This is a genomic window from Nocardia concava NBRC 100430 (assembly GCF_000308815.1).
Taxonomy (GTDB): domain Bacteria; phylum Actinomycetota; class Actinomycetes; order Mycobacteriales; family Mycobacteriaceae; genus Nocardia; species Nocardia concava.
On sequence record NZ_BAFX01000206.1, the window covers coordinates 55496 to 113166 of the forward strand.

Below are 57671 nucleotides of genomic sequence, written 5' to 3' on the forward strand. Positions count from 1 at the left end.
GCCCCCACCAGCGAGAACGCCGCGAACTGCACGGCGACGAAGACGCCCGAGGCGATCATCGCCCGCTGACTGTCGCGCAACGACCGCGTCGCGAGGATGCGCTGCACGATCAGCTGATCGGACCCGTGCGAGGCCATGGCGAAGATGGCGCCACCCAGGATCGCGGTCGGCAGCGCGAAGCTGCTGGTGAGAATGTGCGCCAAGCCGAAGTCGGTGTCGAAGACGCGGAACTTGCCCGCGTGCAACGCATTCGAGTACCCGGTGGCTCCGACATGGCCGGACAGGACGCAGATCGCGATGATCGCACCGGTCAGGTAGAGGCCCATCTGCAGTGCGTCGGTCCAGATGACCGCCTTGATGCCGCCGAGGTAGGTGTAGACCACGGTCAGCAGCGTCAGCGCGACGATGATGACGTTGTAGCCGATCGTCAGGCCGAACTCGCTGAGCAGCAACTTGATCGGGATGGCGGAGGCGAACAGTCGCACGCCTTCGGCGAGCAGCCGGGTGAAGACGAACGTCACCGACGCGACACCCTGGAGATAGCGGCCGAACCGCAGCTCGAGGTATTGGTAGGCGCTGACGAAACCGCCGCGCTTGTAGAGCGGAATCAGCACGGCGGCCACGACGGTGCGGCCGATGATGTAACCCATGGCCAGTTCGACATTGCCGAAGCCCTGATCGGTGTAGGCGCCGCCCGGGACAGAGATGACCGTGAGCACGCTGGTCTCGGTGGCGACGACCGAGAAACACACTGTCCACCAGGGCATTCGGCCCTCGCCGACGAAGTAGTCGGTGCTGGATTTCTGTTTGCCGGACAGCCGCAGGCCGATCCAGGCGACGGTGACCAGGTAGATGACGATGACGGCGAGATTGAGTGCGTTCATCGCAACTCCCCGGTGACGCAGCGGATCGATTGCAAGTAAGTGTCAGCTGTCACATACCCGCTGTCAATATTTTTCACCCGATTCGAGTGACCAAGCCCTCCAATGCGGTTCCCGTCTCTATGGCCAGCAGGGCAGCGCCGTCGATCGGCAAGCCGAGGGGAGCGCGACGCTCGACGACCCGCTCGATCGTGGCATCGAGTGGATCCAGCAGCGCCGCACCGAGATTGACGAGGCCGCCGGTGATCGCGCAGGGCACCGGCGGGCGCAGGCCGGACCGCTCGATCGCAGCGAGTACGGACCGACCGAGAGCGCGACCCGCAGCCGTCATGATGGCCGCGGCAGTCTCGTCGGTCGCGGCGGCCCTGGCGACGATGGGTGCGAACCGGGCAGCAGTCGAGGCCGGATTATCCTGCTGTCCAATGAGATTAGGCAGCTCGGAGACAGTGACGCCGTAGTGTTCACCGACGGCGTCGACCAGCGCTGTACGTGGTCCGCGCCCGTCATGTGAACGCAGCGCGGCCCGCAGGCCCTCGACCCCGATCCACCCGCCGCTGCCCTCGTCACCCAGCAGCGGACCCCAACCGTCGACCCGGGTGAAGCGGCCCGCCTCGTCGACCGCCGTCGCAACGGCTCCGGTGCCGACCGCGAGCACGACACCGACCGACCCACCGAGCGCCCCGGCATGCGCGGTCACGGCATCGGAGGTCACCGCGACCGCGCTCGCGCCAATGCCTTCGGCCAGCCGCCGGGCGAGCAACGCCGCGGCCTCCGGGGCGGACGCGGCTCCCGCGGCGCCGACGCACAGGACGAAACCCGTTGTCGGCGCGATCCGCTCGACAACGCCCCGAATCGCATCCTCCGCCGCGCTGACACCGCCCGCGTTCGCCAGCCCGGGCGCACCCGCCCCCTCGGCGCCCCGGATCTGCCGCCCATCGACCCGCAGCGACCCCCGGCAGCCGGTCTTCCCGAGATCGATCGCGACAATTTGACTGGTCACGACCGACCATCGTCGCACGGCGGACCGGGATCGGTTGGAGGGTAGGCGTATCCGCAGGCCCGGCGGGACAGCAGACCCGTGCCGGTGTGGCACGTCCGGCGCCGGTCCTCCGGGCGTGCGGTCAGTGCCTGCCGCACCACCTGGACGGCGTCTTCGACATTCGTCGCGGTGATCGCCAATTCGCGGACTCCCTCGGCCCGGGTGGTCAGCACGACCGACACGCAGGTGCGGCGCGAGCGGATGATCTCGGGTAGGACTCTGATCGCGACCAGCGCCGCCCAGGCCAGTACCGCGATCGTCTCCACGGCGATCACCGCACGTACAGCGTTGTGGTGGAGACGAATTCAGCCGGCCAGCAGCGGGTTACCGCGGCGGCCATGAGCGCGGCCGCCAGGGGGCTGTGCGCGGCGCACAGGGTGCGGTACAGGTCATCGGCTCGGGTCTGGGGGCGGGTGTGGGGCGACGGCATTGTGCACCTCCGGGTGGTCTTGCTGGTCAAGACCACGGTGCCATCGGCCGGCTACCGGCTGCCCCGGAAAAATCCGGATCTTGTCCGCCTAAGCGATTCTGCGACAGGAAATTTCAAGGTTGCAGGCCCTGTTTCTCCCAACCGTTGTTATCGATCACCACGATGTGGCGATTGCGCAGACACACCAGGCCCTTGTCGCGCATTTCCCGCATGGCGAGGCCGATGGCGTCGACCTTCGCCCCGACGAGGTTGCCCAGCTCCTCGTAGTTGAGCCGGATGGTGATCTCCCACGCCTCCTTCTCCTCCCCGCCGTCGTCACAGCCGTTTCCGTTCGGGCGCACCGTGGTCCGGCGGCCGTAGGACTCCGCGAACTCGACGAGCAGCCGCGCGAGTCTGATGCCGACCGCGCAGTCGTTGAAATCCAGCCGCCGCTGATCCGCCCAGGCCAGCCGGTCCGCTATGGTGCGGCACAGTGTCTGCCACCCGTCCGGATGCCGGTCGAGGAAGCGCAGGAACTCCGCACCGGTCATGCGATGCACCGTGGCGGCCGTGCAGATGGTGACCGTCGCCGAGCGTCGGGAACCGGGCTCGAGCGCGGCGATCTCACCGATCACATCCCCGCTCACCCGGATCGCCAGCAGTTTCCCGTCGGCCCCGGTGATCTTCGCGCACGCCGACACCTTGGAGTCCCGCGATCGCAGTAGATACACGCTGCTGGCCGGATCCCCGTACGGCGACAAGACCTCCCCCGGTTGAAAGGGCTGCTGCTTCCCGAGTGAGAGCAGATCCCGCCTCGACTCCGGACTCAATCGCTCCATGAATGTGCGCTCCGGCCACGGCCAGTTTTCCAGCCAACCGCCGCGTGGTGTGTTCATATTCCAACTCCGTGCCCTCGGAGATGCCGCCCCCGAATCCTCCACGGTAAGCGCACGCCCACGAACGAGGATGAAATCGCACATCACGATCTGAGACGGTTCTCGGCGAATCCGATTGCCGCCGAGGGCGGCGGGGGAGGGGCGTGGCGTTATCGAGTCGTGCGGATGATCATGGAGGGATGGATACCTACCTGGGCATCGATATCGGGGGCACGGGGATCAAGGGGGCTCCGGTGGACGTGGCGGCCGGGCGGTTGACGGTCGAGCGGGTTCGGGAGCTCACGCCGCAACCGGCGACGCCGGAGGCGGTGATCGAGGTGGTTCGCGAGGTCGCCGGGCAGTTCGACTTGCCCGGTGCGGTCGGTGTCACCTTTCCGGGCGTGGTGATGGACGGTGTCACCCGCACTGCCGCGAATGTGGACGACGGGTGGATCGGTCTGGACGCCCGGGACCGGCTCTCGCAGGCGCTGGGGGTACCGGTGACCGTGGTCAATGACGCGGATGCGGCGGGGATAGCCGAGATGCGATTCGGAGCCGGGCGGGACCGCCGCGGCACGGTATTGCTGCTGACCTTCGGGACCGGTATCGGCAGTGCGCAGTTCTACAACGGTGTGCTGATCCCGAATACCGAATTCGGCCATCTCGAGCTCGACGGCCACGAGGCCGAGCATCACGCGTCCGCGAATGTGCGCGAAGAACGCGACCTCAGCTGGAAGCAATGGGCGCACCGAGTCGAGCGCTATCTCCAATACCTGGAAATGGCGTTCTCCCCGTCGCTGTTCATCATCGGCGGCGGAGTCAGCAAGCACGCCGACAAATTCCTGCCCCACATCGACAAGGTGCGCGCCGAGATCGTCCCCGCCGCCCTGAACAACGACGCGGGCATCGTCGGCGCGGCCATCGCCGCCGCAGCCGGATGACGGGTCAGCGAGCGTGAAAGGTGTTGCGGTACTGCTGGGGTGAGGTGCCCAGGCGGTGGGTGAAGTGGTGGCGGAGGGTGGTGGAGGTGGCGAAACCTGCTTGCTGGGCGATGGTTTCGACGGGGAGGTCGGTGGTTTCGAGGAGTTCGCGGGCGTAGCGGACTCGGGTCGAGAGCAGCCATTGGAGCGGGGTGGTGCCGACCTGGTCCTGGAAGTGACGGGTGAGGGTGCGGACGCTCATGGCCGCGTGGCGGGCGATGTCGGGCAGGGTCAGGGGGCGGTGGAGGTTGGCTTCCATCCAGGTCAGGGTGCGTTGTAGCGGGTTGTCCACGCGGTCGGGGACGGGGTGGTGGATGAATTGCGCTTGGCCGCCCTCGCGTTGGAGGGGCATGACTATGGTGCGCGCGGTCTCGGCCGCCACGGCGGCGCCCAGGTCGCGGCGCACCAGATGCAGGCACATGTCGAGACCCGCGGCCACACCGGCCGAGGTGAGCAGCTGCCCCTCGTCGATGAACAAGACGGCCGGGTCCACATCGATCGAGGGATAGCGGGCGGCGAGCTCGGCCGCGTGCCGCCAGTGCGTCGTGGCCCGGCGGCCGTCGAGCAGACCGGCGGCGGCGAGGGTGAAGGCTCCCACACAGACCGAGGCGATGCGCGCGCCACGTGCCGCCGCGGCGCGCAACTCCGCCAGCACCGGATCCGGCTGGGGTGCTGCGAAATTGGCGTGACCGGGCACGATGATGGTGTCGGCGGCAGCCAGATCGGGCACGTCCCAGTCGGTGCGCAGCGTGAATGCGCCGAGTGCCGGATCGGTGGCGGTCTCGCCTCCGGGCGCGACCAGCCGGACCTCGTAATTCGCGACGGCCGCACGGCTGTTGGCCGCACCGAACACCTGGCCCGGGATCGTCAGCTCGAAGGGGACCACGCCGTCGAGCGCCAGAACCGCGATCACGTGCATGGCCAGAATTTAACGCACCATGGCATTCTGGCCACTGTCGGGCCGTGCGGGTGCACCGAAGAATCGGGAGCACCCGACACAGGAGACCGACCTTGAGCAATCGAATTCCCGGCCCGTTCGCCGACTTCGCCCTGCCCGCAACGGATTTGGCGGTGGCCGCCTACGACTTCGCGCGGACCGCCGAGACCCCGGTGGTTTTCGCGCACAGCGTCCGCAGCTATCTGTACGCGCGGGAACTGGCCGCGCGGCTGCATCCGGACACCGGCTACGACGACGAGCTGCTGTTCCTGAGCTGCGTCCTCCACGACATCGGATTGAGCGAACAGGGCAATGGCGACCAGCGCTTCGAGGTCGACGGCGCCGACACCGCCGCCGCCTTCCTCCGCGAGCACGGCGTGGCCGAGCAGCGGGTGCGCATCGTGTGGGACGCGGTGGCGCTGCACACCTCCGACGGGATCGCCGGTCGCCGCGAACCCGAGGTCGCGCTCGCACAGGTCGGCATCTCGGCCGACGTCCTCGGACGCAACCGCGAGCAGCTGCCGCCCGAACTGGTGGAACGCGTGCACGCCGTGTACCCCAGGGCCGACCTGAGTTTCGCGCTCACCGAGGAGATCCTCGCCCAGGTGCACGGCAAGCCGAGCAAGGCGAGCCCGGTCAGCTTCCCCGGCCTGCTGCTGCGCGCCCGACTGTCCTACGGTTCGATGCCCGACTGGCACGACCTGATGGGCGTGACCGGATGGGGCGACCAGCCACCGGCGGCGCGCACCCCGGAGCTGGCCGGAACACCGGAGGAGCTGGCCGAACTCTTCGCGAAGCGACTCGCGGCGGGCGACCTCGACGGACTGGTCGAACTGTACGAGCCCGCGGCGGTTTTCGCGCCCACCCCGGGGATCGTGGTGGCGGGCACCGACGCGATCCGGGAAAGCCTGCGCGACTACATCGCCGCCGGAGCGCAAGTCTCCCTGCGCCTGCGGCAGATTCACACGGCGGGCGATATCGCTCTGCTCTCCAGTGACGCGACCGCCAGCGGTCTGGGTCCCCAACCCCTGACCACGACCACGACCGAGGTCGCGCGCAGACAGCCGGACGGCCGATGGCTGTACGTCGTCGACCACCCGTTCTTCGCCGAATAGCGCTGCCGTGACTCCCCGCCGAGGGCGCAATGAGCCGATAGTCCGACCGGCGATCTCGGGTCGCTGGTGCGGCTGGTGTGCGGCGAGCGCAAATGCCGTCCCGCGGTTGCGGGTGTGCCCCGGCGGCCTATATTGAGATCGGCGAGGCGCCCATCTCCGGATCAACCAGGCGTCGGAGCGCGGTTTTCTTTACGGCACAGGGGTTTTGATGAAGGCGAGTTACTCGATTCGGTGGGCGGCGGAGCACGGGTTGCCGCGGCTGGGATTTCTCGCGCTGCGCGGCATGGGTGACCCGCTCGCTCGACTGCTCAGCGGGGATGAAGGCCACGATGACCCCTACTCGCTGATCGATCAGCTGCGCGGCGCCGGCGGGGTGCAGCTCACGCCGTTCGGCTATGCCGCTTTCGACTACGAGCTGTGCCGGGAAATCCTGCGCGACAGACGATTCGGCGTGCGCGTACCGATCGATCCGGCCGTGCCCTTCCTGTTGCGCCGGTACGCCGAGCGAGTTGTGTTGCCACCCAACCCGATCGAAGCGCCATCCATGTTCGCGCAGGACCCACCGGAGCATGGCCGCCTGCGCAGATCGGTCGCATCCGCGTTCACCCCCCGTGCCGTCTCCCGCCTGGGCGATCGGGTCCGCGAAGTCATCGCGGAGCTGCTCGACGCGCTGGCTGCGCGCGAATCTGTGGACCTGATCGCGGATTTCGCCGCGCAGGTGCCGATCGCTCTCATCGCGGAGATGATGGGCTTCCCGGCGGCCGATCGCCAGATGTTCCAGCGTTGGGGGTACGCGGTCGCTCCGCTTCTGGATGTCGGAGTTTCCTGGCAGACCCATCACCGCGCGATGGCCGCGACCGCGGCGATGAAGGACTACCTCGCAGCGCACATCGAGAAGCTGCGCCGCGAACCCGGGGACGATATCTTCAGCCTCCTGGTCTCCACGAGCGACCAGACCGACGACGAATTGCTGTCCAGCGCCAGCCTGCTGCTGGGCGCGGGTTTCATCAACACCACGAACCTGATCGGTAATGCCGTCCCGATCCTGTTATCCCACTCCGGTCAACTCGACCTCCTTCGCCTCGAGCCCGAGCGTTGGCCACTTGCGATCGAGGAACTGCTGCGCTTCGACCCGCCGATCCAGATGACCGTCCGTCGCGCCCTGGAGCCTGTGGAATTCGACGGCGGCGTTCCCCTCGAGCCGGGAAAGTCGATCCTCGTCTCCCTGGCCGGCGCCAACCGCGATCCCGTCAAATTCCCCGACCCCACCCGCTTCGACGTCACCCGCCCCAACGCCGGGGATCACCTCTCCTTCGGCACCGGTATACACGGTTGCCTCGGCGCCTACCTGGCGCGACTGGAGGCCCTGCATGCACTGCCTGCCCTCTTCGAACGCTTCCCCGACATCCGCCTCGACGGCGAGCCGACCCGCCGGCCGCTGTCCACTCTGCACGGTTACTCACACATGCCCGTTCAGCTGAAGCCCCGTTGACTACTCAGTGGTAAGTTCGCTGCAATGCGATAACGATCCCGCATTACTTCCGCTGGAACGAGATTGAGGCAGTACGGGGTTCGCCCCGCGTGGGGAGTTGGTCCTTGAATACCGAAGCGATTGTGCTGGATCCGACGGGCGCCGATGTTCAGGCTGAGAACGAGCGGATACGCGAGCGCGGTCCGGTCTCGTTGGTGGAGTTGCCCGCGGGGGTCTCGGCATGGGCGGTCACCGATGCGGTGGTGCTGAAGGAATTGCTCGCCGATCCCCGGGTGTCCAAGGATCCGCGCCAGCATTGGACGGCCTTCAAGAACGGGGAGATCGACCATCGGTGGCCGTTGCACCCGTGGGTCATCGCGGAGAATATGTTCACCGCGTACGGCGACCAGCATCGCCGCCTCCGCAAACTGGTGGCCCCGGCGTTCACCGCTCGCCGCACCGCCCTGATGCGCCCGGGGATCGAAACCATCGTCGATGGACTGCTGAAGCGACTGGATGCCCTTCCCCCGGGTGAAGCCGTCGACCTGCGGCCCACCTACGCGTACCCGGTGCCGATTCAGGTCATCGGTGAATTGCTCGGCGTGCCGAAGCATTTGAACGCCAAGATTCACGCGTGCGTCGACGGGTTCTTCGACACGTCCTTCACGCCCGCGCAGGCGCAGGCCAATGTCCTCAAAATGGTCTCGCTGATGGGGCAATTGATCTTCTATCGGCGCGGCAACCCCGGCGACGACATCACGAGTGCGCTGATCTCGGCCGTCGACGAGGACTCCGACCGGCTGACGCAGAAAGAAGTGATCGACACCCTGATCCTGGTGATCAATGCCGGTCACGAGACCACGGTCAACCTGCTCGACCAGGCGATCGTCGCCCTGCTGACCAACCCGGAACAGCGGGCCGACGTGCTCTCCGGCCGGGTGCCGTGGTCGGAGGTGATCGAGGAAGCGCTGCGATACCAGCCGCCCATCACACATCTGCCCCTGCGCTACGCGGTCGAGGACATCGAGGTCGCCGGTGTCCGGATCGCCGCGGGCGAGGCGATCCTCGCCTCCTACGGGGCCGCGAGCCGCGACCCGGGCGTTCACGGTGACACCGCCGGGGATTTCGACATTCACCGGGAAAACAAGGAGCACATCGCCTTCGGATACGGTGCGCACCATTGCCTCGGTGCGCCCTTGGCCCGGCTCGAGGCGGCCATCGCACTCCCGGCCCTGTTCGAGCGATTCCCGAATATGCGATTGGCGGTGGACCCCGCCGAACTCCGGCCGCTGGGCAGCTTCGTCTCCAACGGTCATCAGTCGGTCCCCGTTCTGCTGCAATGACATTCACCGATTCACCGATCCGCCGAGAGGTCCCATGGGAAACGCCAGCTGGTTGCGTAGGTTGTCCGCCGGAGCGGAGGATGGCGCCCACACCCTGATCTGCTTTCCCCACGCCGGCGGATCGGCCATCTCCTACGGGCCGCTGGCCAGAACGCTCGGACCGCAATTCCGTGTGTTCGGTGTGCAATACCCCGGCCGCCAGGACCGCAGGCACGAACCGTTGCTCGGCAGCGTCGCCGAGCTCGTCGAGGGTGCGCTGCCGGAGATTCGCGAACTGATTCCGGAGACCGCGGGCTACTCGCTGTTCGGCCACAGCATGGGTGCGGCGGTGGCGTTCGAGACCTGTCGCCGTCTCGAACAGGAGCAGGTGACGCCGCCCGCCACCTTGTTCGTATCGGGCCGAATCGCACCGGCGCGCAAGGGTTCTCACGGTGTGCACCGCTACAGCGATCAGGAACTGATCCGCCACCTGCTGGACTTCGGCGGCACGCCCGCGGCGCTGCTGGAGGATCCCGATTTCCGATCGCTCATTCTCTCGGTCACGAGAAGTGATTACCGTGCGATCGAAACCTACACGTGCGCACCGGATTCCACCGTCGAGTCACCGGTCGTGGCGCTGGTCGGCGACAGTGATCCCGCCACCAGCATCGCCGACCTGAAGGAGTGGCAGGCGCACACCACCGGACCCTTCACACAGACGTCGTTCCCGGGCGGCCATTTCTACATCGATGCCAACTCACACGGTGTGGCCCAACTGATTCGTGATCAGAGAGACTGCAACTATGCCTGAAACCGCTGGACCCGTTTCGAATGTTTCGGACACCGCGCACTGGGTGGCCGCGTATCGCGCGCTCGAATCCGCCCGTCCCGATGCGCTCTTTCACGATCCGCTCGCGGAGCGGCTGGCCGGCGAAACCGGCAAGGCCATCGTCGCGGGCGAAGGATCGAACGCCATGGCCGGCTGGCCCTTGGTCACCAGAACCAAGGTCATCGATGACCTGATCGCCGAAACCCTTTCCAAGGGCTGCGATCTCGTCATCAATATGGCGGCGGGTATGGATGCGCGCCCGTATCGTCTCGATCTGCCCGCCGATCTCCGCTGGATCGAAGTCGACTTCCCGGATCTGATCGCCGAGAAGAACCGTCTGCTGGAAGACGAGACCCCGCGCTGCGAACTCACCCGCGCCGCAGTGGATCTCGCGGACCCGGCAGCGCGCGACCAATTCCTGAACCAGGCGCTCGAGGGCGCGAAGAAGGCGCTCGTCCTGACCGAGGGACTGGTGTACTACCTGTCCGACGACGAGGTCTCGGGATTGGCCTCGGCACTGGCGCGGCCCGAAATCGCCTGGTGGATCATGGATGTGAACAACAAGCCCGTGGTCGACCGGTTCAACCGGGTGAACAAGAAGCTGCTCGAGAATTCGCCCTGGAAGTTCGGGCCGCTCGAACCGCTGCGATTCTTCGCCGACGCGGGCTGGACCGCGGACGAGGTCGTCGGATTGTTCCGGATGGCAGCCCGATTCCGCCGGTTGCCCCCGCTGCTGTGGTCGCTCGCCTTCGCGCCGGTCGGTCCCCGAATGCCGCTCGGCGCCAAGCGGATTCCGTGGTACGGGGCGGTTCGGCTCACGCACACCGGCAAATGACCGGATAGCGGCCGGGAGGGCGAATCACCCTCCCGGCCGCATCATCACACCAGCTCTTCCAGCCAGTCGTCGACCGCCGCGGCGACCTGATCCGATCCCTCGTGCAGCATGGCGAAGTGGTTGGCATCCACCTGAACCACACGGTGGCTCTCGTCCCACGGCTGGGCCTGCCACGCCTGGAAGTCCTCGGGGACACCGGGAATCCGCTGCGCGCACTGCAGGAACAGCGTGGGCGCGGCGATCTTCCCGGGCAGGATGCCGCGCAGCACCTGAATGTACTGGCCCATGGCGGTCAATCGGGCGGGGTCGAATCGGTCGAAGGCGGCCTCGTTGGTCACCATGTTCTCGGCGACCGGCTTGAGGATCCACTCACTGCCGTCGCCCTCGGCCACCCGGTAGCTGTCCACCAGCACCACTCCCGTCGGCGCATGCCCGCCGAGCGCCTCCAGCTGTTCGGCGACGCTGTAGGCCAGCACCCCGCCGGAGGAGTACCCGAACAGCACGAACGGCTGCCCGTCGGCGGCGTCGAGGATGGGCTTGATCAATGCCTTGGTGGCGGCGGCATAGTCGGTGGGCAGCGGCTCGCCCGCGTGGGATCCCATCGGTGCGAGGCCGACCACGTCGCGGGCCGTGCGCAGTTTGCTTGCCATCCGGGCGTACTGGCGCACACCGCCCGCCGCCATCGGCGGGGCGATGCAGATGATGCGCGGTGTGGCGTCGCCCTCGGTCATGCGGATGAGCTCCGGCTCGACGGCCGGCACCTCGTTGGCGGTGAACAGGTCACGCATCTGTGCCGCCAGGTGCAGCAGCAGGAAGGCGACCGAGTACTGTTCCCGGCCGACCGCGGTGCGGAACATGCCGTACAGCGAGTCATCGGCGACACCCTCCTCACGATCTCGCTGGGCGGCCGCGTCGACGGCGTTCGCGAGCGAGCCCGCGCCTTCCGCCAATCGTTCGTCCAGCTGTTTCGCGAGAATCTGGGGCGTCGGGAAGTCGAAGACCAAGGTGCCGGGCAGCTGCACGCCCGTGGCGTCGCGCAGGGCGTTGCGGAATTCGACCGCGGTGAGCGAGTCGAATCCCATTTCGCCGAACACATTGTCGACCGCGATGAGCTCGACATCCGCGTAGCCGAGCGTCTTGGCCGCCTGCTTGCGCACGAACTCCACGAGCTTCGGAAGCCGTTCGGCGGACGGCAGGCCGACCAGCTCCAGCAGCGGTGACGGCGTCTCACGCTGGGCCGTAACCGGTACCAGCCCGCGGATCAGGGCGGGTGCGTGCTCGGCTCGCGTGCGGAGCACGGCCCGGTCGACCGGCAATGCGACCAGCTGGGCGACGCCGGAGGTCACCGCGGCATCGAAGAGCGCCAGGCCGTCGGCTTCGGACAGCGCCGGGAAGCCCTGCCGCCGCATGCGTTCGAAATCCTCGTCGGAGAGTTCGGTGCCCAGACCGCTCGATCGTTCCCACAGGCCGTAATCGATCGAGGTGGCCGCCCACCCGGCCGACCGGCGGTAGGTGGCGAGGGCATCGAGGTAGACATTGGCGGCCGCGTAGTTGGCCTGGCCGGCGGCCAGCACCAAACCACCGGCGGAGGACACCAGTACGAACAGCGAAAGCGGCAGGTCACTGGTGAGTTCGTGCAGATGCCACGCGGCATCGGCCTTGGGCGCGAACACGGCATCGATACGACCGCTCGTCATCGATTCGATCAGGCCGTGGTCGGCGATGCCCGCCGCGTGCACGACACCGGTCAGCGGGTACTCGGGCCCGATCTCGTCGAGCAATGCCTTCAGCGCGTCTCGATCGGAGACATCGCAGGCGGCGACGGTCACCTGCGCACCGAGTTCGGTCAACTCGGCGCGCAGCGCGTCCGCGCCGGGGGCTTCCGGCCCGCGCCGGGACGTCAGAACCAGCCGCCGCGCACCGTATTCGGTGACCAGATGCCGTGCGAAGAGCGCGCCGAGCCCGCCGGTGCCGCCGGTGATCAGCACCGTGCCGGTGTCCAACGGTTCGACCGGCTCGCGGTCGGCCTCGGTGACCTGATGTTGCACCAGCCGCGGCACCAGGACCTTCGCGTCACGCAGCGCGCCCTCCGGCTCTGCCGCCAGGGCTGCCGCGGCGGTGGCGACGGCGGCCGGATCGTGGTCGATCGAACCCTCGAGGTCCAAGAGCTGCAATCGATTCGGATGTTCGGCCTGGGCCGCGCGCACCAGACCCCAGACGGGCGCCTGCGCCGGGCGGACTTGCTCCCACTCGCTGGTGCGGACCGCGTCGCGGGTCAGGATCACCAGGCGGGACTCGGCGAATCGATTGTCGCCCAACCACTGTTGGACAGCGGCCAGTACGTCGTGCACCGCCTCGCGGGCGTCGTGCGACGACGCGTCGCCGGTATCGGCGCAGTGGAGCAGAACGAGCGCGGGGACCACGGCTTCGGCCGATGCGTCGAGTTCCGCGACCAGCGTCGCGAGGTCGGGAAAGCCGCGCACCTCCGCCGAACCCGGCGCGCCGATGACCGCCGTGCGTGCCAGGACTGCCGAACCGCCGCTGACCGACGGCGTGATCCAATCCACCCGGTACAGGGCGTCGGCCACCCGGTCGGCGCGCAGCCGGTCCGCGGACACCTGTCGGGTGTCCAGCGAGTCGACCGACAAGACCGGGTTGCCGGTGCTGTCGGCCAGCCACAGCGTGAAACGGCTGTCGTGCACCCGGATTCGGGCCCGGACGGCGCTGCCTCCGGCCGAGTGCAGTGCGACGCCGCGCCAGCTGAACGGCAGCGCGGGCGCGTCGAGGCCGCCATTGCGGAGTTGATCCACGATGAGGGCATGCATTGCCGCGTCGAAGAGTGCGGGGTGCAGGCCGTATCCTTCGGCGGCCTCCGCATCGGGCAGGGCCACCTCGGCGAACAGCTCGTGACCGTCGGCGCCGTGCTCGCCGCGTCGCCACATTGCTCGCATGCCCTGGAAGTAGGGGCCGTATCCGTATCCGGCATCCAGCAGCTCGGTGTACGCGTCGGTTACGTCGATCGCCTCGGCGTCGACCGGAGGCCAGGTGGCGAGATCGAAATCGGGTCGGACGTCCTCGGCGGTGAGGTCACCCTCCGCGTGCAATGTCCATGCGACCGCGTCGGGTTGGCGCGAGTGAATCGTGATGCGCCGGCGACCGGAATCATTCGCCGCGCCGACCACCACCTGTACCGAAACCCCGTCGTGGGCAGGCAATGTCAGCGGTGCGTGCAGGATCAGCTCCTCCACCCTCGGGTGGCCGAGCAATCCGCCCACATGGGTCGCCAACTCGACGAAACCGGTTCCCGGCAGCAGTGCCGTGCCGAGCACGCTGTGATCGGCGAGCCATCCGACCGAGTTCAGCGACCATCGGCCGACGTAGCTCACGCCATCCGAATCGGGTTGCGGGACAACCGCTCCCAGCAGAGGATGGGAGACGGGATCCAATCCGGCGGCGTCCGCCTCGGCGGCCAGCCACGTGGTCGACAGATACCGCTTCGCATCGAGCCAGAAACGCTCGCGTTGAAACGCGTAGGTGGGCAGGTCGATCGGCTGTGCACCGGGGTAGAACGCGGGCCAATCCACCTCCGCGCCCGACACGAACAACTTCGCCACCGCGGCCGTCACCGTGGCAGTCGAGGCGTCATCGCGGCGCGCCAACGCGACCGCGACGGTGGCTTCAGCGTCCACGGTGCCCGCCACCATCGGCGTGAGCACCGCGTCCGGTCCGATCTCGGCGAAGCGCACCACACCGGCGTCCGCCATGGTGGTCACCGCGTCGGCGAACCGCACTGTGGCGCGGACCTGACGCACCCAGTACGCCGGGTCCGACATCTCATCGGTCACCCGGGCGCCGGTCACGGTCGATACCAGCGGAATGGTCGGCCGAGCGAAGTTCAAGCCCTCGACCACCGCGGCGAACTCCGCCGACATCGGGTCCATCAATCCGGAATGGAAAGCGTGCGAGACTCGCAGACGGCTTGTCCGCCAGGACTTCTCGGCGAACACCTCGGCGAGCGCATCGACTTCGGTCTCGACACCGGAGATCACCACCGAGGTGGGGCTGTTCACCGCCGCGATCGAGACGCCGTCGGTCAGCAGCGGGGCCACGGCGGATTCCGGCGCTCCCACCGCGAGCATCGCGCCACCCGCCGGGAGCGCCTGCATCAACCGGCCGCGCGCGGCCACCAAGACGCAGGCGTCCGAGAGCGACAGCACCCCTGCGATATGCGCGGCGGCGATCTCGCCGATCGAGTGGCCCGCCACCAGGTTCGGGCGCAGACCCCACGCCTCGAGCAGGCGATACAGCGCGACCTCGAAGGCGAACAGCCCGGCCTGCGCGAAGACGGTCTGGTTGACCAGGTCCGTGGCGGCCAGTGCCTCATCGAGCGAGATAGGCTGGCCGAGAAGCGGATTCAGCTCCGCGACGATCTTGTCGAACGCCTCCGCGAAAACCGGGTGCGTACGCAGCTGCTCGGCCATACCGGCCCACTGCGCGCCCTGACCCGAGAAGACGAACCCCGTCGAACCCGAAGTCGCGCGACCCGAGACGACACCGGGTAGGGAGTCTCCACGACCCAAAGCGTCGATGCCCGAGAGCAGTTCGTCGCGATCGGCACCGAGGACCACCGCTCGATGGCCGAGCGTGGCGCGGGTGGCGGTCAGCGAGTATCCGACATCGTTTGCCGCGAAGCCATTTTCGCGGACGTACGACCCCAAGCGAACGGCCTGTACGTCGAGGGCACGGGGACTGGCGGCGGACAGCACCCACGGCACGACCGCCCCGACGGGCTCGGCCGGGGTCGTCACGGCGGCGGGATCCGGTTCGGCGGCGGGAGCCTGCTCGATGATGACGTGCGCGTTGGTGCCGCTGATGCCGAAGGACGAAACACCCGCCCGCCGTGGGCGATCGACCACCGGCCACGACACCGGTTCGGTCAGCAGCCGCACCTCGCCCGCGGACCAGTCGACCTTGGACGACGGCCGGTCCACGTGCAGCGTGCGCGGCAGCAGCCCGTGCCGCATCGCCATCACCATCTTGATCACGCCGCCCACGCCCGCGGCGGCCTGCGCGTGCCCGATGTTCGACTTCAGCGACCCCAGCCACAGCGGACGCTCCGGCGCGCGATCACGGCCGTAGGTGCCCAGCAAGGCCTGGGCCTCGATCGGATCGCCCAAAGTCGTTCCGGTGCCGTGCCCTTCGACCGCGTCGACATCGGCGGCGGAGATTCCGGCACTGGCCAGCGCCTGCTCGATGACGCGTCGCTGCGCGGGACCGTTGGGCGCGGTCAGCCCGTTGGAGGCGCCGTCGGAGTTCACCGCCGAACCGGCCATCACCGCGAGAATCCGGTGGCCCTTGCGTTGCGCGTCGGACAGTCGCTCCAGCACCAGCACACCGGCGCCCTCCGCCCAGCCGACGCCATCGGCGCTGTCGGAGAACGACTTACAGCGGCCGTCGACGGCCAGTCCGCGCTGGCGGCTGAACTCGATCAACGTGTCCGGGCCCGCCATCACGGTGACACCGCCCGCCAGGGCCAGCTCGCATTCGCCCGCGCGCAGTGCGGCGGCGGCCGAATGCATGGCCACCAGCGAGGACGAACACGCGGTGTCGACGGTGACCGACGGGCCCTGGAGTCCGAAGGTGTAGGAGAGCCGGCCCGAGGCCAGCGATCCGGCGTTCGTATTGGCCGGGTAGTCGTGGTACATCATGCCGACCCACACGCCGGTCGCGCTGCCGCGCAGGGTCGTCGGGTCGATTCCGGCGCGTTCGAAGGCCTCCCAGGAGGTTTCGAGCAGGAGGAACTGCTGCGGGTCCATGGTGGCCGCTTCATTCGGGCTGATGCCGAAGAACGTGGGATCGAAATCGCCCGCGGTGTGCAGGAAGCCGCCGGATCGGGTGTGGGAGCGGCCGGGTAGTTCGCCGGTGGGGTCGTAGATGCGCTCCATGTCCCAGCCGCGGTTGGCGGGGAGATCGGTGGTGGCGTCGACGCCGTCGGAGACCAGTCGCCACAGGTCTTCCGGTGACTCGACGCCGCCGGGGTAGCGGCAGGCCATGCCCACGATGGCGATCGGCTCGCGCAGGGCCGCGTCGAGCTGGCGATTGCGCGCCCGCAGCCGGTCGGTCTCCTTCAGCGAGGCCCGTAGCGCGTCGGCGAGTTTTGCGGTGCTCTCGGTATTCGTCATATCGCTGTCAGTCCTCGGAGTTGTAAGCCAGGTTGATCAAGTCGTCGAGATCGAGTTCGTCGATGGACTCGTCCGCGGTGTGCGCTGCCGTCTCGCCGGGGCGCTCCTGCCCCTGCGCGAGTCGCATGAGCGCGTCGAGCAGTCCGGCTGCGCGGAGCCGGTCCAGCGAAATCGTTTGCAGCGCAACGCGAATCTCGTCCTCCGACGCATCCACGGACGCGGCGGGTTGGTGGTCGTCGGTGAACTCTTCGGCCAGGTATCCGGCCAGCGTCTCCGGTGACGGGTAGTCGAAGACCAGCGTCGCGGGCAGGGGCAGGCCGGTGGCGGTCTGGAGCCCGTTGCGGAATTCGATGGCGGTGATGGAATCGAAGCCGAGCTCGTTGAAGGCCCGGTCGGCCGCGATCTCCTTCGCGTTCTGATGCCCCAGCACCGCGGCCGCCTGGTCGCGAACCAGATCGACGAGGACACCGAGGCGTTCGCCCTCGGGTGTGTCGGCCAGGCGGGCGCGCAGTGCGGCCGGGGCGGCAGATACCGGGCGCGCGGGGACAAGCCCGGACAGCAGGGCCGTCGCGAACCCCGCGCCGCGCAGTCCCTCGCGGTCGAGCTTTGCGAGAATCGGTGTCGCCGTCTCGATTCCGCTGGCGGCCTCGAACAGCGCCAAGCCCTGCTCCGCCGACAGCGGCAGCATCCCCGAACGGGCCATGCGGCGACGTTCGATGTCACCGAGCTCGTCGCCCATGCCGCCGTCACCGCTCCACAGCCCCCACGCGAGGGACTGCCCGGAGCGTCCGGAGGTCCGACGATGCGTCGCGACCGCGTCCAGGCAGGCATTGGCCGCGGCGTAGTTGCCCTGGCCCGGACTGCCGAATGCTCCCGCCACCGAGCTGAACAGTACGAACGCCTTCAGGGGTAGCTCGGCGGTCAGTTCGTGCAGGTGCAGGGCCGCATCGACCTTGGGCCGCAACACCGTATCCATGCGATCCGGGGTCAGTGAGGCGATGGCGCCGTCGTCGAGCACGCCGGCCGTGTGGAACACACCGGTGAGCGGACGGCTCGCGGGGATGGCGGACAGGACCTCGGCGAGCGCGGCGCGATCGGCGACATCGCAGGCGGCGAAGTCGATTTCGGCACCGTCGCCGCGGAGTTCGGCCGCCAGCTCGGCGGCGCCGGGCGCGGACTCGCCACGTCGGCTCAGCAATAGCAGGTGCCGGACGCCGCGGGTGTGCACCAGGTGCCGGGCGAACAACCCGCCCAGGAAGCCGCTGGCGCCGGTGATGAGCACGGTTTCGTCCGGACCGAAGGCGACGCGCGGGGCCGCAGTCGTCGTCGCTCGGACCAGTCGGGCGCTGTGCACCCGCCCGCCGCGCACGGCCACCTGCGGTTCCCCGGAGGCCAGGATCCCGCCCAACGGAGCGGCGTCGGAATCGGTGTCCACCAAGACGATTCGCCCCGCACTCTCCGCCTGTGCGGAGCGAACCAGACCGGCCACCGCGGCACCGGCGAGGTTCGCAATGTCCTCCCCGGCCACCGAAACCGCGCCACTGGTCCGGATCACCAATGCCGACCGGCTGGATCGGGGATCGGCGATCCAGGTTTGAAGCACCTGCAGCACAGCGTGGGTCGCGGTGCGGACGGCGTCGGGATCATTGCCCGCCGGGGCATCCAGCACTACCGCGTCCGGAGTCTCGTCACCGAGATCCGTCCACGACACGGCGTGTATCTCGCTGTCGGACACCGATATCGGTGTCCATTCGACCCGGTACATCGCGTTGTCGACCGTTGAGGTGAGCGCCGCGAGCTGCGCGGCATCGATCGGCCGCGCGGCCAATCGGCGCACCGTCGCCACCGGAGCGCCGGTCGGATCCGCGAGATCCACTCGCACCGTGCGGTCGCCGATGCGGGTCGCGCGAACGCGCAGGGAGTCGGCTCCCTTCGCGTGCACGGTGACCCCGGACCATTCGAATGGCAATGCGGGCCCGGACTCGTCAGCGCCCGAGCCGCCGATCAGCAAGGCATGCAGGGCGGAGTCGAGCAGTGCGGGATGCAGTCCGTATTCCGCGGCTTCGCGGGGGTCGGGCAGTGCGACCTCGGCGAACACCTCGTCGCCGCGCTGCCATGCCGCCCGGAGACCCTGGAAGGCGGGCCCGTATTCGTACCCGTCGGCGCGGAGGTCGTCATAGACATCGCCGACCGGCAGCGGCTGCGCTCCGATCGGAGGCCACCCGGAGAGGTCGGCAGTCTCGGCCTCGGCTGCGTCACCGGCGGTGAGCGAGCCTTCCGCATGCAGCGTCCACGACGATGCCGAGTCGCTCTCGCCTTCGCGGGCCGAGTAGATCCGCACCGGGCGATGACCGGACTCGTCCTCGGTGGCGACGACACTGCGCACCGCGACCCCGCCCGTTTCCGGCAGCACCAGCGGCGTGTGCAGGACGAAGTCCGCCAGCGTCGGAAGGCTCACCCGGCTGCCGGCCTCCAAGGCGAGTTCGACCAGACCGGCGCCGGGGAACAGCACGGTGCCGAGCACGCCGTGATCGGCCAGCCAGGGATGTGTCTGGACCGACAGGCGGCCGGTCAGGATCACACCGCCGGTGTCCGGTTGTGCGATCACCGTGGGCACCAGCGGGTGTCCGGTGGTGGCGAGGCCCAGCGATCTGGCATCACCCTTACCGGTGGATCCGTCGGGCATCCAGTACCGGTGACGCTGGAAGGCGTAGGTGGGCAGTGGGATTCGCCGGGCTCCGGTTCCGTTGTACAGCGCGGACCAGTCGAGGTCCGCGCCGGAGACGAACAATCCCGCCGCACCGTTCGACACCGACACGGCGTCGGCCTTGCCGCGGCGGGCCAGCGGCACCACCGTGGTGGCCGGGTGCTCGCCGTCGAGGGTTTGGACGATCATCGGGGTCAATACCGCGTCGGGTCCGATCTCGGCGAACCTGGTGACACCCGAATTCACCATCGTGGCAACGGCATCCGCGAACCGCACCGTCTCCCGAACCTGACCGGTCCAGTACGACGGATCGCACATTTCGTCGCCGACTCGCGCACCTGTCACCGTCGACACCAGGGCGATGCTCGGTCGCTCGAACGTCAGATGCTCGATCGCCGTCGTGAATTCGGCCAGCATCGGTTCCATCAACGCCGAATGGAACGCGTGCGACACCCGCAGACGATTCGTCCGCCAGCCCTTCCCGGCACAGACGTCGGCAACAGCCGCGACCGCGTCCGCGGCACCGGCGATCACCACCGACGACGGACCGTTCACCGCCGCCACCGACACCTCACCCGACAACAACGGCAGCACATCGCTTTCGGCGGCACCGATCGCGACCATCGCCCCACCGGCGGGCAGGGCCTGCATCAACCTGCCGCGCGCGGCCACCAGCACACACGCGTCGGTCAGCGACAACACTCCGGCCACATGCGCCGCGGCGACCTCACCGATGGAGTGACCGGCCACCACATCGGCCCGCACACCCCAGGATTCGAGCAGCCGGAACAACGCCACCTCGAACGCGAACAATCCGGCCTGCGCGAACACCGTCCGGTCGACGAGCTCCTCGGACGTCAACGCCGCATCCAGTGGAACCTGCTGTGCCAGCATTGGATTCAGCTCATCCACGATGGCGTCGAAAGTGTCCGCGAACACCGGATACGCCTTGCGCAACTCGGTTGCCATCCCGGCCCACTGCGCGCCCTGCCCCGAGAACACCAGCGCCGTCGAGCCCGCCACCGCGCGACCCGACACGACGCCGGGCGCATCCGTGCCCGTGGCCACGGCGCGCACGCCCGCGATCAGGTCGTCCCGGCCTTCGGCCAGCACGACGGCCCGATGGGTGAACACGCTGCGCGTCGAGGCCAGCGAGAAGCCGACATCGATCGGATCGAGCTCTGCCACCTGCGATGTCGGACCATCCACCTGCGCGGACAGTCGAGCCGCCTGGCCCGCGAGTGCCGCGCCGCTGCGCGCTGAGAGCACCCACGGCATCAGTCCGCCCACCGGAATCGCCCGCGCCGCAGGCTGTTCCGCCGCAGTTGCGGCCATCGGAGCCTGTTCGATGATGACGTGCGCATTGGTGCCGCTGATGCCGAACGACGACACACCCGCCCGCCGCGCCCGGCCGACCTCCGGCCACGGCACCGCCTCGGTCAGCAACCGCACGTGGCCCTCGGTCCAATCGACCTTGGTACTGGGATTCTCCGCATGCAGCGAACGCGGCAGCACCCCGTGCCGCATCGCCATCACCATCTTGATCACGCCGCCAACACCCGCCGCGGCCTGCGCGTGACCGATGTTCGACTTCAGCGACCCCAGCCACAGCGGACGGTCGGCAGCGCGCTCCTGTCCGTAAGTGGCAAGCAGCGCTTGGGCTTCGATCGGATCGCCCAGCGTCGTTCCGGTGCCGTGCGCCTCCACCGCGTCGACGTCGACGGGTGCCAGCCCGGCATTGGCCAGGGCCTGGCGGATCACCCGCCGCTGCGACGGACCGTTCGGTGCGGCCAGACCATTCGACGCGCCATCCTGGTTCACCGCCGAACCGGCGATGACCGCGAGGATTTCGTGCCCGTTGCGGCGAGCATCGGACAACCGCTCCAGCACCAGAACGCCGACACCCTCGGCCCAGCCCACGCCATCGGCACTGTCGGAGAACGACTTACACCGTCCGTCCGGCGACAATCCGCGCTGGCGGCCGAATTCGAGGAACATATCCGGCGTCCCCATGACCGCGGCACCACCGGCCAGGGCGAGATCGCACTCGCCCGAGCGCAGCGACTGCCCGGCCAGGTGCATCGCCACCAGGGACGACGAGCATGCCGTGTCCACGGTGACCGACGGCCCTTCCAGACCGAACACATACGACACCCGGCCCGAGACCAGACTGCCCGCCGACCCGCTGCCGGTCCCGGTGGCCCGGGCGTAGTCGTGATACATCAGACCGGTGAACACGCCGGTCGAACTGCCGCGCAACGCCGCCGGATCCAGGCCGGCGCGTTCGAATGCCTCCCAGGAGACCTCCAGCAGCAACCGCTGCTGGGGATCCATCATCGTGGCCTCGTTCGGGCTGATGCCGAAGAAGTCGGCATCGAATTCCGCTGCGGAGTAGAGGAATCCGCCACTGCGCGTGTAGGTCTTACCGGGCTTGCCGGGTTCGGGATCGTAGATGCCCTCGAGGTCCCAGCCTCGATCCACCGGCATGGCCCCGACGGTGTCGCCGCCCTCGACCACCAACTGCCACAGGTCTTCCGGCGACGCGACCCCGCCCGGATAGCGGCAGGCCATCGCCACCACGGCGATCGGCTCGTCATCGGCCCGCACCCGGCTCACCGCGCGTTCCTCGACGACGGCGGTGCCGGTGAGTTGCGCACCGATGAATTCGGCGACGGCCTGCGGGGTCGGGTAATCGAAGATCAGCGTGGCCGGGAGTTGCAGCGCGGTCGCGGTATTGAGCTTGTTGCGGAACTCGATGGCGCTCAACGAGTCGAAGCCGAGCTGCTGGAAGGCCTGCTGCGGTGCGACGGCCTCGGGGGAGGCGTGGCCCAGGATCCCGGCCGCGACGGTGCGGACGAAATCGACCAGGGCACTGTCGCGATCGGCTTCCGAGAGACCTGCCAGCCGTTGCAGCAGTGCCTGCCCGGCCGGGGTCCGGTTGGCTCGGCGCGCCGGTGTCGGCACGAGTCCCCGGACCAGGGACGGAATCTGGTCGCCTCGGGTGCGCAGCACCGCCGGATCGATCCGTAGCGCCACCAGTTGCGGGCTCTCGGCGGCCACCGCCGCGTCGAACAGTGCCAGACCCTCGGATTCGGACAGCGGCGGGAAACCCTGCCTGCGCATCCGATCGAAGTCATCCTCGGACAGCTCCGCGCCGAGCCCGCTCGACCGCTCCCACATGCCGTAGTCGAGGGCGGTCGCGGGCAGTCCCAGGGAGTGCCGATGCGTGGCGAGGGCATCCAGGAAGACGTTCGCCGCAGCGTAATTGGCCTGACCAGCGGCCAGCACCAACCCGCCCGCGGAGGACAACAGCACGAACAACGACAGCGACTTGTCGCGCGTGAGCTCGTGCAGATGCCACGCGGCATCCACCTTCGGGCGGAACACGGCGTCGATGCGCTCCGCCGACATCGACGCGATCACACCGTTGTCGGCGATGCCCGCCGCGTGCACCACGCCCACCAGCGGGTGCTCCTCGGGGATGCCCGCCAGCAGAGCCGCCAACGCCGACCGATCCGACACGTCGCACGCCGCCACGGTTGCCTCGGCACCGAGCTCGGCCAGTTCGTCGATCAGTTCGGCGGCACCGGGAGCATGCGGGCCACGGCGGGACGTCAAAAGGAGCTGGCGCACACCGTATTCGGTCACCAGGTGGCGGGCGATGACGGCACCGAGACCGCCGGTGCCACCGGTCACCAGCACCGTGCCGGGCTCGATCGGCTTGACGCTCGTTCCCGGTGTCCGGCGGGTCAAGCGCGGCACGAGCACGGTCGCACCGCGCAGCGCGGCCTCGGGCTCACCGGCCACAGCCGCCAAGATGTCCGCGGTGACGTCGTTGCCCGGCTCCACATCCAGTAGCTGGAATCGACCCGGATATTCGGCCTGCGCGGCACGCAGCAGACCCCACACCGGCGCTTGGTCCAGGCCGATCGGCTCGGAATCGCCCACTGTCACGGCACGCTCTGTGACTACCACCAAACGCGAAGTGGCGAAGCGAGGTTCGGCCACCCAGCGCTGAACGGTGTCGAGTACGCCGCCCAGTACCGCCCGGGCTGCGTCCGTCGGAAGGCCATCGTGGCGAGGGCACTCGAGCAGCACGAGATCGGGAAGGACCGGATCCGCGGCCGCGTCCAGATCGGCGATCAAGGCCGCGAGGTCGCGGTCGGCACCGAGAATCGCGATGCGGTCCGGCGCGACGCTGTCCGACGACGACGGCGCGGCAACCCATTCCACGGCGAACAAGGCGTCCACCTTGTCACCGCTGAGCCGTTCGACCGACACCGGCCGAGATACCAACGCGCCCACCGACACAACGGCTCGCCCCTGCTCATCGGCGATCTGCACGGCGAAATCGTCGCCCACGGGAACACTGCGTACCCGCACGGTGGCGGCACCCGCCGAGTGCAGTACGGCCCTGTTCCAGGCGAACGGCAACACCGCCTCACCGGCCTTGCGGCCGTGCAGGATCCCGGCATGCAGGGCCGCGTCGAACAGTGCGGGATGGATCCCGAAACCGTCGGCGTCCTGCGGATCCGGCAGCGCGACCTCGGCGAAAAGCTCATCGCCGCGTTGCCACGCCGCCCGCAGCCCCTGGAAGAACGGACCGTACCCGTATCCGAGTGCGAACAGCTCGTCGTAGGCGCCGTCGACGTCGAGCGGCTGCGCGCCGACCGGAGGCCAGGTGGCCAGGTCGAAATCGGCTGCCACGTCGTGGGATCCGGCATCCATGGCGAGGACACCCTCGGCGTGCAGCACCCACGGACCTTCGGCCGCCTGACGGGAATGCACGCGCAGCCGTCGGCGACCGGTGTCGTCCGCGTCGGCCACCACGACCTGCACCGCGACGCTGCCCTCGGCGGGGAGGGGCAGCGGTGTGTGCAGGATGAGTTCCTCGACGACATCGCAGCCCAGTAGGCCGCCGACATGCGCGGCCAATTCGACGAATCCGGTACCGGGTAGCAGCACCGTGCCGTGCACGCTGTGGTCGGCGAGCCACTCCGCCGAGTCCAGGGACCACCGGCCGGTGAAGGTCAGCTGACCCGAATCAGCGTGCGGCACAACGGCACCCAGCAGTGGATGGTCCACCGTCTCGAGCCCGGCGTCGGTCACGCCGCCCAGCTCGGTGCCCCACGACTGCGCGAGCAGCTTCCGGGCATCGAGCCAGTACCGCTCGCGCTGGAAGGCATAGGTGGGCAGGTCGATTCGCTGTGCGGAGGTACCGGCATAGAACCGGGACCAATCCACCTCGGCACCGGACACGAACAATCCGGCCACTCCGGCCAGCACGGTGGCGGCATCGGCGCGATCTCGCCGCACCAGCGCCACCGCGCCCTCCGCGATCTGCGCGACCATCGGGGTCAGCACCGCGTCCGGACCGATCTCGGCGAATCGCGACACACCCGAATCCACCATCGTGGCAACGGCATCGGCGAACCGCACCGTGTCGCGGACCTGGCCGACCCAGTACCGCGGATCGGTCATCTCGCCGGTGACAATCGCACCGGTCACGGTCGACACCAGCGGAATCATCGGCTCGGCGAAGGTCAAACCCTCGATCGCCGAGGCGAATTCGGCCAGCATGGGTTCCATCAGCGCCGAGTGGAAGGCGTGCGAGACCCGCAAACGACGGGTGCGCCAGCCACGTTCGACGCACGTTTCGACAACGGCGAGGACCTCATCCTCGATACCGGAGAGCACCACCGACGACGGCCCGTTCAACGCCGCGATCGCGACCCCTTCGGTCAGCAGGGGCGTCACATCGGCCTGCGACGCGCCGACGGCGACCATCGCGCCGCCGCCGGGCAGGGCCTGCATCAACCGGCCACGGGCGGCCACCAGCACGCACGCGTCGGCCAGCGACAGCACCCCCGCCACATGCGCGGCGGCCGCTTCACCGATCGAGTGGCCCGCGACCATATCGGGTCGCACGCCCCATGATTCGAGCAATCGGTAGAGCGCGACCTCGAAGGCGAACAACCCGGCCTGCGCGTACACCGTCCGATCGACGAGGTCCTCGGACGCCAGCGCGACACTCAGCGAATCCGGCTGCCCCAGAAGGGGATCGATCTCGGCCACGATCGCATCGAAATGCTCGGCGAACACCGGATAGGCCCGACGCAACTCGTTCGCCATCCCGGCCCACTGCGCACCCTGACCGGAGAACACCAGCCCGGTCGAACCCGGAATCACGCGACCGGACACCAGACCCGGCGACTGCGCGCCCTCGGCGAGCGCCCGGGTCCCCGACAGCAGAGCATTTCGGTTGTCCCCGAGGACAACTGCGCGCTGCTCGAAGACGCCGCGTGTGGAGGCCAGCGAGAAGCCGACGTCCGCCGGATCCAGATCGCGCTCTGCCACAGCCGAGACCAGCCGTCCGGCTTGAGCGGCGAGTGCCGCACCGCTGCGCGCCGAGACGACCCACGGCAGCAGCCCGTCGACGCGCACGGCCTCGTCTCGATCCGAGGTCCGAGCCGATTCCGCCGCCGCTTCGATGACGACGTGCGCATTGGTGCCGCTGATACCGAAGGACGAAACTCCGGCGCGCCGCGGCCGATTCACCTCCGGCCACGCCACCGGCTCGGTCAGCAATTCGATCTGTCCCGCCGACCAATCCACCTTGCTCGACGGCCGATCCACGTGCAACGTCCGCGGCAGTAGCCCGTGCCGCATGGCCATCACCATCTTGATGACGCCACCCACACCGGCCGCGGCCTGCGCGTGCCCGATATTGGATTTCAGCGAGCCCAACCACAACGGCCGGTCCGCGGCGCGCTCCTGGCCGTAGGTGTCCAGCAGCGCCTGGGCCTCGATCGGATCGCCCAGCGTGGTACCGGTGCCGTGCGCTTCCACCACGTCGACGTCGCTCGGCGTGATCCGCGCATTGGCGAGCGCCTGCCGGATCACCCGCCGCTGTGAGGGACCGTTCGGTGCCGTCAAACCATTCGACGCACCATCCTGATTCACCGCCGAACCGGCGATCACCGCGAGCACCTCGTGCCCGTTGCGCCGGGCGTCGGACAACCGCTCCAGCACCAGCACACCGGCGCCCTCGGACCACGCCACACCGTCGGCGGCGTCGGCGAACGACTTGCTCCGCCCGTCGGGGGCCAGCCCGCGCTGGCGGCTGAATTCGACGAAGACCTCGGGTGTCGCCATCACGGCCACACCGCCCGCCAGGGCCAGATCGGATTCGCCCGAACGCAGGGACTGCCCGGCCAGGTGCATGGCCACCAGCGACGACGAACACGCCGTGTCCACGGTGACCGACGGGCCTTCCAGCCCGAGGACGTACGAAACTCGGCCGGAGGCAATGGATCCGGAGTTCGCGTTGGCCGGGTAGTCGTGGTACATCATGCCCGCGAAAACGCCGGTGGCACTGCCGCGCAGCGTGGCCGGATCGATGCCCGCCCGTTCGAGGGCCTCCCACGAGGTCTCCAGCAGCAGGAACTGCTGTGGATCCATCGTCGCGGCCTCGTTGGGGCTGATCCCGAAGAACGCCGGATCGAATTCGCCTGCGGTGTGCAGGAATCCACCTTGACGGGTGTAGGTGGTGTTCGGCTTCTCGCCGGTGGGGTCGTAGATCCGCTCGGTGTCCCACCCGCGATTGCCCGGGAACTCCGAGGTCGCGTCGACGCCGTCGAAGACCAATTTCCAGAGGTCCTCGGGCGAGGTGACGCCGCCCGGGTACCGGCACGCCATGCCGACGATCGCAATCGGTTCGTCGGCAACGACTTTCGCGGTGACCGCGGTGTCCTTCGCAGTGCCGGTCAACTTGTCGGCCAGATGCTCGGCCAGAGCCTGCGGTGTGGGGTAGTCGAAGATGACGGCGGCTGGAAGCGATAGTCCAATGGCGGTCTTGAGCCGATTGCGCAGTTCGACGGCGCTCAGGGAGTCGAAACCCAAGTCCTGGAACGTGCGGCCGGGCTCGATCGAAGCCGCACCGTCGTTGCCGCGCACGGCCGCGATCTGGGTGCGAACGGTGTCGAAGACCAGCTGCCGCTGCCGTTCGAGGTCCAGGCCCGAAAGCCGTTGCTGTAGACCGGAGACCGGAGACGATGTCACCGCACGGCGACGGGGCGCGGGTGCAAGTTCCCGCAGCACAGTGGGAAGCAGCCCGGATTCGGCCTGGTCGCGGAGCGCGGCGGTGTCGAGGGTCGCGATCACCGCGTGCGGCGCGTTGCGTCGCAGTGCCGCGGCCCAACCGGTCATCGCCTGCTCGTCGGTGAGCGCGGTGAATCCGCCGCGGCTCAGCCGCGCCAAGTCGGATTCCTGAAGGTGTGCGGTCATGCCGCGAGAGCGGGCCCACGGACCCCACGCCAGTGATTGACCGGCGAGCCCGCGTGCCCGGCGGTGGGCGACCAGTGCGTCGAGGAAGGTGTTCGCGGCCGCGTAATTGCCCTGGCCCGGGCCGCCGAGGGTGGCCGAGACCGACGAGAACACCACGAACGCGGCCAGATTCAGGTCCGCGGTCGCTTCGTGCAGATGCCAGGCGGCGTCGGCCTTCGGGGCCAGCACCGCGTTCATCCGTTGCGGGGTCAAGGACGCGATGGTTCCGTCGTCGAGGACACCTGCGGCATGGATGACACCGGTCAGGGGCCACTCGGCCGGTACCGCTGCAATCAGCTCGGCCACCGCTGCGGCGTCCGCGACGTCACAGGCCACGACCTGCACCCGGGCACCCAGCTGCTCCAGTTCGGCGGACAGGGCGGCCGCGCCCTCGGCGTGCGGACCGCTGCGGCTGGCCAGCAGCAACGACCGCACGCCGTGCTCGACCACCACGTGCCGGGCCATGACCGCGCCCAAACCGCCTGTGCCGCCGGTGATCAGCACCGTTCCCGTGCCGAACGCGGCTGACTCGCCGCCGCTGTCGGTGCGTTCGTTCGCGGGCCGGACCAGGCGAGCGGTGTGGGTGACGCCGCCGCGCATGACCACCTGCGGTTCACCCACCGCCACGATGGCGGACGCGAGTTGCTCGTCCACGCCGGTATCGCTGTCCACCAAGATGATTCGGCCCGGCTCCTCGGCCTGGGCGGCACGCACCAAACCCCACACCGCCGCGCCGGGGAGGTCGGTGAGCTCCTCATCGGGCAGGGCGACCGCACTGCGGGTGGAGATCAGCAGCGTGCTCGCCGCGAACCGCTCCTGGGCCGTCCATTCCTGCAATACCGCGAGGACACGGGCGATTTCGTCATGGGTGGCGGTCACTACATCGGTACCGTCGGTGTCGTTCCATCCGGCACCGGCTTCGACGAGCACCACCGGCGGAATCTGCGCGGCGTCATCCAGGCTGTCCCAGCGCCCAACCTCGGCATCGATCGCGGGCCGCGCGGCCGTAGCCGGTGACCACACGAGTTCCAGGACCGGTTCGGCCACGCCACGCGATGCGGCCGCGACGAGCTGCTCGATCGGCATCGGCCGTGCCGCAACCGATCCCGACAGGACCGGCTGCCCGTATTCGTCGGCCACCCGCACCGACATCGATGATCCGGCCGGGGTCAGCCGCACCCGCAGCACGGCAGCTTCCGTGGCGTGCAGTTGCACCGAGTCCCACGCGAACGGCAGGGCAACCTGTCCGGCCGGGACCGTGAACAGCGAATCCGGTTGCCCTGCAGCGCCTTCAATCGCACCGGTCAGGTAACCGGCGTGCAAGGCGGCGTCCAGCAGCGCCGGATGGATGCCGAAACCTTCGACACGCACCCCGGTCTCAGCATCGGCGGCGATCTCGGCGAACACCTCATCGCCGCGCCGCCACAGCGCCCGCACACCCTGGAAGGCAGGGCCGTACTCGTAACCACGGGCGAACAAACTCGAATACGCTGCGGCGACCTCGATTTCGTCCGCAGCGGTCGGCGGCCACGCCTCGGCGAGGGGTTCGCCGGCACCGTCGGCGACGGTCAGCGTGCCTCGCGCATGCAACACCCAGTCGTCATCGTCGCGTTCACCACGGGAGTAGACGGCGACCGGCCGTTGCCCGTCCTCGTGTCCGCCGACGACGACCTGGATCTGCACACCGCCCGTCGCGGGCAGCAGCAGCGGAGCCTGCAGGGTCAGCTCCTCGATCACCGGGCAGCCGACCTCGATTCCGGCCCGCAGCACCAGCTCCGCGAAACCGGTTCCCGGCAACAGCGCCGCGCCGCCGATCACGTGATCGGCGAGCCACGGCTGGGCAGCGAGCGACAGTCGCCCGGTCAGCAAGACCTCGCCCGACTCCGGTGCCGACACCACCGCGCCCAGCAGCGGATGCTCGACCGCACCCAGACCCGCGGCCTCGACCCCGGAGTTGCCTCCGACCGGGTCGACCCAGTAGCGGCGACGCTGGAACGCGTAGGTGGGCAACGGGACTCGCGCGACCGGGCGTCCGGTGTACAGCGCCGTCCATTCGACATCGACGCCGATGGCATGCGCCTGCGCGAGGCAGGTCACGAACTGCTCGACCTCGGCCCGCCCGCGGCGGGCTCCGGCCATGACCGCCGCCTGCGCTTCGACCTTCTCCGACAGGCACTGCCGGGTCATCGCGGTCAGCACCGCATCGGGGCCGATCTCGAGGAATCGGCGCATGCCCTCGGCCACCAGGGTTTCCACACCGCGAGCGAACCGAACGGCCTCGCGGACCTGACGGACCCAGTAGGCCGGTTCGAGCACCTCGTCACCGGCCATCCGGCCGGAGAGATTCGATACCAGTGGAATGTTCGGGCGACGGTAGGTCAACGACCGTGCGACGGTGGCGAATTCGGCCAGCATCGGATCCATCAGATGGGAATGGAACGCATGCGAAACCCGCAGCCGCGAGGTCTGCCAGCCGCGCTCCGCGCACCGCTGCGCGAGCGCCGTCACCGCCTCCTCGTCGCCCGAGACGACCACGGCAGCAGGCGAGTTCACGGCGGCAATGGCCAACCCCGCGTCGGCGAGCAGCGGAGAGACCGCGTCTTCGCTCGCCGCGATCGCGAGCATCGCGCCCCCGACAGGCAGCCGCCCCATGAGCCGCCCGCGCGCCGCGACCAGGCGGCACGCGTCTTGCAGCGACCACACACCGGCGAGGTGCGCGGCGGCCAACTCTCCGATCGAATGCCCGATCAGCGCATCCGGCGTCACGCCGAAGGATTCGAGGAGCCGGTACAGCGCGACCTCAAACGCGAATAGTGCAGGCTGCGTGAACTCGGTGCGGTGCAACGATTCACTCGTCATCCCGGCGTGTTTTTGGCCGGGATCCACATCGGGCTGCTGGATTCCGGCCAAAAGCACGCCGGAATGACGGGGGGACTTGTCGCCGAACATCACGTCTTTCAGCGAGCACCCCAGCAGCGGATCGAACTGCGCGCACACTTCGTCCAGCGCGGCCGCGAATACCGGAAACGCCTCGTACAGTTCGCGACCCATGCCGACTCGCTGGGCGCCCTGTCCGGTACACAGGAAGGCGGTCTTGCGCGTCACCGCTCGGCCCGTGGTGATGTCGCCTGCCGCTCCGTGCTCAGCGAGCTCCGCCAGTCCGGCGAGCATGGCGTCCCGGTCGCCCGCCACCACGGCGGCCCGCCACTCCAATTGCGAGCGGCCGGTGACCAGTGAATAGCCGATATCGCCGACCGTCAGGTCGGGACGTTCGCGCACCCACTCCAGCAGTTTGGCCGCCTGTGCGCGCACGCCGTCCTCGGTCTTCGAGGAGAGCGGCAAGGCGGCGATCTCGGAGGCCACCACCGCGGCACCGGAACCCGCCTCGTTCTCCGGAGCGGCCGCGGCCTCCACCGGAGCGGGCGCCTCTTCCAGGATCACATGCGTATTGGTGCCGCTGGCGCCGAAGGACGACACACCGGCCCGCCGCACCCGCTCGCCCGCCGGCCACGGCTCGGCCGAGGTCAGCAGCCGCACATTGCCCGCGGACCAGTCCACATGCGGTGTCGGGGTATCGATATGCAGTGTGGCGGGCAGTGTTTCGTGCCGCATCGCCTGCACCATCTTGATCACGCCACCGACGCCCGCCGCGGCGGAGGTGTGCCCGATGTTCGACTTGAGCGATCCGATCCGCAGCGGTTCGCCGTCGCGACCGCGACCGTAGGTGACGATCAGCGCCCGCGCCTCGATCGGGTCGCCGAGCTGGGTACCGGTGCCGTGCGCCTCGACCGCGTCGATATCGGCCGGGGACAGACCCGCATTGGCGAGCGCCTGCGCGATCACCTTCTCCTGCGACGGCCCGTTCGGCGCGGTCAGGCGAGAGCTGGTCCCGTCCTGGTTCACCGCGCTGCCGCGCACCACCGCGAGGATGGGATGACCATTGCGGCGCGCGTCCGAGAGCCGCTCGACCACGAGCATGCCGAGACCGTCGGAGAATCCGGTCCCGTTGGCCCCGGCCCCGAAGGCCCGGCACCGGCCGTCCGGGGACAGCGCGCGCTGCCGGGCGAAGCTGATGAGCTGGGCGGGATCCGACATCACGGTGACACCGCCGACCAGGGCCAGCGACGTCTCGCCCTGGCGCAGCGCCTGGCAGGCGAGATGCAGGGCCACCAGCGACGACGAGCACGCGGTGTCCACCGACAGCGCCGGGCCCTTGAATCCGAGGCTGAACGACACCCGCCCGGACAGGATGCTGGCCGAAACACCCGGGTGCGCATTGCCTTCGGATTCGGCGCTGTGACCGGGCGCGCCGACGCGGCGGCCGTAGTCGAAGTGCATCACACCCGCGTAGACGCCGGTATCGCTGTCCCGCAGCGACTCCGGATCGATGCCCGCGTTTTCCAAGGCCTCCCAGGACGCTTCGAGGAACAGCCGCTGCTGCGGATCCATCGCCTCCGCCGTACGCGGTCCGAGGCCGAAGAATCCGGCATCGAAATCGGCTGCGCCATCGAGGAATCCACCCTCCCGGGTGTAGACCGTCCCGGGCACGTCCGGGTCGGTGTCGAACAGCCGCTCGAGATCCCAGCCGCGGTCGGTGGGGAAGGGGCCGATCGCGTCGGTGCCGGAGGCGACCAGATCCCACAGCTTGTCCGGAGTGTCGACACCGCCCGGGTAGCGGCAGCTCATGCCGACGATCGCGAGCGGCTCCCCGGCCTGGTCCTCCAGCTGCTGGATCCGCTTGTTGGCGGTGCGCAGATCCCCGGTGACCTTCCGCAGGTACCGGCTGAGGCGTTCCTCGTTGCTGCTGCTCGGATTGGTCATGCTGGGCCGAACTCCTCGTCGATCAGATTAAAAAGTTCATCGTCGGAATGGGATTCGAGGTCCTCGTAGACCTCGGTGTCCCCGTAGACCTCGAGGTCCCGGTAGTCGCTGTCGGACCACGCGTCGCCCAGATGGGCGTGCAGGCGGTCGGTGATGCCGCGCAAGGCCGCGATGGTCGCGTCGGTGTTGCCGCCGTTGGCGATGATCCGCTCGACCATGGCCTCGAGCTGTGCGATTTCAGGTGGCACCGAGGCGGAGGAGACGGGTGCGGCTGACGGAGCGGGTGCGGCGGCTGGCGCGGGCGCCTCCGCCAGGGCTTGCTGCAGCAAGTAGCCCGCCAGATCTCGCGCGGTGGGGTAGTCGAACACCAGGGTCGAGGGCAGCGACATCCCTACGACCTTCGACAGCCGGTTGCGGAACTCCACGCCGCCGAGCGAATCGAAGCCGAGTTCGTCGAAGCCGCGATCGGGATTGATGTCGTCGAGCGACTCGTAGCCCAGCACCGTGGCCGCGTGTTCGCGCACCAGGTCGAGGACGACGCCGTGCCACTTCGCCTCCGCCACCCCGTGCAGCCGCTCACCGAGCGAGGGGCCCTCGTTCACCCGCGTGGCTGTGCGGCCGCCCGCGCGAACGAATCCGCGCAGCACCGCCGGAACCGACCCGGTGTGTGCTTCCACGCGCAGCTTGTCGGTGTCGAGGTGCAGCAGCGCGGGCACGGGCTCCGCCGTGGTCAGCGATGCGTCGAAGAGCCGCAGACCGTCCTCGTGGTCCAGCGGCGTCAGGCCGAGCCGGTCCAATCGGTTCATGGCGGTGCGATCCAGGGTGCCGGTCATGCCGAGGTCCTGTTGCCACGGACCCCAGGCCAGTGCGAGACCCGGCAGCCCTTCGGCCCGGCGGCGTAGCGCGAGGGCGTCCAGGAAGCCGTTGGCGGCAACGTAATTCGCCTGTCCGGCCGAACCGATCATGCCCGCGATGGAGGAGAACATGACGAACGCCGAGAGGTTCAGTTCCCGGGTGAGCTCGTGCAGGTGCCACGCCGCCTCGGCCTTCGGGGCGAAGACCTGGTCGATACGGTCGGTGGTGAGGCCGTCGAAGGTGCTGTCGGCGAGCACACCGGCGGCGTGCACGACGGCGGTGAGCGGGTGTTCGCCGGGCAGGTCCGCCAGCAGATTCCGCAGGGCGTCGCGGTCGGTGACATCGCAGGCTGCGATGCGCACATGTGCGCCGTATCCGGACAGTTCCGCCGCGAGTTCCGTTGCACCGTCGGCCTGTTCGCCGCGCCGCGAGACCAGCAGCAGTCGATCGACACCGTGTGCGGTGACCAGGTGCCGGGCCAGCAGCGCTCCCAATCCGCCGGTTCCGCCCGTGATCAGGACAGTGCCCGTTCCGAATGAAATCGGCTCACCCGCAGCGGATGTCACCGGCTCCAGCCGCGGAGCAAGGACGCTGTCGCCCCGCGCCACCACCTGTGGCTCGCTCGCCGCGATGGCGGTTCGTATCGCGTCGGCCGAAAGGTGCTGAATACCAACGCGGTCGACGTCGAGCAGCACGATTCGATCCGGATATTCGGCCTGAGCGCTGCGGATCAAGCCCGAGACGGCGGCCGCCGCCGGATCCGGTTCGGAACCGGGCACTGTCGCCGCGTTCTCGGTCACGACAACCAGCTGCGACCGTCCGAACCGTTCGTCGGTCAGCCAGCCCCGCACCAGATCCCATGCGGCATGGAGGCGAGCACGGGCGGACTGCTGCTGTGATCCGGCGGCTTCGGACCAGACCACGACGTCGGGAACGGTCGGGTTGGTCGCCAGCGCCGCCAGATCGGAATACCGCTCGTCGATTCCGGCCACGACCGCCGCTCCGAGCACGGCCGCACTCCCGAGCGGGGCGAGTGCGTCCGGTATATCGGTTGGCGTCCAACGCAACCCGTAACGGCCAGCGCCTCCACCCGACAGCGTGGCGCGGAACTGGTCGACATCGTAGGAACGCATGACGACCTCGTCGATGGACACCACCGGGTTGCCGTCCTGGTCCACGGCCACCACGGCGATCGCCTCGTCGCTGCGCCGTACCGCCATCACCCGCATCGAGGTGACCGGGGCGGTCGTATGGAATTGCGTTGCACCCCAGCGGAACAGGAGCTTGCCCTCGGCGGGATTGCCGTCGAGATCCGACCAGATCAAGCTGACCAGCCCGGCGTGCATCACCATGTCGAACAGGCCCGGATGCAGCTGGAACCCGTCGCCGGGAACTTCAGGATTCAGGGTGATCTCGGAGAACGACATGTCATCGCTGTGCCAAGCGGCGTCGATGCCGCGGAACGACGGGCCGTATGCCAGCCCGGCGACCCGCGTCGCATGGCCCGGAATCCACTCGGTATCAACCGATTCGGCACCGACCGGCGGCCACGGCGTAGTGCGCAGCATCTCCATCAGGCCGAGGTCGATCAGCGGTCGCCCGCTCAGTACGCCGCTGGCGTTTCGCGCCCACTCGCCGCCGGGGAGGCGGTAGTGGAACGTGAAGGACCGGCGTCCCGCGCCATCCGGTTCCCGCACCAGCACCTGGAGTTCGACCTCGCCGTCCGCCGGCGGCAGGATCGGCCGCTCGAGGATGAGTTCGTCGACGACCTCGCAGCCGATGCGCCGACCGGCGACCAGCAGCATCTCCATGAGCGCGGCACTGGGAACGACCACCACGCCATAGGTGGTGTGGTCGGTCATCCACGGGTGGGTGGGCAGCGAGAATCGGCCCGTGAACATCCACTCGTCGCGATCGGCCACCCGCACCACGTCGGTGAGCAGCGGGTGCTCCGAGGCGTCCGTACGCCGCTGTCCGAGACCGGGTTCGAGCCAATAGCGCTGGTGCTGGAAGGCATAGGTGGGCAAGCCGATTCGTGGCGTCGGGCGGTCGCCGAACAGCGGCGTCCAGTCGACGGACACGCCCGCGGTGTGCGCCTGGGCGAGCATCGTCACGAATTGCTCGACCTCGTCGTGGTCCCGGCGCGCCGCCGCCGCGACCATCGCGCGCGACTCGATCTCGGCGGGCAGGGTCTGCCGGGTCATCGCGGCCAGGACCGCGTCCGGCCCGATTTCGAGGAAGCGCCGCACACCCGAGGCCACCAGCGTCTGGACGCCAGGTGCGTAGCGCACCGCGCCGCGCACCTGCGCCACCCAGTAGTCCGGCTTCAGGATCTCGTCACCGGCGATCTCACCGGAAACATTGGATACCAGGGGAATTCGCGGGGGATGGAAAGTGACTGCGGCAGCGACGGTCTCGAACTCGCCCAGCATGGGTTCCATCAGGTGCGAATGGAAGGCGTGCGACACCCGCAGCCGGTTCGTCCTGCGGCCCCGCTCGGTGAACTGTTTGTCGAGTTCGTCGACGGCATCGGCGTCACCGGAGATGACCACGGCGGCAGGCGCGTTCACCGCCGCGATCGAAACCCGATCGCGGTACTCGGCGATCGCGGCGGCGACTTTGTCCTCGGGTGCGCCGACCGCGAGCATCGCACCGCCCTCGGGCAGTGCGTCCATCAGGCGACCGCGGGCCGCGACCAGCGCGCAGGCATCCTCCAGGGACCAGACGCCGGACAGGTAGGCCGCGGCCAGCTCGCCGATCGAATGGCCAACCAGGACATCGGGTGTCACGCCGAAGGACTCCAGCAGCCGGTACAGCGCCACCTCGAACGCGAACAGTGCGGGCTGCGTGAAGCGGGTGCGATCGATCAGCTCGCCGGTGAACATCACCTGCCGCAGCGAAGTGCCGAGCAGGGGATCGAACCTCTCGCACACCTCGTCGAGCGCGGCGGCGAAGACGGGGAAGGCCGCGGCGAGTTCCGCGCCCATACCGGCCCGCTGCGCGCCCTGGCCGGTGCAGAGGAAGGCGATCTTCCCTGCGCCCACGGAACTGGAAACCACTCCGGCAGAGGCGGTTCCGGCAGCCAGATGTTCCAGCCGGGCGAGCAGTTCTTCACGATCGGTGCCCAGGACCGCCGCCCGCGTCTCATGCTGGGCGCGGGTGGAGGCGAGCGCGTGCGCGACCTGCACCGGATCGGTGTCGGGGTGGTCGATCACCCAGCGCTGGAGTTTCGCCGCCTGCGCCCGCAGCGCGGCGTCGTTCTTGGCCGACAGCAGCCAGGGCACCGTACCGAGCGGCTGGCTATTGGCTTCCATCGGAAGGACATTGCGCGGCGCCTCTTCGAGGATGGCGTGCGCGTTGGTGCCGCTGACACCGAACGACGACACCCCGGCGCGGCGCGGCCGGTCACCGGCGGGCCAGGGCTGCGCCTCGGTCAGCAGCGCGACGTCCGCGCCGGTCCAGTCCACGTGCGGGCTCGGCTCGTCGACATGCAGTGTCTTGGGCAGGGTTTCGTGCCGCAGCGCCTGCACCATCTTGATCACGCCGCCGACGCCCGCGGCGGCGACGGTGTGGCCGATATTCGACTTGAGCGAGCCGATCCGCAGCGGGTTCTGCGCGCGGTCGCGCCCGTAGACCGCCATCAGCGCCTGCGCCTCGATCGGATCGCCCAGCGCGGTGCCGGTGCCGTGCGCCTCGACCGCGTCGATATCCGACGGTGACAGACCGGCATTCGCCAGCGCCGCCGTGATCACGCGTTCCTGGGACGGACCGTTCGGCGCGGTCAGGCCATTGCTCGCCCCGTCGGAGTTGATCGCCGTGCCACGCACCAGGGCAAGAACGTTGTGCCCCAGGCGTTTCGCGTCGGAGAGCCGCTCGAGCACCAGCACCCCGGCGCCCTCGGAGAAGGCGACGCCGTCGGCGGCCGCGGAGAACGCCTTGCAGCGGCCGTCCGGCGACAGTCCGCGCTGCCGCGCGAAATCGACGGACAGATACGGGCTGGCCGCGACCGTCACGCCGCTCGCCAGCACGAGCGAGCTCTCACCGTTGCGCAGCGCCTGCGCGGCCAGGTGCAGCGAGACCAGCGAGGAGGAGCAGGCGGTGTCCACGGTGAGCGTGGGACCCTCCAACCCCAGCGCGTAGGCCACCCGGCCCGACATCACGCTGCTCGTGGTGCCGGTGAGCCGATAGCCCTCCAGATCACCGCCGACCAGGTCGACGTAACCGGATGCGCCCGCGCCCACGAACACTCCGGTATCGGTGCCCCGCAACGAGTTCGGGTCGATCCCGGCGTCCTCGAGCGCCTCCCAGGACGTTTCGAGGAGCAGCCGCTGCTGCGGGTCCATCGCTGACGCCTCGCGGGGACCGATCCCGAAGAACGCCGGATCGAAATCGCCCGCCTTGTCGAGGAATCCGGCACGTCGCGCGTAGACGGTTCCGGGCTTGTCGGGATCCGAGTCGAACAGTCGCTCCAGATCCCAGCCGCGGTCGGTCGGGAAGTCGCCGGTCGCGTCGATACCTGCGGCGACGAGATCCCAGAGCTGATCGGGTGATTCGACGCCGCCGGGGAACCGGCAGGCCATGCCGACGATGGCGATCGGCTCGTCGGCGCGAACGCGGCGCACGGTCTTCTTGACGGGTTCGCCGACGGTCGGCTCGATGCGGGAAAGCACCAGCTTCGCCACCGCCGCCGGGGTCGGATAGTCGAAGACCAGCGTCGACGGCAGTTGCAGACCGGTGGCCTTGCCCAGCCGGTTGCGGAACTCCACGCCGCCGAGCGAATCGAAACCGATCTCGTCGAAGCGCTGATCCGGCCGGATGTCGGCCGCGGAGTCGTGACCCAGGACCGCCGCGGCCGCGGACAGGACGGTCTCCAGCACTACTTCGCCGCGCCGGGCGGCGGGGATTTCGGCCAGGCGGGCACCGAGCGTCCCGGCCGCCGCGACGGCGGTCGGGGTGGCGGCACGGGCCCGGCGGGGCAGGAATCCGCGCAGGACCTCGGGCACCCCGGACTCGTCAGCGGTGCGCAGCGCAGTGGCATCGAACCGGATCGGCGACAATCGCGCCGCGCCGAGTGCGAGTGCCTCGTCGAACAGGCGCACACCCTCGGTGTCGGCGAGTGGGCTCAGCCCCAGCCGTTCCCAGCGTGCCAGCGCACCGCGATCCAGTGCACCGGTCATACCGCTGGACTGATTCCACGGACCCCACGCCAGCGAGGTCGCCGCGAGACCGGCGTCGCGCCGGCGCTGGGCCAGGGCATCCAGTACGGCATTGGCCGCGGCGTAGTTCGCCTGGCCCGAGGTGCCGAGGACGGCCGCGATCGAGGAGAACAGCACGAAGGCCCGGACGTCTCGGTCGCGGGTCAGTTCGTCCAGATGCCGAGCGCCGTCGACCTTCGGCGCGAAGACGCGGTCGATCTGCGCATCGGTCAGCGCGGAGACGGTCCCGTCCTCGAGCACGCCGGCGGTGTGCACCACCGCGATCGGGGTATCGCCGATATCGGCGAGCAGTTCGCGCACCGCATCGCGATCGGCCACATCGCATGCGACGACCCGGGCTCTCGCCCCCAACCGCGCCAATTCCGCGACCAGCTCGGCGGCTCCGGCCGCGTCCGGGCCACGGCGTGAGGTCAGAACCAGGTCGCGCACACCGTATTCGGTGACCAGGTGCCGGGCGAACAGCGAGCCGAGGCCGCCGGTGCCGCCGGTGATCAGTACCGTCGCTCCGTCGAAATTCGAGGCGGTTTCCGTTGCCACACCGCTCGTTTCGGCGGCACGCCGGAGCCGGGGAACCAGAATGCGGTCGTCACGCAGCGCGATCTGTGGCGCGCGCGTAGCCAGTGCGGCGGTGATCCGCTCGGGGTTCGCGGGCGCGGCGGGATCGTCGTCGATCAGGACGAATCGATCGGGATGCTCCGACTGTGCGCTGCGCACGAGCCCCCACACCGCGGCCGCGGCAGGATCAGATGTTTCCCCGGGGATTCCGGCCCCGCCCGACGTCACCACTACCAGCCGGGAGTCGGTCGGCTGCTGCGTGAGCCACGAGCGCAGGTGCGTCAGGGTCGAGTGAACGAGTGCTCGAATCTCCTGCGGTTCGCCGGAAGCCGTTCCGTCCGAGGACGAACCGGCACGGAAGACCACGGACTCCGGAAGTTCCTCGGCGGCGATGAGAGCGCTCGGATTCGGATCCTCCTCCCAGTGCACCTCGTACAGCGCGGCGTCGTCGGCCGACAGCGCACTGCGGAATTCCTTGACGTCGTACGGCCGCATCACCACGGCATCCACCGAGACGACGGGATTGCCATCCGGGTCGACCGCCGCGACCGCCACGGCTTCCGGTCCCTGGGCGACCGCGATGACCCGCAGCGCGGACACCTCGGCGGACCGGGTGCCCGCGGCATGGTGGAACCGAGCCCCGGCCCAGCGGAACAGCAGCTTGCCGATGTTCGGATCGGGGTTGCCGTCCCGCCAGATCAGCCGGGAGAACGCGGCGTGCATCACCATGTCGAGCAGTGCGGGATGCAGGGTGTGGCGTACCGAATTCGACGCCGCGGCAGCGAGATCCGCGTTCAGCGAGATCTCGGAGAAGACGGCGTCGTCGCGCTCCCATACCTGCTGGACCCCGAGGAATGCCGGACCGTATTCGAGTCCCGCGTCCTGGGCGATCTGCGCGGGCAGACCGGCACTGTCGAAGTGTTCCGCGTCGGCGGGCGGCCACGATTCCGCCCGCAGCCGGGCGAGCACCTCCGGCTCGGCCCCGGCGGAGGCGGCGAGCGAACCTGTCGCGTTGTGGATCCATTCCTCGGAAGCCGATGTGCGGAAATAGAATTCGAACGGGCGATGCCCGGTCGCATCGGGGGCCTGCACCAGCACCTGGAGTTCGATCTCATCGCCGTCGGTGGGCACGATCGGTGCTTGCAGCGTGAGTTCTTCGACTGCCTCGCAACCGATTCGGCCACCGGCGACGAGCAGGAACTCGATGAGCGTGGCGCTCGGCAGCACCATCACGCCGTACGACATGTGGTCGGCGATCCACGGATGCGTCGCCGCCGATAGTCGGCCGGTGAAGAGCCATTCGTCCGAACCGGCCAATCCGAGCACGCCGGTGAGGATCGGATGGTCCGACAGGTCCGCGGATGCAGCGTGGTCGGGGTTCAACCAGTAGCGGCGACGCTGGAATGCGTACTTGGGCAGGGCGATCGGAACCGTACCGCGCTCGGCGAAGGCGGATCGCCAGTCGACGCGCGCGCCGGTGACCTGGATCTGCGCCAGGGCTGCGACGAACTGCCCGACTTCTTCGGACGACCGCCGTGCCAAGGCCACCGTCGCCGGGGGACCCGTGGGACCGGTGTTCTCGCCGAGGCATTCGCGGGTCATGGCGGTCAATACCGCGTCGGGTCCGACCTCGACGAAGCGGCTGACGCCGTCGGCGTGCAGGGTGTCGATGGCGGGTGCGAAGCGGACGGTGGCGCGGACCTGCTGCACCCAGTACTCGGGATCTGTCACGGCATTACCGGCCGGCTCGCCGGTGACGGTCGAGACGATCGGCAGACGAGGGGTGCTGTAGGTGAGTTTCTGTGCAACCGAGCGGAACTTGTCGAGCATCGGCGCCATGAGCGCCGAATGGAAGGCGTGGCTCACCCGTAGCCGCTTGGTCCGGATGCCTTCGGCGGTGAGTTCGCGCTCCAGGCTCTCGATCGCCTCGGTATCGCCGGACAGGACCGTCGAGGCGGGACCGTTCTGCGCGGCTATCGAAACCCGATCGGCCACTGCCGCGGTGAGTTCGGCCGCGCGCGCCGCGTCGATCGCCACGGCGAGCATCGCACCGCCTTCGGGCAGTGCGCCCATCAGACGGCCGCGGGCCGCCACAAGAGCGCAGGCGTGCGGCAGTGACAGCACTCCGGCGACATGCGCCGCCGCCAGCTCGCCGATCGAGTGTCCGGCCAGCACATCCGGTGTGACACCGAAGGATTCGAGCAGGCGGAACAGTGCCACTTCGAAGGCGAACAGCGCGGGCTGTGTCCATTCGGTGCGGTCCAGCAGGCTCTCGGGGTCGGTGAACATCACCTCCCGCAGCGACCGTCCGAGCACCCGATCGAACACCGCGCACACCTCGTCCAGCGCGGTGGCGAAGGCCGGGTACACGCCGTAGAGATCGGCGCCCATCCCGACGCGCTGCGCGCCCTGACCGGTGAACAGGAAAGCGGTGGTACCGGAATCGGACTTCGCTACAACTCTATTCGGTCCATTCGAGGCCAGATCCGCCAACCCGGCCAGCAGTTCGGCACGGTCGCGGCCGGTGACCGCGCCGCGCCAATCGAGCAGAGCCCGCGAGCTCGCCAGGGAGTGCGCCAGCTCGTGCACGTCCACGTCGGGGCGCTCGATCAGCCACTGCCGCAACCGATCCGCTTGTGCGTGCAGGGCGGCTTCGGATTTGGCCGAGATGACCAGCGCGACGGTGTCGGCCGAGACGCGCGGCAAGGTCTCCGCCTCGGCCGCGACCTCCGCCGGGGCAGGAGCTTCCTCGAGAATGAGATGCGCATTGGTTCCGCTGGCGCCGAAGGAGGACACGCCCGCTCGACGCACCCGTTCGCCCTGCGGCCACGGGTGGCTGTCCTGCAGCAGGCGGACCGTACCGGCGGACCAATCCACGTGCGGCGTGGGCTCATCCACGTGCAGCGTCTTCGGCAGCACACCGTGGCGCATGGCCTGCACCATCTTGATCACGCCGCCGACGCCCGCGGCGGCCGAGGTGTGACCGATATTGGACTTCAGCGAGCCCAGATGCAGCGGGTCCCCTTCGCGCCCCGCGCCGTAGACGCCGATGAGCGCCTGCGCCTCGATCGGATCGCCGAGCATGGTGCCGGTGCCGTGCGCCTCGACCGCGTCGACGTCGGCGGGCTCCAGTCCGGCATTGGCCAGCGCCTGGGCGATGACCCGCTCCTGGGACGGGCCGTTCGGCGCGGTGAGGCCGTTGCTCGCACCGTCCTGATTGACCGCGCTTCCGCGAATGACCGCCAGCACGTGGTGTCCCGCGCGCTGGGCGTCCGAGAGCCGTTCCAGCACAAGCATTCCGAGACCCTCGGAGAAACCGGTGCCGTCGGCGGCGGCCGCGAACGCCTTACAGCGCGCATCGCTGGACAGTGCCCGCTGCCGGGCGAAAGCGATCAACAGCGACGGGTCCGACATGATGGTGACGCCGCCGGCCAGAGCCACGTCGGTATCGCCGGAACGCAAGGCCTGGCAGGCCAGGTGGATGGCCACCAGCGAAGACGAGCACGCGGTATCGACCGCGATCGCCGGGCCGGTGAAGCCGAAGGTGTAGGCGATGCGCCCGGCCAGGACGCTGTTCGAAACACCCAGGTAGGCATGGCCTTCGGTCTCGGCGCCGATCGTGGCCGAACCGATGCGGGGCCCATAGTGCTGATGGATGACACCGGCGAACACACCGGTTTCGCTGCCCCGCAGCGACGTCGGGTCGATGCCCGCGTCCTCGAGGGCCTCCCAGGCGGCCTCCAGCATGAGCCGCTGCTGCGGGTCCATGGCCGCCGCCTCGCGGGGGCCGATGCCGAAGAAGGCGGCATCGAAATCGCCGATGTCGTCGAGGAATCCGCCGTCGCGCGTGTAGATGCTGCCCGCCGCGTCCGGATTCGGATCGAACAGCCGCTCGAGATCCCAGCCTCGATCGCTCGGATAGCCGCCGATGGCGTCGATGCCGTCCGCGGTCAGCTGCCACAGCTGCTCGGGGGAGCGCACGCCGCCCGGATACCGGCACGCCATGCCGACAATGGCGATCGGCTCCTGCAGCCGATCGGTGAGCGTGCGCAGCCGCTGCTTGGTGTCGTACAGCTCCTTGGCCGTCTTCTTGAGGTACCGGCGCAGTTCGTCGTCGTCAGCCATCAGTGAAACTCCTGGTCTGTCAGCTCAGAGGCTGTCGATGAATTCGAAAAGCTCGTCGTCGTCGGCGGATTCGAGATCGCCGGCGTCATCCACTCCCGTTGGGTGAAGTGGGCCGCGATCGGCCGCCGTGTCCTCGAGCTTGCGGAGTAGCGCGGACACCTTTTTCGCCAGGTCGGAACGCTGCGACGAGGTCAGTTCCGCCGCGGCGAAACTTCTGGTGAGCGTGTCGACCTCGGCGGTGAGCGCTCGCGCGGCCGCGTCGGCGGGCACCAGCTCCTGGCGGAGGAACTCGGCCAGGGCCGCCGGGGTCGGATGATCGAACATGGCGGTGGCCGAGAGCTGCACTCCGGCAGCCGTTTTCAGCCTGTTACGGAATTCCATCACCCCGAGCGAGTCGAACCCGATGGCGCTGAACGGTTTATCCGGCTCCATCGCCTCGGCGCCGGTGAGCCCGAGCACGGCGGCGGCGTGCACGCCGATCACACCGAGCAGGACCCGCTTCTGCTCTTCGGGTGAACGACCGAGCAGGCGAGTGACCAGCTGTCCCGAATCCGGGGCGACCTCGGCCGTCGTCGATTCGGTGACCGGACCGCGGCGTGCTGCGGGCTTGGACAGTGCCCGCATGATCGGACGGACACCCGCCGGATCGCCGAGTGCGTCGCGGTCGATGCGGACCGCCACGAAGGTCGAACGGCCGGCGGCCGCCGCCGCGTCGAAGAGGGCCATGCCCTCCTCGGCATCGAGCGGTAGCAAGCCCTCTCGTCGCAGTCGCGCCAGATCGGCTTCGGTCAGATCGCCGGTCATACCGCTGCTCTGCTGCCACGGCCCCCATGCGATGGAGGTTGCGGGCAGTCCCTCGGCGCGCCGCTGGTGCGCCAGTGCGTCGAGGAAGGTGTTGGCGGCGGCGTAGTTGGCCTGGCCCGCCGTACCGAGGATGCCCGCGATCGAGGAGTAGAGCACGAAGGCCGAGAGGTCCAGGCCCGCGGTGGCTTCGTGCAGATTCCAGGCGGCGTCGACCTTGGGGCGCAGGACCCGTGCGATCTGCTCGTCGGTCATGGTGGCAAGCAGGCCGTCGGCCAGCACACCCGCCGCGTGCACGACCATGGTCAGCGGGTGCTCGGCGGGGATCGCGGCGAGCAGCCGGTCGAGTGCCGCCCGATCGGCCGCGTCGCATGCGACGACGTCCACGTGCGCGCCGAGTGCGGTGAGTTCGGCGACCGTCTCCGCCGCACCGGGCGTCTCCGCGCCGCGTCGGCTCGCGAGCACGAGCCTGCGCACGCCGTGGGCGGTGATGAGGTGGCGTGCGGCCACCACACCCAATCCGCCGGTGCCGCCGGTGATCAGCACGGTTCCATCGGTGCGCGGCTCGGTCGGGACCGTCAGCACGTTCTTGCCGACACCCCGGGCCTGGCTGAGATAGCGGAAGGCCTCGGGTGCGCGACGCAGATCCCACGAGGTGATCGGGTACGGCTTCAGCTCGCCACGGTCGAACAGTTCCACGAGGGCTGTCAGAATCTCTTGCAGCCGTTCGGGTCCCGCCTCCATCAGCATGAAGCTGGCGTAGCGCACGCCGGGGTGGGTCGCGGCGACCTCGGCCGGGTCGCGGCGGTCGATCATGCCCATCTCGACGAATCGGCCGCCGCGGGGGAGCAGGCGCAGCGAAGCGTCCACGAATTCGCCCGCCAGGGAATCGAGCACGATGTCCACGCCCGCGCCGCCGGTGCGCTCCAGGAACTCCTGCTCGAATTCCAGGGTTCGGGAGTCGGCGATATCGGAGTCGTCGAAATACATGTCGCGCAGTACATTCCACTTGGGCTTGCTCGCCGTGGCCAGGACGCGCAATCCCAGGTGCCGCGCGAGCTGCACCGCGGCCATGCCGACGCCGCCGGTTGCGGCGTGCAGCAGCAGCGTCTCGCCGGAGCGGGCGTCAGCCAAGTCGACCAGACCGTAGTAGGCGGTCGCGTACACGATCGGAACGGCGGCGGCCTGTGCGAACGACCAGCCCCGTGGCATCGGTGCGAGCAGTCGACGGTCCACCACGACCACCGAACTCATACCGGGCGTGAAGCCGAAAACGCGGTCGCCGACGGCGAATTCGGTGACGTCGGGCGCGACTTCGAGCACGACGCCCGCGCCCTCGCCGCCGATTCGGCCGAGCGGATCCGGATAGGTGCCCAAGGCCATGAGCACATCGCGGAAGTTCAGGCCCACCGCTCGCATGCTCACCCGGACCTGGCCCGGTTCGAGAGCGGTTGTCGCGCCTGCGGTTTCGTCGAGTCCGAAGTTCTCTGCGGCCAGCGTGCCCTTGTCGCGGAGGGTCAGCGCCCAGGCGGAAGCGTCGGGGGCGGTCAGGGCGGCGGAGTCGCGGGCGACGCGCGGGACGTACACCGCCGAACCCCGCACGGCCAGTTGGGATTCGTCGGCGATCATCGCCGCCGACTCCACGGCCGCACGATGGTCACCGTCCCCGCCGACGTCCACGAGCCGGATCCGGTCCGGGTTCTCGCTCTGCGCGGTGCGGAGCAAGCCCCACACCGCAGCACTTGCCGGATCGATGTGCTCGCCGACCTCGGCCGCGACCGCCCGGCGGGTGACCACCACGACGGGATCCTCACCCTCCAGCAGTCGCCGCACGCGAGCGGCGACGCCGATGACGGTCTGGCGCACCGAATCCGGGACGCTCGGCCCGGTCACCGGTTCGATGGCGGCGACCACATGCCTGTGCCCGCCGATGGTGGCGATCTCGTAGTCGCCGTCGGGTGCGGTGTCGCCCCAGAAGACTTCCACGGTGCCGCCGTCCGTTTGCGGCCCGGCTACCCAATCGACGTGGTAACCGAGGCGGTCGCGCGGGGATTCGGTGAGCGCGCCCGTCGCGATGGCGCGCAGGGTCAGCGCCCCAACCTCACCGACGGGCATGCCCGCCTGGTCGGTGAAGGTCAGGGTGATGCGCTCGCTGCCGGAGCCGGAAACCTTCGCGTGCACCCGGAGTGCGTTCGATCCGGTACCACGCAGCTCGACCTGTTCCCATGAGAACGGCACGGCGACCGAACCGTTCGGCGCTGCGGGAATCAGCCCGCCCAGCAGGATCGTGTGTAGCACCGAATCCAGGAGGGCGGGGTGCATCCCGAACTCCCCGGCCTGGTCGCGCACCGAATCCGGCAGTGCGATCTCGGCGAACGCCTCTCCGGCACGCGCCCACAGCGACCGGACACCTCGGAAGGCGGGTCCGTATCGATAACCGCGTTCCTCCAGTGCCGCGTAACCGTCTTCGACGGCGATTGCCGTCGCGTCCGCGGGCGGCCAATCGCGCGAGTCATCGAGATTCGACGGTGCGATCGCGTCGTCGGTGAGGGTCGCCGTGGCGTGGCGCACCCACTGCGATTCGCCTTCGGAGTCCTCGATGCGTGAATAGATCTGTGCCGTAACACCGTTCGAGTTGTCGGGTGCATCCGCCACCAGGCGCAGCTGGACCCCCGCATCCGCCGGTATCGGCAGTGGCGCCTCGATCACCAGCTCGGCCAGCCGCGGCCGCCCGGTGACCGCACCGGCATGGAGCGCGAGCTCCGCCAGGGCGGCGCCGGGCAGCAGCACCGTGCCCGCGACCGCGTGGTCCTCGAGCCAGGGCTGCGTGCTGCGCGACAGCCGGCCGGTGAACACCACCTGCTCCGAGCCCGGTACCCGCACGATCGCGCCGAGCAGCGGATGGCCCGCCTCTTCCAGCCCCGAACGCCGGACATCGTTGGCCACGACCGGGCGGGCCCAATAGCGCTGACGCTGGAATGCGTAGGTGGGCAAGGCGACACGGGCAGCAGGCCGGTCATGACCCTGTGACCAGTCGACGGGAACACCGGCGGCATCCGCCCGCGCCAAGGCGGTGACGAACGCGGTCGGCTCGTCCATCGACCGGCGCGATGCCGCCACCGCAATCGATTTCGGCTCGACCTCGGGGTGCTGCGCCAAACAGGCCGACGTCATGGCGGTGAGCACAGCATCCGGGCCGACCTCGATGAACTTCCGCACACCGCTTGCGATCAGGGTGTCCACGCCCGGCGCGAAGCGCACGCTGCCACGCACCTGAGCCACCCAGTACCTCGGGTCGAGGACGGCGTCGCCCGCCTCGGTGCCGGTGACGTTCGAGACGATCGGCAGCAGCGGCTGCCGGTAGCTCAATCCTTCCGCGACAGCGCGGAATTCGTCCAGCATCGGGTCCATGCGCGCCGAATGGAAGGCGTGGCTGACCCGCAGCCGACTGGTGCGGACACCGCGCTGCTCGAACAGCCGGTCGACCTCGGCGACGGCGTCCTCATCGCCCGAAAGCACCACCGCGGCAGGACCGTTGACCGCTGCCACCGAAAGGCGATCGGCGAAGGCTGCGACCACGGCTACCGCCTCCTCCTCGGAGACGGCCACGGCGAGCATGGCTCCGCCCTCGGGCAGTCCACCCATCAACCGTCCGCGTGCCGCCACCAGTGTGCACGCATCCGGCAGCGACCACACGCCCGCGACATACGCCGCGGCGAGCTCACCGATGGAATGACCGGCGACCACGTCCGGGATGACGCCGAAGGACTCCAGCAGCCGGAACAGCGCCACCTCGAAGGCGAACAGCGCGGGCTGCGTGAATTCCGTTCGGTTCAGACCGCTTTCGGGGGCGTCGAACATCACCGCGCGCAGCGATCCGCCGAGACGGGCGTCGAATTCGGCGCAGACTTCGTCGAGGGCGCTCGCGAAGGCCGGGTAGTCGCGGTAGAGCCCGGCGCCCATGCCGTGGCGCTGCGCGCCCTGGCCGGTGAAGAGGAACGCCAACCGGCCCGGGGTTGCCGTACCCGCGACCGCGGTCGTGGTGGCCTGCCCGTCGGCAAGGGCCGCCAATCCCGCGAGCAGTTCGTCACGGTCGCGGCCGACGACCCCGCCGCGCCACTCCATTCGCGCCCGGGTGCCGACCAGGGCCGCGGCGACATCCCGCGCGGCGAGCGCCGGGCGTTCGATCATCCACTGCCGCAACCGATCCGCCTGCTCGCGCAAGGCCGCCTCGGATCGGCCCGAGATCATCAGAGCGGAGACATTCGGATTCACCGGGGTGACAGCGGGTTCGGCCGCTGCCACGGGCGGCTCCTCGAGGATGACGTGCGCGTTGGTCCCGCTGATCCCGAAGGACGACACACCGGCGCGGCGCGGCCGGTCGCCGCCGGGCCACGGCTCGGCGTCGGTGAGCACCCGCACGGCTCCCGACGACCAATCCACGTGCGGCGACAGCTCTTCCGCGTGCAGGGTGCGCGGCAGCACCCGATGCTGCATGGCCTGCACCATCTTGATGATGCCGCCGACACCCGCGGCCGCCTGCGCATGCCCGATATTGGATTTGAGCGAGCCGATCCGCAGGGGTTCCCGGTCGCCGCGTGCCTGCCCATAGGTGGCGATCAGCGCTTGCGCCTCGATCGGGTCGCCCAGAGTGGTTCCGGTGCCGTGCGCCTCGACGGCATCCACGTCCGCGGGTGTCAATCCGGCATTGGCCAGCGCCTCGGCGATCACCCGCTCCTGAGCCGGGCCGTTGGGCGCGGTCAGGCCATTGCTGGCACCGTCCTGATTGACCGCGCTGCCGCGGATGACGGCGAGGACGTTGTGGCCGAGTCGCTGTGCGTCCGAGAGTCGTTCGACGACCAGCACTGCCGCACCCTCCGACCAGGCCACGCCGTCGGCGGCCGCGGAGAACGATTTGCAGCGCCCGTCCGAGGCGAGACCGCGCTGCCGGGAGAAGTCGAGGAAGACCGCGGGCGTGGCCATGACCGTGGCCCCACCGACCAGGGCCAGGGAGCTCTCGCCCTGCCGCAATGCGCGGCAGGCCAGATGCAGCGCCACCAGCGAGGACGAGCAGGCGGTGTCCACCGTCAGCGCGGGGCCTTCCAGTCCCAGCGCGTAGCCGATTCGTCCCGAGACCACGCTGCCCAGCGATCCGGTGAGCGCGTAGCCCTCGACCTCCGGACCCGCATTGCGGGTCAACGATTCGTAGTCCTGGTACATGACACCCGAATAGACGCCGGTGTCGCTGCCGCGCAGCGAGTTCGGGTCGATCCCGGCGTGCTCGAGGGCCTCCCAGGACACTTCGAGCAGCAACCGCTGCTGCGGATCCATGGCGACCGCCTCGCGGGGACCGATTCCGAAGAAACCCGCGTCGAAATCGGCTGCACCGGCGATGAATCCGCCGCGACCCGAATACGTGGTGCCCGGATGGTCGGGGTCCGGGTTGATCAGCCGGTCCAGCTCCCAGCCGCGGTCAGCGGGGAAGTCGCTGGTGGCGTCCGTTCCCGTGAACACCAGATCCCATAGTGCGTCGGGGGATTCGACACCACCCGGGTAGCGGCAGGCCATACCCACGATCGCAATGGGCTCGTCGGTGCGTGTGGTGCTCGACGCCACCGGTCTGGCTGCCGGTGTCGCAGTCGGCGCGATTCTCGACTGGACCAGCTTCGCGACCGCCGCGGGCGTCGGATAATCGAAGACCAGCGTCGAGGGCAGGGACAGGCCGGTAGCCTTACCGAGCCGGTTCCGCAGCTCCACGCCGCCCAATGAATCGAGGCCCAGTTCGCGGAACGGCGTCTCGGCATCGATCGAGGCACCGGAATCATGTCCGAGTACGGCGGCAACCTGGGCGAGCACTGTCTCGAGGGTCACCTCGGCACCGCGGTCAGAACCTGCCCGCGCCAGCCGCGCGGCCAACGTAGTGCCGGAAGAAGACGCCGTCCCGGCAGCCGCACCAACGGATTTCGCGACGTCGGCGAGGCGGCGTCCATACCCGCGCAGAACCGCCGGCAGCGCGCGCGGATCGGATTCGCGACGGAGTGCGGTGGCATCGAAACGAAGCGGGACCAAGCGTGCATCCCGGTGCGCGAGTGCGGCGCCGAACAGGTGCAAGCCCTCGGCGCGCCCGATCTGTCCGAGTCCCAGGCGATCCCACCGCGCTACGGCGACGTGGTCCAGGTCGCCGGTCATGCCGCCTGCCTCGCCCCACGGGCCCCATGCCAGGGACGTCGCGGCCAGTCCGGCAGCGCGTCGCCGCTGGGCCAGCGCGTCCAGGAAACTGTTGGCGGCGGCATAGTTGCCCTGCCCGGCCGAACCGATCACTCCGGCGACCGAGGAGAACAGTACGAATGCGGCGAGGTCGATACCCTCGGTCGCCTCGTGCAGATTCCACGCGCCCGCGACCTTGGGCGCCAAGACCCGGTCGACCTGGTCGGTCGTGAGCGAACCGATGGTGCCGTCGTCGAGGACACCCGCGGCGTGAATCACCGCACTCAGATCGGCGGTCCCCTCGGTATTGGTCAGACCTCTCACCAGCTGTCGTACCGATTGGCGGTCGGCGACGTCGCAGGCGATGATCCGGGCCTCGGCCCCCAGAGCCGCCAGTTCCTCGACCAAGTCCGCCGCACCGGGACCGTCGGGGCCGCGGCGAGAGGTCAGCGCCAGGTCCCGGACGCCGTATTCGGTGACCAGATGCCGGGCGAAGAGCGCACCCAATCCGCCTGTGCCACCGGTGATCAGTACCGTTCCGGCTCCGAACGGGGTGGTGTCGGCGTCGGCGATAAGCGTCTCGGCGGGAACCAATCGCGGTACGAGCACCTCGGAACCGCGAATCGCGACCTGCGGTTCGCCCGTACGCATTACGGCGGTGAGCGCCTCGGCGTCGAGTGGTGCCGCCGGGTCCTCGTCGACGAGGACGAAGCGATCCGGATTCTCCGTCTGCGCGGTGCGCACCACACCCCACACCGCCGATGCGACGAGATCGGGGGTTTCGTCGGCGACGCCCACTCCGCCGGCGGTGATGATGACCAGCCGTGCGTCTGTTTGTTCTTCGCGCAGCCACGAATTCAGCCGGGCGAGTGCGTCGTTCACGGCCTGTCGAGTCGCCGAATGAATATCGGCCGGTTCGCCGCTCGGGGCCTCCGGACGGTATGTCACCGCGGTCGGAATAGGTTCCTGGTCGCCGATGACTGCGCTGCCCGTGCGCTCCCATCGCACCTGATACAGATCGGCCGTGTTCTCGGACAGGTCCTCGAAGAATCGCTGCACGTCATACGGGCGCATGACGACGGCATCCACCGAGAGGATCGGCCGACCGGCGGTGTCGACGGCGGCGACTGCGATGGTTTCCGGCCCAGTCGCGACGGCGGCGACTCGAAGCGACGTCAGCCGCTTCGATCGGTCGGCTATGGGCTGGTGGAATCGCGCACCGCCCCAGCGGAACAGCAACTTTCCGGAGCCGGGATCCTGGTCCAGTCCGCGCCAGAGCAATTCGGCGAGTCCGGCGTGCACCGTCATATCGACCAGCGTCGGATGCAAGCCGAAAGTGCCTGCGGTGCCGTCCAGTTCGGTGTGGAGGACGATCTCGGAGAATACCGCGTCCGCCTGTCGCCATACGGCTTGGACGCCGTTGAACGCCGGGCCGTATTCGAGCCCGGAGCCCTGCGTCATCAGGCTCGGAATACGCGTGGCGTCGAGTGCGTCCGCAGCGGCGGGCGGCCATGTCTGGCCGAGCAATCGCAATGCCGCCGAGTCGTCCGAATATTCTTGCGCGAGTGCACCGGTCGCGTTGAGTACCCACGGGTCATCCGCGGACTTCCGGAAGTAGAAGTCGAAGTTCCGACGTCCGGACTCGAGTGCCCGGACGGCGACCTGGAGCTCGATCTCATCGTCTTCGGCGGGCACGATCGGGACCTGCAAGGTGAGCTCGTCGAGCACACCGCAGTCGATCCGTTCGCCCGCGATGAGCAGGAATTCCACCAGGACGGCACTCGGAACTACCACTACGCCGTGTGCCGCATGGTCGGTGATCCACGGGTGTTCGCGCATGGACAGTCGACCGGTGACCAACCATTCATCCGTTCCCGCGATACCGACCACATCGGTCAGGATCGGGTGCCCCGACGCGCCGGACGCGGCAACGGGACTCGGACGCAGCCAGAACCGCTGATGCTGGAATGCGTAGGTCGGCAGTGGGATTCGTCGATCGGACGCGGGTAGCAGTGGCCGCCAGTCGACCGGTCCACCTGTGACATGGAGCTGCGCCAGCGCGGAGAGCAGCTGCGGCACCGGATCATTCGAGCGTCGCGAGGTGGCGATTACCGCGCTAGACGACTCGAGGGCGGGGTCGGTCGCCAGGTACCGGTTGGTCGCCGCGCTCAGAATCGCATCCGGTCCGACTTCGACGAATCGCCGCACCCCGCTCGCGAGCAGAGTGGCGATCGCGGGTGCGAAGCGGACGGCGTCCCGCACCTGCCGCACCCAGTAGTCGGCGGTGGCGATGGATTCGTCCGCGAAGTCCCCGGTGACAGTGGAGACGATGGGCAACCGGGGCTGGTTGTAGGCGAGGCTCTCGGCGATCGTGCGGAATTCCGAAAGCATCGGATCCATTCGCGCCGAATGGAAAGCGTGGCTGACGCGCAGTCGGGTGGTCTGGATTCCCTCGGCGGCCAGATCCCGTTCGACGGCGTCGATCGCGTCGGAGTCGCCGGAAAGCACAGTCGCCGCCGGGCCATTGATCGCGGCGAGTGAGAGGCGGCCATCGGATCCGGCGATGATGGCGTTCGCGCGTGCCTCGTCGACGGCGATGGCGAGCATCGCCCCGCCCTCGGGAAGCTCGCCCATCAACCGGCCGCGAGCCGCCACGAGTGCGCAGGCGTCGGGCAGCGACAGCACCCCGGCCACATGGGCGGCCGACAGTTCGCCGATGGAGTGGCCCGCGAGGACGTCCGGGGCCGTGCCGAACGACTCCAACAGCCGGAACAGCGCGACTTCGAAAGCGAAGAGCGCGGGTTGCGTCCATTCGGTGCGATCGAGCACGCCGGTCGCATCGGTGAACATCACCTCGCGCAGTGATTGTCCGAGAAGGGGATCGAGATGGGCGCACACCTCGTCCAGCGCGGTCGCGAAGGCTGGGAACGCGCTGCAGAGATCGGCACCCATGCCGACTCGCTGGGCACCCTGTCCGGTGAACAGGAACGCGGTCTGGCCCGCGACCGGGGTTCCGGTGACGATGTCGGTTCCGGTGCCCGCCTCGGCGAGGATGCGCAGCCGTTCGAGCAGCTCGTCCCGGTCGCGTCCGAACACCACCGCGCGCGAATCGAGCTGTGCCCGTGTTGAAGTCAGCGCACCGGCAACCTCGGCGATATCGAGCTGCGGACGGTCCGACAACCACGTCCGCAAGCGGGCGGCCTGTGCGCGCAGCGCCGCCTCGTTCTTACCCGAGACGACCAGCGGCACCTGGTTGCTCGGGAAGTCGGAGTCACTCTGTGGCGCAACCGATGTCGCCGCATCCACGGGCGCTTCCTCGAGGATCACATGTGCGTTCGTTCCGCTGATCCCGAACGACGACACACCCGCCCGCCGCGGCCGATCCCCGCGTTCCCATGCTTCGGCCTCGGTCAACAGCCGTACCGCACCCGCATTCCAATCCACCTGCGGGGACGGCGTTTCCGCATGCAGTGTGCGCGGCAGTCGTCCGTGCCGCATCGATTGGACGGTCTTGATCACACCGGCGACACCTGCGGCAGCGACGGTATGTCCGATATTCGATTTGAGCGAGCCGATCCGCAGGGGCTCCCGGTCGCCGCGATCCTGTCCGTAGACGGCGATCAGCGCCTGCGCCTCGATCGGATCGCCCAGCCGCGTACCGGTGCCGTGCGCCTCGACGGCATCCACATCGGCCGCCGAGACTCCGGCGTCGGCGAGAGCCTGTTCGATCACGCGTTGCTGCGACGGGCCATTGGGCGCGGTGAGACCGTTGCTCGCGCCGTCCTGGTTGACCGCGCTACCACGCACCACCGCCAGCACGTTGTGTCCGAGCCGGCGAGCATCGGAGAGTCGCTCCAGAACGAGCACGCCCGATCCCTCGGACCAGCCGACACCGTCGGCGGCGGCGGAGAAAGCCTTGCAGCGGCCATCTCGCGACAGCCCGCGCTGCCGGGAGAAATCGACATACAGGTCGGGAGTCGCGGCAATGGTCACGCCTCCGGCGATAGCCAAAGAGCTTTCGCCCCTTCGCAAGGCCTGGCACGCCGAGTGCAGCGCCACCAGCGAGGACGAGCACGCGGTGTCCACCGTCACCGCCGGGCCCTCCAACCCGAGGACGTAAGCGAGCCGCCCCGAGATGACGCTGTGCGAGGTGCCGGTCAGCCGGAAGCCCTCCAGCTCACCGGTGACGAGCCCGGAATACCCTGACGCACAGGCTCCCACGAAGACACCGGTGTCGCTGCCGCGCAGTGTGGTCGGGTCGATTCCGGCGTCTTCGAGGGCTTCCCACGCGGTTTCGAGGAACACCCGCTGCTGCGGGTCCATCGCCAGCGCCTCACGCGGGCTGATCCCGAAGAAGGCAGGATCGAAATCCCCTGCACCGGTGAGGAATCCACCTCGGCGCGTGTAAACGGTCCCCGCCTTGTCGGCGTCCGGATCGTAGAGGCGATCGAGATCCCACCCGCGATCGGCGGGGAAATCACCGATCGCGTCGCGCTCCGCCGCGACCAGATCCCACAGCTCCTCGGCGGAGGAGACACCGCCCGGGAACCGCGCGCCCATGCCGACGATCGCGATCGGCTCGTCCGTCGAGGTCCGCCGGGTGACCCGGGCACGCTTGTCGCCGGCCCCGGTGGCGGGTGAACTCAGCAGGTCGGCCACCGAAGTGGCGGTGGGGTAGTCGAATATGAGCGAGGCGGGCAACTCCACACCTGTCGCTCGGGTCAGGCGTTTCTGAAGTTCCACGCCACTGAGCGAGTCGAAGCCGAGATCGGTGAACGGCAGGTCACCGCGAATCGAGTCGGCCGATTCGTATCCGAGGACCGCGGCGGCCTGCTCGCGGACCACGGTGAGCGCCGCGGCGCGGTGCTGAAATTCGGACTTCTGGGTGGGCGCTACCGACGGCGACCCGACGGGGTCGAGATCCGTGGAGTGCTCCCGGCGGCGAAATGCGTACGGCGGCAGGTCCACCCGGACACCGGTCGGCGGGGCCGTCGAGTCCATCGGCAGTCCGGCCCGGTCCGAACCGCCGCCGTGCTCCGCCAGCGATCCCAGTTCAGCCAGCAGCTGCTCGCGGCTCGACACGAAAAAGTTTGCCTGCCAAGGCATGTGGGCGCGGGCGGTGAACAGTGAGTACGCCACGTCGGCGAGGGCGAATTCCGGATGGCGTGCCAGCCAGTCGCGGAGCCGGATCGCTTGCGCGCGGAGGCCGTCCTCATCGCGCGCCGAGAGCACGATCGGCACCTCGGCGTCTTCGGGCTCGGCGGTTGTCGCGTTGGCCGCGATCGGAGCCTCGTCGAGGATCAGGTGAACGTTGGAGCCGCCCATGCCGAACGCGGAGACGCCTGCCCGCCGGATGGTGGTCGCGGCCCACTGCTCGGGTGCGCTGACCACGCGCAAGTGCAGATCATCCAGGGGAATCGCAGGATTGGGCCGCTCGAAGTTGAGGCTGGCCACGAGTTCGCGGTGTCGCAGACACAGCGCGGTCTTGATCAGGCCGATGATCCCGGCGGCGCCCTCCAGATGGCCGACATTCGTCTTGGCCGACCCGACCGCCAGCGGTGAATTCGGCTCGCGATCGGAGCCATAGGTCGCGCCGAGTGCGGCGGCCTCGATCGGATCGCCCGCCGGGGTTCCCGTGCCGTGCAATTCGACGTACTGCACGGAATCGGCGGGCACATCGGCAGCCTCGAGCGCGGAGCGAATGGCGGCGATCTGCGCGTCGCGGCTCGGCGCACTCAATACTCGCCGCTCATTGCCGGTATTGACCGCGCTGCCGCGGATGACGGCGTGAATCCGGTCGCCGTCCTCGATCGCCTGGGCCAGCGGCTTCAGCACGACCACGCCGCCGCCCTCGCCGCGCACGAATCCGTCCGCGCGCGAATCGAAGGTGAAACATCGCCCTTGCGCCGAATGCGCACCGAAGTGTTCGATCCGTTCACCACTGGTCGGCGAGAGGATCAGATTGACGCCACCGGCCAGCGCGATATCGGTCTCGCCCGCCCGCAGGCTCTCGCATGCCAGGTGCACCGCGACGAGTGAGGAGGCCTGAGCGCTGTCGACCAGGAGGCTCGGGCCGGTGAAACCGAAATAGTTGGAAACCCGGTTGGCGATGATTCCGCGCGTCGCACCCCACAGCGAGTGGCGGGTGATGCCGGGCCCCTCGGCGGCCGTGACCAGTTCCGCGAAGTCACCGCTCGTGCAACCGAGAAATACCCCGCCCCGCCGCGATTCGCGCGCCGCATCGGCCAGCCCCGCGTCTTCGAGGGCTTCCCAGCTCAGTTCCAGCGCGAGCAATTGCTGCGGATCGATCGATCGGGCCTCATTGGGGGCGATGCCGAAGAACTCCGCGTCGAAATCGCTCACCGCATCGAGGAAGCTCGCGCGTTCGCTGAGATTCGCGCGCGCGGCCGGGGCGGCGCCGACGGTGTCGCGGCCCTCGGCGAGCAGCCGCCAGAAATCGTCGAGATCAGCAACTCCCGGCAGCCGGCACGCCATTCCTACGACAGCTACGGGGAAATCTGATCGGGTCACTCGAGAACCTTCCTCACGACGAGCACGCACCTGCGCGCCTCGGCGCACCAGCCGCCGCGCAGGTGTGAAATGTGTACTACACGAAGAGCTTTAGGGATTTTTCGAGGTTGCCCGACTGGGCGGGAGGCCGAAGAAGTCGGGTTCGTAGTGACGCCGGTGGTTCCAGCGGGCCGCTGAGGTATTCACAGCGGTGGCAATGTAAGACATAAAGTCTCCTCGGTAACTCGAATCCCCCCGAGAAGTGATGTGCGGGAGCGCACCCCGCGAGATGGGCTACGAACCGATGCCCCACATCGGTTCGCGCACAACGATATTCAAGTCCGCTCCGGTTCGGTTCATCGACATCGCGCCGCGTCGCACGACGAATGGCAACCTGGACCGGCTGATCAACACCTGCACCTCACCCTGCCTTGCTGTGCCCGACCTGCCTGTCGGACCGTCCATCGAGCCCACGCTGGACCGTAACCTAAACGACTACTAGCGGGTAGCTTACCTGGGGGTAGATTCGGACGCTTGGCTAGTTTTGTGCAGTTTTCCATTTCGTCTTGCTATTGATTTGCAACAGATCATCACCTATTGTGCCGCCGCGTCGGTCGTTGTGGCCCAAGGTAATTGGCCCAGACAGTCCTGCTAGTGGCGGCAATGTGCGTCGG

17 protein-coding genes (2 of these 17 running past the window's edge) are annotated in these 57671 nt (G+C 69.0%); 6 read left to right on the top strand and 11 right to left on the bottom strand.

Annotated elements, in window-relative coordinates; translation table 11 throughout:
- From ON43_RS41785 to ON43_RS41805, 5 genes are all read right to left on the bottom strand, one after another.
- Window positions 1–884, bottom strand: partial view of a sodium:solute symporter gene (locus ON43_RS41785; RefSeq protein WP_040816640.1) — the 5' portion only. Its footprint begins 646 nt before the window's first position; only the first 884 of its 1530 coding nucleotides appear in the window; its start codon is at window positions 882–884; its stop codon lies beyond the left edge, outside the window.
- Window positions 885–957: 73 nt separating this feature from the next.
- Window positions 958–1881 carry an N-acetylglucosamine kinase gene (locus ON43_RS41790; protein WP_083914423.1) on the bottom strand — a complete coding sequence of 308 codons (924 nt, stop codon included), beginning with the start codon at window positions 1879–1881 and terminating at the stop codon, window positions 958–960.
- Window positions 1878–2186 carry a hypothetical protein gene (locus ON43_RS45430; protein WP_157514460.1) on the bottom strand — a complete coding sequence of 103 codons (309 nt, stop codon included), beginning with the start codon at window positions 2184–2186 and terminating at the stop codon, window positions 1878–1880. Before ON43_RS45430 ends, ON43_RS41790 begins: the two co-directional genes overlap by 4 nt.
- A gap of 5 nt (window positions 2187–2191) precedes the next feature.
- A complete protein-coding gene (locus ON43_RS41800; RefSeq protein WP_157514461.1) occupies window positions 2192–2350 on the bottom strand; it encodes a hypothetical protein in 159 nt (52 codons plus the stop codon).
- A 113-nt stretch (window positions 2351–2463) separates the two neighbouring features.
- Window positions 2464–3225, bottom strand: coding sequence for a Crp/Fnr family transcriptional regulator (locus ON43_RS41805; RefSeq protein ID WP_051180254.1), 762 nt, complete (start codon window positions 3223–3225; stop codon window positions 2464–2466).
- Between the two features lie 179 nt (window positions 3226–3404).
- On the opposite strand from ON43_RS41805, the gene ppgK reads away from it, so the two are divergent.
- Window positions 3405–4145, top strand: a complete 741-nt coding sequence (ppgK, locus tag ON43_RS41810; protein ID WP_040816644.1) for a polyphosphate--glucose phosphotransferase — start codon at window positions 3405–3407, stop codon at window positions 4143–4145.
- 4 nt (window positions 4146–4149) lie between these two features.
- Here the strand turns inward: ppgK and ON43_RS41815 are convergent, their stop codons facing one another.
- The gene (locus ON43_RS41815) at window positions 4150–5103 is read right to left on the bottom strand and encodes a GlxA family transcriptional regulator (protein WP_040816645.1); all 954 of its coding nucleotides are present in this window, start codon (window positions 5101–5103) and stop codon (window positions 4150–4152) included.
- Between the two features lie 92 nt (window positions 5104–5195).
- Between ON43_RS41815 and ON43_RS46675 the strand changes: the two genes are divergently transcribed.
- From ON43_RS46675 to ON43_RS41840, 5 genes are all read left to right on the top strand, one after another.
- The gene (locus tag ON43_RS46675) at window positions 5196–6236 is read left to right on the top strand and encodes a nuclear transport factor 2 family protein (RefSeq protein ID WP_051180255.1); all 1041 of its coding nucleotides are present in this window, start codon (window positions 5196–5198) and stop codon (window positions 6234–6236) included.
- Between the two features lie 208 nt (window positions 6237–6444).
- Window positions 6445–7728 carry a cytochrome P450 gene (locus ON43_RS41825; RefSeq protein ID WP_040816647.1) on the top strand — a complete coding sequence of 428 codons (1284 nt, stop codon included), beginning with the start codon at window positions 6445–6447 and terminating at the stop codon, window positions 7726–7728.
- A 104-nt stretch (window positions 7729–7832) separates the two neighbouring features.
- Window positions 7833–9050 carry a cytochrome P450 family protein gene (locus tag ON43_RS41830; RefSeq protein WP_040816649.1) on the top strand — a complete coding sequence of 406 codons (1218 nt, stop codon included), beginning with the start codon at window positions 7833–7835 and terminating at the stop codon, window positions 9048–9050.
- Between the two features lie 34 nt (window positions 9051–9084).
- Window positions 9085–9840, top strand: coding sequence for a thioesterase II family protein (locus ON43_RS41835; protein WP_040816651.1), 756 nt, complete (start codon window positions 9085–9087; stop codon window positions 9838–9840).
- Window positions 9833–10693, top strand: a complete 861-nt coding sequence (locus tag ON43_RS41840; RefSeq protein ID WP_040816652.1) for a class I SAM-dependent methyltransferase — start codon at window positions 9833–9835, stop codon at window positions 10691–10693. Before ON43_RS41835 ends, ON43_RS41840 begins: the two co-directional genes overlap by 8 nt.
- Window positions 10694–10737: 44 nt before the next feature.
- Here the strand turns inward: ON43_RS41840 and ON43_RS44535 are convergent, their stop codons facing one another.
- From ON43_RS44535 to ON43_RS41870, 5 genes are all read right to left on the bottom strand, one after another.
- Window positions 10738–16875, bottom strand: a complete 6138-nt coding sequence (locus ON43_RS44535) for a type I polyketide synthase (RefSeq protein WP_040816653.1) — start codon at window positions 16873–16875, stop codon at window positions 10738–10740.
- A gap of 7 nt (window positions 16876–16882) precedes the next feature.
- Window positions 16883–32728 (bottom strand): type I polyketide synthase, encoded by a 15846-nt coding sequence (locus ON43_RS41850; protein ID WP_051180258.1) that lies wholly within the window; start codon window positions 32726–32728, stop codon window positions 16883–16885.
- A complete protein-coding gene (locus ON43_RS41855) occupies window positions 32725–43479 on the bottom strand; it encodes a type I polyketide synthase (RefSeq protein WP_051180260.1) in 10755 nt (3584 codons plus the stop codon). The genes ON43_RS41850 and ON43_RS41855 overlap by 4 nt, the downstream gene beginning before the upstream one ends.
- A 24-nt stretch (window positions 43480–43503) precedes the next feature.
- The gene (locus tag ON43_RS47005; RefSeq protein ID WP_281033418.1) at window positions 43504–57018 is read right to left on the bottom strand and encodes a type I polyketide synthase; all 13515 of its coding nucleotides are present in this window, start codon (window positions 57016–57018) and stop codon (window positions 43504–43506) included.
- Between the two features lie 630 nt (window positions 57019–57648).
- Window positions 57649–57671, bottom strand: partial view of a tetratricopeptide repeat protein gene (locus tag ON43_RS41870; protein WP_040816657.1) — the end only. It continues 1651 nt past the right edge of the window; the window shows 23 of its 1674 coding nt (coding positions 1652–1674); its start codon lies off the right edge, out of view; its stop codon occupies window positions 57649–57651.

Coding starts and splice junctions, on each gene's coding strand:
- ON43_RS41840 (WP_040816652.1), top strand. CDS start 9,833: ATGCCTGAAACCGCTGGACCCGTTTCGAATGTTTCGGACACCGCGCAC.
- ppgK (WP_040816644.1), top strand. CDS start 3,405: ATGGATACCTACCTGGGCATCGATATCGGGGGCACGGGGATCAAGGGG.
- ON43_RS44535 (WP_040816653.1), bottom strand. CDS start 16,875: ATGACGAATACCGAGAGCACCGCAAAACTCGCCGACGCGCTACGGGCC.
- ON43_RS41805 (WP_051180254.1), bottom strand. CDS start 3,225: ATGAACACACCACGCGGCGGTTGGCTGGAAAACTGGCCGTGGCCGGAG.
- ON43_RS41850 (WP_051180258.1), bottom strand. CDS start 32,728: ATGACCAATCCGAGCAGCAGCAACGAGGAACGCCTCAGCCGGTACCTG.
- ON43_RS41855 (WP_051180260.1), bottom strand. CDS start 43,479: ATGGCTGACGACGACGAACTGCGCCGGTACCTCAAGAAGACGGCCAAG.
- ON43_RS41835 (WP_040816651.1), top strand. CDS start 9,085: ATGGGAAACGCCAGCTGGTTGCGTAGGTTGTCCGCCGGAGCGGAGGAT.
- ON43_RS41800 (WP_157514461.1), bottom strand. CDS start 2,350: ATGCCGTCGCCCCACACCCGCCCCCAGACCCGAGCCGATGACCTGTAC.
- ON43_RS41825 (WP_040816647.1), top strand. CDS start 6,445: ATGAAGGCGAGTTACTCGATTCGGTGGGCGGCGGAGCACGGGTTGCCG.
- ON43_RS41815 (WP_040816645.1), bottom strand. CDS start 5,103: ATGCACGTGATCGCGGTTCTGGCGCTCGACGGCGTGGTCCCCTTCGAG.